47 protein-coding genes, 1 tRNA gene and 1 pseudogene (2 of these 49 only partly in view) are annotated in these 56828 nt (G+C 68.0%); 26 read left to right on the top strand and 23 right to left on the bottom strand.

What is annotated here, in order from left to right; genetic code table 11:
* Both ACWCIA_RS15935 and ACWCIA_RS15930 read right to left on the bottom strand, forming a co-directional pair.
* Positions 1-39, bottom strand: the 5' end (the start) of a protein-coding gene (locus tag ACWCIA_RS15935) for an NfeD family protein (RefSeq protein ID WP_454164806.1). 1371 nt of this gene lie to the left of the window's left edge; 39 of the gene's 1410 nt are visible here — the first part of the coding sequence; it begins with the start codon at positions 37-39; the stop codon falls past the left edge of the window.
* Positions 40-133: 94 nt separating this feature from the next.
* A complete protein-coding gene (locus ACWCIA_RS15930; RefSeq protein WP_454164805.1) occupies positions 134-1813 on the bottom strand; it encodes an AMP-binding protein in 1680 nt (559 codons plus the stop codon).
* Between the two features lie 210 nt (positions 1814-2023).
* On the opposite strand from ACWCIA_RS15930, the gene ACWCIA_RS15925 reads away from it, so the two are divergent.
* Positions 2024-2629: a CHRD domain-containing protein gene (locus ACWCIA_RS15925; protein WP_454164804.1), complete on the top strand. Its 606-nt coding sequence runs from the start codon at positions 2024-2026 to the stop codon at positions 2627-2629.
* A 116-nt stretch (positions 2630-2745) separates the two neighbouring features.
* Here ACWCIA_RS15925 and ACWCIA_RS15920 read toward each other — a convergent pair whose 3' ends face one another.
* Positions 2746-4365 carry a peroxidase family protein gene (locus ACWCIA_RS15920; RefSeq protein WP_454164803.1) on the bottom strand — a complete coding sequence of 540 codons (1620 nt, stop codon included), beginning with the start codon at positions 4363-4365 and terminating at the stop codon, positions 2746-2748.
* A gap of 576 nt (positions 4366-4941) precedes the next feature.
* On the opposite strand from ACWCIA_RS15920, the gene ACWCIA_RS15915 reads away from it, so the two are divergent.
* Positions 4942-5445 carry a universal stress protein gene (locus ACWCIA_RS15915; protein ID WP_454164802.1) on the top strand — a complete coding sequence of 168 codons (504 nt, stop codon included), beginning with the start codon at positions 4942-4944 and terminating at the stop codon, positions 5443-5445.
* Between the two features lie 27 nt (positions 5446-5472).
* Here ACWCIA_RS15915 and ACWCIA_RS15910 read toward each other — a convergent pair whose 3' ends face one another.
* Positions 5473-5964 carry a hypothetical protein gene (locus tag ACWCIA_RS15910; protein ID WP_454164801.1) on the bottom strand — a complete coding sequence of 164 codons (492 nt, stop codon included), beginning with the start codon at positions 5962-5964 and terminating at the stop codon, positions 5473-5475.
* A 31-nt stretch (positions 5965-5995) separates the two neighbouring features.
* Positions 5996-6820, bottom strand: a complete 825-nt coding sequence (locus tag ACWCIA_RS15905) for a universal stress protein (protein WP_454164800.1) — start codon at positions 6818-6820, stop codon at positions 5996-5998.
* A gap of 223 nt (positions 6821-7043) precedes the next feature.
* On the opposite strand from ACWCIA_RS15905, the gene ACWCIA_RS15900 reads away from it, so the two are divergent.
* From ACWCIA_RS15900 to ACWCIA_RS15890, 3 genes are all read left to right on the top strand, one after another.
* Entirely contained in the window at positions 7044-9734 is a 2691-nt protein-coding gene (locus tag ACWCIA_RS15900) for a bifunctional diguanylate cyclase/phosphodiesterase (protein ID WP_454164799.1), read from the top strand.
* Between the two features lie 34 nt (positions 9735-9768).
* Positions 9769-11052: a sialidase family protein gene (locus ACWCIA_RS15895; RefSeq protein ID WP_454164798.1), complete on the top strand. Its 1284-nt coding sequence runs from the start codon at positions 9769-9771 to the stop codon at positions 11050-11052.
* Between the two features lie 85 nt (positions 11053-11137).
* Complete coding sequence (locus ACWCIA_RS15890) at positions 11138-12724, top strand: TerC family protein (RefSeq protein WP_454164797.1); 1587 nt, start codon at positions 11138-11140, stop codon at positions 12722-12724.
* Positions 12725-12868: 144 nt separating this feature from the next.
* Here ACWCIA_RS15890 and ACWCIA_RS15885 read toward each other — a convergent pair whose 3' ends face one another.
* Positions 12869-13147 (bottom strand): hypothetical protein, encoded by a 279-nt coding sequence (locus ACWCIA_RS15885; protein ID WP_454164796.1) that lies wholly within the window; start codon positions 13145-13147, stop codon positions 12869-12871.
* Between the two features lie 211 nt (positions 13148-13358).
* On the opposite strand from ACWCIA_RS15885, the gene ACWCIA_RS15880 reads away from it, so the two are divergent.
* Entirely contained in the window at positions 13359-13517 is a 159-nt protein-coding gene (locus ACWCIA_RS15880; RefSeq protein WP_312553532.1) for a hypothetical protein, read from the top strand.
* Positions 13518-13599: 82 nt separating this feature from the next.
* Here ACWCIA_RS15880 and ACWCIA_RS15875 read toward each other — a convergent pair.
* Positions 13600-15134, bottom strand: a pseudogene (locus tag ACWCIA_RS15875) (FAD-dependent monooxygenase).
* A gap of 180 nt (positions 15135-15314) precedes the next feature.
* On the opposite strand from ACWCIA_RS15875, the gene ACWCIA_RS15870 reads away from it, so the two are divergent.
* From ACWCIA_RS15870 to cphA (ACWCIA_RS15860), 3 genes are all read left to right on the top strand, one after another.
* Positions 15315-16457 (top strand): 6-phosphofructokinase, encoded by a 1143-nt coding sequence (locus tag ACWCIA_RS15870; protein ID WP_454164795.1) that lies wholly within the window; start codon positions 15315-15317, stop codon positions 16455-16457.
* A 149-nt stretch (positions 16458-16606) separates the two neighbouring features.
* Positions 16607-18082, top strand: a complete 1476-nt coding sequence (locus tag ACWCIA_RS15865; protein ID WP_454164794.1) for an iron-containing redox enzyme family protein — start codon at positions 16607-16609, stop codon at positions 18080-18082.
* 122 nt (positions 18083-18204) lie between these two features.
* The gene (gene cphA / locus ACWCIA_RS15860; RefSeq protein ID WP_454164793.1) at positions 18205-20838 is read left to right on the top strand and encodes a cyanophycin synthetase; all 2634 of its coding nucleotides are present in this window, start codon (positions 18205-18207) and stop codon (positions 20836-20838) included.
* Positions 20839-21050: 212 nt separating this feature from the next.
* Here cphA (ACWCIA_RS15860) and cphA (ACWCIA_RS15855) read toward each other — a convergent pair whose 3' ends face one another.
* The 4 genes from cphA (ACWCIA_RS15855) to ACWCIA_RS15840 all read right to left on the bottom strand — a co-directional run bounded on the left by cphA (ACWCIA_RS15855) (position 21051) and on the right by ACWCIA_RS15840 (position 26032).
* Positions 21051-23642 carry a cyanophycin synthetase gene (gene cphA / locus ACWCIA_RS15855; RefSeq protein WP_454164792.1) on the bottom strand — a complete coding sequence of 864 codons (2592 nt, stop codon included), beginning with the start codon at positions 23640-23642 and terminating at the stop codon, positions 21051-21053.
* Positions 23639-24523: a cyanophycinase gene (locus ACWCIA_RS15850; protein WP_454164791.1), complete on the bottom strand. Its 885-nt coding sequence runs from the start codon at positions 24521-24523 to the stop codon at positions 23639-23641. Before ACWCIA_RS15850 ends, cphA (ACWCIA_RS15855) begins: the two co-directional genes overlap by 4 nt.
* A 1-nt stretch (position 24524) precedes the next feature.
* A complete protein-coding gene (locus ACWCIA_RS15845; RefSeq protein WP_454164790.1) occupies positions 24525-25433 on the bottom strand; it encodes an isoaspartyl peptidase/L-asparaginase in 909 nt (302 codons plus the stop codon).
* 140 nt (positions 25434-25573) lie between these two features.
* Positions 25574-26032 carry a DUF2244 domain-containing protein gene (locus tag ACWCIA_RS15840; RefSeq protein ID WP_454164789.1) on the bottom strand — a complete coding sequence of 153 codons (459 nt, stop codon included), beginning with the start codon at positions 26030-26032 and terminating at the stop codon, positions 25574-25576.
* A gap of 177 nt (positions 26033-26209) precedes the next feature.
* On the opposite strand from ACWCIA_RS15840, the gene ACWCIA_RS15835 reads away from it, so the two are divergent.
* The 4 genes from ACWCIA_RS15835 to ACWCIA_RS15820 all read left to right on the top strand — a co-directional run bounded on the left by ACWCIA_RS15835 (position 26210) and on the right by ACWCIA_RS15820 (position 32336).
* On the top strand, positions 26210-27484 hold the full coding sequence (locus ACWCIA_RS15835) for an Hsp70 family protein (protein ID WP_454164788.1): 1275 nt from the start codon (positions 26210-26212) through the stop codon (positions 27482-27484).
* 57 nt (positions 27485-27541) lie between these two features.
* Positions 27542-28180: a 3'-5' exonuclease gene (locus tag ACWCIA_RS15830; RefSeq protein ID WP_454164787.1), complete on the top strand. Its 639-nt coding sequence runs from the start codon at positions 27542-27544 to the stop codon at positions 28178-28180.
* 250 nt (positions 28181-28430) lie between these two features.
* The gene (locus ACWCIA_RS15825) at positions 28431-29834 is read left to right on the top strand and encodes a tetratricopeptide repeat protein (RefSeq protein ID WP_454164786.1); all 1404 of its coding nucleotides are present in this window, start codon (positions 28431-28433) and stop codon (positions 29832-29834) included.
* 336 nt (positions 29835-30170) lie between these two features.
* The gene (locus ACWCIA_RS15820) at positions 30171-32336 is read left to right on the top strand and encodes a prolyl oligopeptidase family serine peptidase (protein ID WP_454164785.1); all 2166 of its coding nucleotides are present in this window, start codon (positions 30171-30173) and stop codon (positions 32334-32336) included.
* A gap of 207 nt (positions 32337-32543) precedes the next feature.
* On the opposite strand, the gene ACWCIA_RS15815 is transcribed toward ACWCIA_RS15820, so the two are convergent.
* The gene (locus ACWCIA_RS15815; protein ID WP_454164784.1) at positions 32544-33122 is read right to left on the bottom strand and encodes a helix-turn-helix domain-containing protein; all 579 of its coding nucleotides are present in this window, start codon (positions 33120-33122) and stop codon (positions 32544-32546) included.
* 204 nt (positions 33123-33326) lie between these two features.
* Here ACWCIA_RS15815 and ACWCIA_RS15810 point away from each other — a divergent pair, with 204 nt between their 5' ends.
* From ACWCIA_RS15810 to moaD, 6 genes are all read left to right on the top strand, one after another.
* Positions 33327-34541, top strand: coding sequence for a glycine C-acetyltransferase (locus tag ACWCIA_RS15810; RefSeq protein ID WP_454164783.1), 1215 nt, complete (start codon positions 33327-33329; stop codon positions 34539-34541).
* Positions 34542-34571: 30 nt separating this feature from the next.
* Positions 34572-35528, top strand: a complete 957-nt coding sequence (locus ACWCIA_RS15805; RefSeq protein ID WP_454164782.1) for an NAD-dependent epimerase/dehydratase family protein — start codon at positions 34572-34574, stop codon at positions 35526-35528.
* A 185-nt stretch (positions 35529-35713) separates the two neighbouring features.
* Positions 35714-37099, top strand: coding sequence for an L-serine ammonia-lyase (locus tag ACWCIA_RS15800; protein ID WP_454164781.1), 1386 nt, complete (start codon positions 35714-35716; stop codon positions 37097-37099).
* Between the two features lie 234 nt (positions 37100-37333).
* The gene (gene thrC / locus ACWCIA_RS15795; RefSeq protein ID WP_454164780.1) at positions 37334-38809 is read left to right on the top strand and encodes a threonine synthase; all 1476 of its coding nucleotides are present in this window, start codon (positions 37334-37336) and stop codon (positions 38807-38809) included.
* Between the two features lie 38 nt (positions 38810-38847).
* The gene (locus ACWCIA_RS15790) at positions 38848-40074 is read left to right on the top strand and encodes a molybdopterin molybdotransferase MoeA (protein WP_454164872.1); all 1227 of its coding nucleotides are present in this window, start codon (positions 38848-38850) and stop codon (positions 40072-40074) included.
* Positions 40075-40078: 4 nt separating this feature from the next.
* Positions 40079-40336, top strand: coding sequence for a molybdopterin converting factor subunit 1 (moaD, locus tag ACWCIA_RS15785; protein WP_454164779.1), 258 nt, complete (start codon positions 40079-40081; stop codon positions 40334-40336).
* Positions 40337-40476: 140 nt separating this feature from the next.
* Here moaD and dctP read toward each other — a convergent pair whose 3' ends face one another.
* The 5 genes from dctP to ACWCIA_RS15760 all read right to left on the bottom strand — a co-directional run bounded on the left by dctP (position 40477) and on the right by ACWCIA_RS15760 (position 43494).
* The gene (dctP, locus tag ACWCIA_RS15780) at positions 40477-41517 is read right to left on the bottom strand and encodes a TRAP transporter substrate-binding protein DctP (RefSeq protein WP_454164778.1); all 1041 of its coding nucleotides are present in this window, start codon (positions 41515-41517) and stop codon (positions 40477-40479) included.
* Between the two features lie 208 nt (positions 41518-41725).
* Entirely contained in the window at positions 41726-41950 is a 225-nt protein-coding gene (locus ACWCIA_RS15775; protein ID WP_454164777.1) for a hypothetical protein, read from the bottom strand.
* Positions 41951-41972: 22 nt separating this feature from the next.
* Entirely contained in the window at positions 41973-42911 is a 939-nt protein-coding gene (locus tag ACWCIA_RS15770) for an alpha/beta fold hydrolase (protein ID WP_454164776.1), read from the bottom strand.
* Positions 42908-43111 (bottom strand): helix-turn-helix transcriptional regulator, encoded by a 204-nt coding sequence (locus ACWCIA_RS15765; RefSeq protein ID WP_454164775.1) that lies wholly within the window; start codon positions 43109-43111, stop codon positions 42908-42910. The genes ACWCIA_RS15770 and ACWCIA_RS15765 overlap by 4 nt, the downstream gene beginning before the upstream one ends.
* Complete coding sequence (locus ACWCIA_RS15760; RefSeq protein ID WP_454164774.1) at positions 43108-43494, bottom strand: hypothetical protein; 387 nt, start codon at positions 43492-43494, stop codon at positions 43108-43110. The genes ACWCIA_RS15765 and ACWCIA_RS15760 overlap by 4 nt, the downstream gene beginning before the upstream one ends.
* Before the next feature lie 144 nt (positions 43495-43638).
* Between ACWCIA_RS15760 and ACWCIA_RS15755 the strand changes: the two genes are divergently transcribed.
* Positions 43639-44901 (top strand): TIGR03862 family flavoprotein, encoded by a 1263-nt coding sequence (locus ACWCIA_RS15755; RefSeq protein WP_454164773.1) that lies wholly within the window; start codon positions 43639-43641, stop codon positions 44899-44901.
* Here ACWCIA_RS15755 and ACWCIA_RS15750 read toward each other — a convergent pair.
* The 6 genes from ACWCIA_RS15750 to hpnC all read right to left on the bottom strand — a co-directional run bounded on the left by ACWCIA_RS15750 (position 44898) and on the right by hpnC (position 49813).
* Complete coding sequence (locus ACWCIA_RS15750; protein WP_454164772.1) at positions 44898-45701, bottom strand: head GIN domain-containing protein; 804 nt, start codon at positions 45699-45701, stop codon at positions 44898-44900. The two genes, ACWCIA_RS15755 and ACWCIA_RS15750, sit on opposite strands and share 4 nt — an antisense overlap.
* 6 nt (positions 45702-45707) lie before the next feature.
* A complete protein-coding gene (locus ACWCIA_RS15745) occupies positions 45708-46481 on the bottom strand; it encodes a DUF1700 domain-containing protein (RefSeq protein WP_454164771.1) in 774 nt (257 codons plus the stop codon).
* A gap of 16 nt (positions 46482-46497) precedes the next feature.
* Entirely contained in the window at positions 46498-46647 is a 150-nt protein-coding gene (locus ACWCIA_RS15740) for a hypothetical protein (RefSeq protein WP_454164770.1), read from the bottom strand.
* Between the two features lie 32 nt (positions 46648-46679).
* Positions 46680-48092 (bottom strand): hydroxysqualene dehydroxylase HpnE, encoded by a 1413-nt coding sequence (gene hpnE / locus ACWCIA_RS15735; protein ID WP_454164769.1) that lies wholly within the window; start codon positions 48090-48092, stop codon positions 46680-46682.
* On the bottom strand, positions 48079-48912 hold the full coding sequence (gene hpnD / locus ACWCIA_RS15730) for a presqualene diphosphate synthase HpnD (protein WP_454164768.1): 834 nt from the start codon (positions 48910-48912) through the stop codon (positions 48079-48081). Before hpnD ends, hpnE begins: the two co-directional genes overlap by 14 nt.
* A gap of 91 nt (positions 48913-49003) precedes the next feature.
* Positions 49004-49813, bottom strand: coding sequence for a squalene synthase HpnC (hpnC, locus tag ACWCIA_RS15725; RefSeq protein ID WP_454164767.1), 810 nt, complete (start codon positions 49811-49813; stop codon positions 49004-49006).
* 83 nt (positions 49814-49896) lie between these two features.
* On the opposite strand from hpnC, the gene ACWCIA_RS15720 reads away from it, so the two are divergent.
* The 6 genes from ACWCIA_RS15720 to clpX all read left to right on the top strand — a co-directional run.
* On the top strand, positions 49897-51129 hold the full coding sequence (locus ACWCIA_RS15720; protein WP_454164766.1) for an efflux RND transporter periplasmic adaptor subunit: 1233 nt from the start codon (positions 49897-49899) through the stop codon (positions 51127-51129).
* A complete protein-coding gene (locus tag ACWCIA_RS15715; RefSeq protein ID WP_454164765.1) occupies positions 51126-54212 on the top strand; it encodes an efflux RND transporter permease subunit in 3087 nt (1028 codons plus the stop codon). Before ACWCIA_RS15720 ends, ACWCIA_RS15715 begins: the two co-directional genes overlap by 4 nt.
* Before the next feature lie 237 nt (positions 54213-54449).
* Positions 54450-54536: transfer RNA gene (locus ACWCIA_RS15710), tRNA-Leu, on the top strand.
* Positions 54537-54567: 31 nt separating this feature from the next.
* Entirely contained in the window at positions 54568-55908 is a 1341-nt protein-coding gene (tig, locus tag ACWCIA_RS15705) for a trigger factor (protein ID WP_454164764.1), read from the top strand.
* Positions 55909-56009: 101 nt separating this feature from the next.
* Complete coding sequence (clpP, locus tag ACWCIA_RS15700) at positions 56010-56627, top strand: ATP-dependent Clp endopeptidase proteolytic subunit ClpP (protein WP_454164763.1); 618 nt, start codon at positions 56010-56012, stop codon at positions 56625-56627.
* 151 nt (positions 56628-56778) lie between these two features.
* Positions 56779-56828, top strand: partial view of an ATP-dependent Clp protease ATP-binding subunit ClpX gene (gene clpX, locus ACWCIA_RS15695; protein ID WP_454164762.1) — the 5' portion only. Its footprint extends 1219 nt past the window's final position; 50 of the gene's 1269 nt are visible here — the first part of the coding sequence; its start codon is at positions 56779-56781; its stop codon lies off the right edge, out of view.

The following is a 56828-nucleotide window of genomic DNA, read 5'->3' as shown; positions in this document are numbered from 1 at the left end:
AAACGGGCAGCGGAACGAGCAAGCTCCATGCGGGAACACGATCCCCTCCTGGCGCGGCAGGCAAGTGCGCACAGCATGTCGGACAAGCCGACGGGGCGGCGGTTCCCTGCCGCAGTGGCGGATCGGCTTGCGCTCAGTCCGCCAGGCCCAGCTCCGTCGACACCTGCTGCCGCAGCAGGTATTTCTGGATCTTGCCCGTGACCGTCATCGGGAACCCCGGCACGAAACGAATATAGCGGGGTATCTTGTAGTGCGCAATCTGTCCCCGGCAGAAGTCGCGGATCTCGTCCTCGCCGGCCTCCATCCCTGGGCGCAGCACGATGCAGGCGCACAGCTCCTCGCCGTATTTCGGGTCCGGCACGCCCACGCACTGGACGTCGAGCACCTTCGGGTGACGGTACAGGAATTCCTCGATCTCGCGCGGATAGATGTTCTCGCCGCCGCGGATCACCATGTCCTTCGCGCGCCCGACGATGGCGGCGAATCCCTGCTCGTCGATCACGGCCAGGTCGCCGGTATGCATCCAGCCGGCCGCGTCGATGGCCTCGCGCGTCTTTTCCTCGTCGCCCCAGTAGCCGAGCATCACCGAGTAGCCGCGGGTCAGCAGCTCGCCCTTGACGCCTCGCGGAACGATGCGGCCGTCGCCGTCGACGATCTTGACTTCCAGGTGGGGATGGACGCGGCCGATGGTCGACACCCGCAGCGCGACCGGGTCGTCGGTCGCGCTCTGGAAGCTGACCGGCGAGGTTTCGGTCATGCCGTAGGCGATGGTGATCTCGGACAGGTGCATGCGCTCGATCACCCGGCTCATCACCTCGGCCGGGCAGGGCGAGCCCGCCATGATGCCGGTGCGCAGGGTGGACAGGTCGTAGGCGGCGAAGTCCGGATGGTCGAGCAGGGCGATGAACATGGTCGGGACACCATGCAAACCAGTGCAGGCTTCCGCCTGCACCGTCTCCAGCACCGCCTTCGGCTCGAAGCCCTCGCCGGGGAAGACCATGGTGGCGCCGTGGGTCACGCAGGCCAGGTTGCCGAGCACCATGCCGAAGCAGTGGTAGAGCGGCACCGGGATGCAGAGCCGGTCCAAGCTACTCAGGCGCATGGCTTCGCCCACGAAGAAGCCGTTGTTGAGGATGTTATGGTGGGTGAGCGTCGCCCCTTTCGGCGCGCCGGTGGTGCCCGAGGTGAACTGGATGTTGACGGGCTCGTCGAACTGCAGCCCCGCTTCGATCTCGGCCAGTGCGGCCAGCTCGGCGGCGTCGGGCGGCGCCAGCAGGTCGTCGAAGTTCAGCATGCCGGGCGTGGGCTCGCTGCCGAGCCGGATCACGTGGCGCAGCTGCGGCAGCCGGGCCGAGGCGAGTGCCCCGGGGCGGCTGCCCTGCAGTTCCGGCACCACGTCGAGGGCGATGGCGAGGTAGTCGCTGGACTTGAAGGATGGAGAAAGGATCAGGGCCGCGCAGCCGACCTTGTCGAGCACGTATTCGAGTTCCGAGCGCCGGTAGGCCGGATTGATGTTGACCATCACCAGCCCGGCGCGCGCCGTCGCGAACTGCACCAGCACCCATTCCGCGCAGTTCTGCGACCAGATGCCGACCCGGTCGCCGGGACGCAGCCCGAGCCGCAGCAGGCCGGCGGCCAGGCGGGTGACGCGGGCGTCGAGTTCGGCGTAGCTCCAGCGCACGCCCTGGTGGGGCACGACCAGGGCGTCGTTGCCGCCATGGCGGGCGGCGACCGATGCGAGGAAGGGGCCGATGGTCTGGCCGATCAGCGGGACGCTGCTCGCGCCGTGTACATAGCTCAGGCTGTGGTGCATGTGGTCTCCATGTCGAATTGGACTTGTCCGCATGAGTCTAGCGCATGCGGCGATGCTCCCGGCGCGAGCCCGATCCGGAGCGGCACGCGTGTCGAAAGTATTTACAGTGCATAAGCGACAGGGAGCGGATCGAGGCCGCCACGCCCCGTAAATACACCTCGGGCACGCTCCATGCTAGGCCTACAGTTCACCCATTCTGGAGGATTAGTCATGAAACGGCTTGCCATCTGCATGTCCACGTTTATGCTATTGCTCGGCGCCATCCCGGCGCAGGCCGCGCTCGTCACCTTCACGACGACCATGAGCGGGCCGGCCGAGGCGACCCCGAACGACTCGCCAGGCACCGGCCAGGCGACCGTCACGGTCGACGACGTGGCCAACACCATCCTGATCGACTTCTCGTTCTCCGGGCTGCGCGGCCTGACGACCATGGCGCACATCCACTGCTGCACGGCGGCGCCGCTGACCGGCGCCAGCCCGCCGGCCACCGCCCTGCCGAGCTTCCCCGGCTTCGTCAACGGCGTCAGCTCGGGCAGCTATAGCCAGAGCTTCAGCCTGCTGGACACGGCTTTCTATAATCCGGCCTTCGTCACGAGCAGCGGCGGCGTGACCGGTGCGCGCGACGCCTTCCTGGCGGGCATGGCGGCCGGGCGCAGCTACCTGAACATCCATACCGACCTGTTCCCTGGCGGCGAGATCCGGGGTTTCCTGACGGAGCAGGCGGGGGAGGTGCCGGAGCCGGGTAGCGTGGCGTTGTTCGCGCTGGGGGCGGCGGGGCTGGCGTCGTTGCGGCGCCGGCGTATCGCACGGCGCTAGGTTGAGGCGCTGGGCGCGGCCGTGCAAATGCGCAACGGCCGCAGGACGCGTGGAATCAGGATTCCACCCTACGGCGGTAGGGTGGGGGCCTGACCCCACGCGTTTGCTGCATTGGCTCACAAGGGCGGCACCACCCCCGCGAACTGCAGCAGGTCGGCCATGCGGAAACTGCCCGGCACCCGGGACGGCAGGGTCGGCCGCCAGCCGGGCTCGAGGCGCACGTAAGAGGCGGCGTCTTCGCGCAGGCAGCCGACGAACACTTCGCCCACGATGCGCGCGCCGACCGGCCCCAGGCGCAGGCCGTGCTCCATCACCTCGGCTTCTTTCAGCACGTAGAAGAACAGGGGCGTGGAGTTGGCCATCGTGTTCTTGCTGTCGAGCGCATACGGGGCCAGTTCGCTCAGCTGGCCGGGGGCCAGCACCGGCAGGTTCATCCTGCGCGCGATCGCCTGGCCCGAGGGCAGCCCGAAGTTAATGTGGCGCGAGAGCGTGCGCGCCGGGAGCGACTGCAGCCCGTCGCTGGGCAGGCCGGGCGAGGGCGCGCGCGCGCCGGGCAGGTGCATGAGCACGGTCGAGAGCCTGGCGTCGATGCGCTTGTTCGGGCGCACGTTGCCGTCGCCGAAATCGAAGAAGGTCTGCCAGTCGACGAAGCGGCGCGCCGCCCGTTTGCCGCCGCGCATGTCGTTCGGATCGGGCGACGCCGGGTTTTCGCTGTCGTCGAAGGCAAAGGCGAAGAAGGGCGCGCCGCCGCTGGGGCCGAAATTGACCCGGTAGCTGGGCCGCACCTGGGAGTGCCCGAAGCGGTACACGGCGGCCGCGAATTCGATCGGGATGCGCGGCATGTCCTGGCCGCTGCTGGAGCGGAAGCGGTTGGCCGGGTCCCTGGTCCGGTAGTACACCAGCGGTCCGCGCATGATCGCGTCGAGCCGGTCCTGGCCGATCGCCTTCGGCAGGAACTCGTGCAGGATGACCCACTGGTAGTGCCAGGTGACCAGCCGCCGCGCAGCCTGGAAGATGCGCTGGGCCGTGGCGCCGCGGTAGGCCGGCTGGGCGGCGAGATGGTCGGTCACGGCGTTGTGGAAGGAGAGCAGGGCCACGTGCATCTGCGAGATGACGATGTTCTCGTCGTTGCGGCTGTCGCCGACGATGGCCTGGCCCTGGCGGTCGCGCGGCAGGTCGTGGCGCGGCGCGCCGTGGCGCGACACGGCGCTCGAGCCGGGAATGGTCTCGAGCAGGAACTTGATGCGCCCGGAGCTGGTGTCGTAGAGCTCGGGCGAGCCGGCCGGCCCCTCGCCGTAAACGGCGTCGAGGTCGAAGGCGGCCGTGCGGAAGTTCACGGTCGCCATCGGCGAGGCGTTGGCGTTCAGCAGCGACTTCCGGTCGAAGGTCAGGTCGTGGTCCAGGAACTGTCCCAGGAAGGTCATCCCCGCCGTCATCTCCGGGTTGTCCGGATTGTTGGGGCTGAAGACGGCCGGGTTGAGGATGGACTGCACCGGGTCGCTCAGGTTGTCGCGGGCGTCGAACAGGCCGCCGATGGCGCCCATCCGCTGCACGGCGGCGCGCGCGTCGGCGGTCTGCCCGGCGAAGGTCGGCAGGTCCGGGTACATGCGCGTGAACACGTTGTCGGGATGCCGCGCGCGGCTCGGCTGGCGCGCGGTGACGGTGTCCGCCACGGCGGCGTCGACTGCCAGGCACAGGCCCAATGGCGCAAGCGCCGCTAGAATGCGTCTATTCATCTGTCTACCTCCTCCAAAAAAACCGGTACTCAACGCGCACACAGGGACAGGGCTGGCAGTTCCACACTGGGGGGATAGATTCGGGCGCGTACCGGCCGGGGCGGCGGCAGCGGATGGAAGGACTGTCGGACTAGCTGGATGGATGCAAACGCTGACACTTGAAGATTTCTAACGGAACCAGTATCGACAGCAAGGATTGGATGTCAAGCGACCACAAGTTGGCCGGGTGCCTGCCTGCGATCCCTGTCCGCGGTGCAAAGCGCGCGGCGGTTCGCTTCCGTATTCCCGGGTTGCGCCACGGCGTGAATCATCCCGATCGCGCCCGCTTTCCCAATGGGCGACAGCGATGCCCAAGGGCTGCAATGCGGCCTGTTTGCCGGCCTGCGCCGCCCGCACTGTCTTGTGCAAAAAAATAAAGTAATTCGGGAAACGTAAAGCTATGTAAAGACAATCGGGGCGGACATGCGGCAGCGGCGGCACGCCCGCCACCGGCCTTGATACGGCCGCGTTCATCGTCTATCGTTGGAAGCGTACACTGACCGTTCTCCAGGCCGTTCTCACAACGGGAGGCGTGACATGTTCATCGAAAGGATTTGCGTCGCAACCGACGGCTCCGACCTGGCCTTGCGCGCCGCCCAGCTGGCCGTGCTGCTGACCCGCACCGGCGGCGGTCGCATCGTGGCGGTGTCCGTGGCGCAGCCGCCGGTGCCGGTGTCGCCGGCCGCCGGCGGGGCGGCCGACCTCGAGGCCCAGCGCGAGCGCGCCGCGAAAGCGGCGTCCGCCCACGTCGCCACCGTGGCCCGGGTGGCGCGCGCCGGCGGCGTCGCCTGCGAGGAAGTCGCGCTGTTCGCCACCCCGCAGGCCGGTTCGCACCTGGCCCTGCCGGGACCGGACATCATCGGGGCGGCCGAAGCGCACCGCTGCGACCTGATCGTCATGGGCGCGCATGGCCCGCACGACGGCATCAGGCCGGTTGCCGGGAGCAGCGCCCAGTACCTGCTGGCGCGCTCGCCGATCCCGGTGCTGGTCTACCGCGACCCGCGCGAAGCGATGCAGCCCGAGTTCGCCGGCGAGGCGTGAAGCCGGCGCGTGGCCGCGGCGGCCCGGCTAGGGCCGGTGGTGGTGGTGCTGGCGGGCATGCGGCAAGGGCCGGCTGTCGGGCTGCGGGCGGCGAGCGAACCCGGCCTTGAAGCGGCCCGGCATCGTGCCCGGACGCGCCGGCCTTCCCGCCAGCGCGACCCCGGCAGTCAGGCGGTGCAGGGACAGGATGTCGGCCAGGGCCAGCAGCGCCTGGCGCGCGAGCAGGGTGTCGCCCGCCTCGACGTGCGGGGTGATGCGGTGCAGGGCCGCCAGGGTGCAGGCATTCTCGGCCCGGTGCGGCTGCAGGCCGGGGTAGCGCAGCGTTTCCATGACCGTTTCTTCCTGGCGGAAGCCGGCCTCGATCTCGGCCACGAGCGCGCACCAGCCGGCCACGAAGTCCGCTTCGCCCGCGCCGGCAAGCTCGTGCAGGCAGACGCCCAGGCGCTTGCGCACATGCCGCATGGCCGCGCCGACGGCCCGCGCCCCGCCGTTGCCGGGTTTGCCCATGTGCGCGTACATGCCGCCTTCCTCGCCCTTCGGGTGGCAGCCTTCAGTGCGCGAACAGCACCGGCACCGGAGCGTGCTCGAGCAGGAAGCGCGTGACGCCGCCCAGCACGATCTCGCGGTAGCGGCTGTGGCCGAAGGCGCCGGCCACCAGCAGGCCGGCGCCGTGGGCGCGCACCAGGTCCAGCAGCGCCGCGCCGGCCGGGGCGTCGGTGCGCACCGCCGCTACCTCGACCCGCACCCCGTGCCGGGCCAGGTAGAGCGCCATGTCGGCGCCGGGCTCGTCGCCGTGCAGATCGCCCTCGCGTTCCGGGTTGACGATGGCCAGCCGTACCGCGCGGGCGCGCGTGAGCAGCGGCAGGGCGGCGACGATGGCGCGCAGGGCCGGCACGCTGCCGTCCCAGGCGGCGACGGCGCTGTCGCCGATGGGCGCGCCGGCATAGCCCGGCGGCACCGCCAGCACCGGCCGCGCGCTGTGCATGGCGAGGTATTGCGGCAGGCCGCGCAGGGGGGACGGGGCGCCGTCGTCCAGGCTGGTGACCACGAGGTCGGCATAGCGCGACTGCAGCAGCAGGGCGTCGCGCTGCTCGTCCTCGACCAGGCGCTGTTCGCTGGACGCCACGCCGAGCTGGCGCGCACGCTCGGCGAAGCGCTCGAGGCTGGCGCGCGCGGCCTCGCGCAGGGAGGTGAATTCGTCGATCGGGGTGACCGCCATCGAGCCGGTCAGCATGGCGTAGGCGGGCCAGGACAGTCCGGTCGCGGCGCTCCCGACCAGGTGCGCGTCGTGGGCACGGGCAAGCCAGGCCGCTGCCTGCAGGCGCGCGTCCATGGACGGGCTGTCGTCGACATGCACGATGATCGTCTTGAACATGGCGCTACTCCTTTTCGCTTCCGGGGGCAAGGAAAACTGTACGCCGAGTGCGGCGCTGCGTCAGACGCACGACTGATGCAGATCAAACGAACGTCAAATTTTCTTTTGTGCGCGTCGCAGCTGGGAACCTGGAACGGTCACACCCGGCAACGGCCTACCGAACTTCGCCGCCGGCACCGCCGTTATACAATCGCTCGACAGCATTTCCTTTCGACAGGCCGCCATGACGACACCGCCGCAACGACCCGCGCCCGGCCCGGCGCGCCCCGGACTCCGGCCCTATCGCCGGGCGCCCCTGGTCGCCACGACGGCCGGGCTGATCGTCGCGCTGGGACTGCTCACTGGGGTCATGCTGCTGTTCAGCTACAACGACACCCTGGACGCGCAAAAAACTTCGCTGCGCAACGTCGCGATCGCGTTCGCGGCCCAGACCATGAGCGTCGGCAAGGCCGTCGACGGCACGCTGGTGCGCGCCGCCGCGATCCATCGCCAGCGCGGAGCCGAGGGCGTCGGCCGGGTGCTGCTCGACGAAAGCTCCGGCGGAGCGCTCGAATACATCCGGCGCCTGGCCATCGTCGATCCGCGAGGCGCGGTCGTATCGAGCATCGCGCCGGGTGCCGAGGCGCTGCCGCCGCTGCCCAGGCTGCCGGCAGCGCCCGGCGGCGCCGGCAATGGCGCCCGGATCTTCGTGTCCGACATCGATCCCGGCACCGGCGCCGCGCTCGTCAACTTCGCCCGCCCCCTGGGGAGCGGCGGCTGGATCGTCGCCCAGGTCGATTCCACGCGCTTCGGGCGCCTGTACAGCCTGGTCGAGCTCGGCGAAGGCGGTTCGGTGACGCTGTTCCACGGCGACGGCACGATGCTCGTGCGCGGGCCCGCCTATCCTTCCGGCGTGGGCCGCTCCTTCCTCGATACCCCGCTGTTCCGCGAACACCTGCCGCGCGCGCAGCGGGGCGTGTTCGCCACCGCCAGCCCGCTCGACGGCACCCCGCGCCTGTACGGTTACGACACGGTGCCCGGCTTTCCTCTTGTGATCATCACCGGCATGGACCGCAGCCATGCGCTCGTGCCCTGGTATGGCCGCTTGTGGACGGCGCTTGGCTTCTATGTCCTGCTGGCCGCCGTGCTGTCCTTCCTGGCTTGGCGCGTGGGGCGCGACGCGCAGCGGCAGTATCGGCTGATCGGCCTGCTCTCGGCCAGCGAAGCGCGCCTCGTGAAGAGTTCGGATTACCTTGGTTCGATCATCGATGCGGTCGGCGCCCCGATCTGGGTGCTCGACGCGCGGCTGCGCATCGTGATGGCGAACGATGCCTTTGCGCGTCTGGTCGGACGCCCGGCAGCCGAGCTCGCCGGCGCCGACGAAGCGGCCGTGTTCAATACCCAGGACCGGGAACGGGCCGCGCGCTACCGCGCGCTCCTGGCGGACGGCGCCAGCGTCGAAGCCGCCGGGCCCATCCAGGGCGGCGCCGGCGAGACGCGCACCGTGATCCAGCTGACGACCAAACTGCCGGCCGATTCCGGCGAGACGCAACTGGTCAGCGTGCTGACCGACATCACCGAGCGCGAGCGCGCCGAGGCGCGCCTGGCCTGGCTGGCGGAATTCGACCTCGTCACCGGCCTGCCGAACCAGACCCAGTTCTGGCGCCTGCTCGACATGCGCCTCGCGCAGGCGGCGGCGGACGGGCGCGCGCTGGCGGTACTCGCGCTCGGGCTCGAGCGCCTGCACGAAATCGTCGACCTGCTCGGGCACGATGCCGGCGACCGCGCCCTGCAGCGGATTGGCGACATGCTGCGCGGCGTCGCCGGCGAGCGCACTGCCGTCGCCCGCATCCGCGGCGCCGAGTTCGCCCTGCTGGTGGACGCCGGCGGCGGCAGGGACGCGCTCGAACGCTTCGCCCTCGACCTGCACGAGCGCTGTTCGGCTCCGCTGCTGCTGGACGGGCGCGAATTCTTCCTCGGCCCCATGCTGGGAGTCGCGCTGTTCCCCGAGGACGGCAGCGGCGCCGACGAACTGTACCGCCGTGCGCAGGGCGCCCGCGCCGGCCACGGGGTCGAACCCGGCGAAGCGATCCATTTCTATTCGGCGCGCGTCCACCTCGACCTCGACCGGCGCCTGACCCTGGAGGCGCACCTGCGCCGGGCGCTCGAACGCGGCGAGCTGCGCCTCGTGTTCCAGCCGAAAGCCACCGTCGACGGCGGGCGGGTGGTCGGCTTCGAGGCGCTGCTGCGCTGGTCGAATCCGGCGCTGGGCGAGGTGTCGCCGGTGCAGTTCATCCCGGTTGCCGAGCGCACCGGGCTGATCCTGCCGATAGGGACCTGGGTGCTGGACCAGGCTTGCCGCTTGAGCGGCGAGTGGTCGCGCGCGTCCGGCCAGCCGGTGAAAGTGGCGGTCAACCTGTCGCCGCGCCAGTTCTACCAGAAGTCCCTGCTGGCCACGATTCGCCGCTGCCTGGAGGCGCACGGCGTACCGCGCGGCTGCCTGGAGATCGAGATCACCGAAACCGCCCTGATGAGCCGGGAGGAGGAAGTCGACCGCCTGATGCACGACATCCGCGCACTCGGCGTCGAGCTGTCGATCGACGATTTCGGCACCGGCTATTCCAGCCTGGCCTACCTGAAACGCTTCCCGGTGGCGCGCCTGAAGGTCGACCGCGCCTTCGTGCGCGACCTCGGCAAGGACGAGGACAGCGCGGCGATCGCCCGCTCCATCGTCAACCTCGCGCGCGGCCTGAAGCTCAAGGTGGTGGCCGAAGGCGTCGAAACCGAAGCGCAGCTGGCCATCCTGCGCGGAATGGATTGCGATGAATACCAGGGCTTCCTGTTCAGCCGCCCGCTGGAGCAGGAGGCGGTCGAACACATGCTGCGGTGCAGGACGCCTGCCATCGCGGCGGACGCAGGCCGCGGCGCGGCCTAGCGCAGGACGGCGTCACCTGCGCCCCGGAGGCCGGATGCGCCGCACCGTCGCCATCATCGCCTGCGCGGTGCTCCTGACAGCGGCTGGCGGCGCCCCGCCAGGCCTGCAATGGGAGCGCAGCACCGAGATCGCCGCCGGGGGCGGGCAGAAGGGGCCGTGGCGCCAGAACGAGTCGCGCTACGACTATGTGGACGATGCGACGCTCGCTTTCGGCGCAAGCGGCCTGTTGGTGGCCTGGGTCGACCAGGCTCGCAAGGATGTCATGGTTCGGCCTGTCCCAACGGTGGCCGGCGCGCCCGTCAACGTCTCGCGCAGCCCCGCGACCTTCTCCTGGCAGCCGCGCATCGCCGTGCCGCAAGACCAGTCCGGCAGGGTCTACCTGCTGTGGCAGGAGATCATCTTCTCGGGCGGATCGCACGGCGGGGACATCCTGTTCGCACGCTCGGGCGACGGCGGCGCCGGTTTCGACGCGCCCCTCAACCTGTCGCGCTCGCGCGGCGGCGACGGCAAGGGGCGCCTGAGCCGCACGGTCTGGTCGAACGGCAGCCACGACCTGGCGGTGGCCGGCGACGGCGGCATCGTGGCGGCCTGGACCGAGTACGACGGCGCCCTCTGGCTGGCCCGCTCGCGCGACGGCGGCGCCAGCTTCACGGCGCCGCGGCAGGTGGCCGGCAGCGCGGCGCGGCCGGCGCGCGCACCTGCGCTCGCCGCCGGGCCCGGCGCCAGGCTGTACCTGGCCTGGACCGTGGGGGAAGACCCCGCGGCCGGCATCCACGTTGCGCAATCAAGCGACGGCGGCGCCAGCTTCGGGCCGGCGCTGCGCATCTCGCCGGGGCCGCGCCGCGCCGACGCGCCGCGCCTGGCCGTGGACGGGGAAGGCGCCGTGCACCTGGCCTATGCCGAAACGGGGCCGGACGGGCGCCGGCAGGTGCGCCATACCCGTTCGCCGGACGGCATCGTGCGCTTCGCGGCGCCGCGCACGGTGTCCGCCCGGGACGGGCAGGATGCAGCCTATCCGGCCATCGCCCTCGACGGCCGTGGGCGCGTGGTCGTAGCCTGGGAAGTGCTGGAGCCGGGCGCGGCGCGGCCGCATGCGCTGGCAATGACGGTGTCGCGCGACGGCGGACGGCGCTTTTCCGCGCCCTCGCTGGTGCCGGGCAGCAGCGCCGGGGCCGGCGCCGCGAACGGCAGCCACCAGGGACTGCTGGGCAAGAAGCTCGCGCTCGATGCGGCCGGGCGGATCGCCATCGTCAACAGCACCATGCAGCCGGGAGAGCGCAGCCGAGTTTGGCTGATGCGCGGGAGGCTGCGGCCCTAGCACGCACCCGTGCGCCCCGGATTGCACGGCCCGGCTAAGGTATGTTCAACACATATGCGCGCGCGGCCATCGCCCGGGACACGACATGGAATGGTTATCGGATCCGAACATCTGGATAGGTTTCTTCACGCTGGTCGTACTCGAGATCGTTCTCGGCATCGATAACCTGATCTTTATCGCCATCCTCGCGGAAAAGCTGCCGCCCGAACAACGCGACCGCGCGCGCCTGCTCGGCCTGTCGCTGGCCATGCTGATGCGGGTCGGCCTGCTGACCATGATTTCCTGGATCGTCACGCTGACCGAACCCCTGTTCACGGTCGGCAGCCTGTCGCTGTCGGGACGCGACCTGATCCTGCTGCTAGGCGGCCTGTTCCTGCTGTTCAAGGCGACGATGGAATTGCACGAGCGGGTCGAGGGCGTGGTCCTGACCCGCAGCGGGCCGGCCGAGTACGCCAGCTTCGGCGTCGTCGTGGCCCAGATCATCGCGCTCGACGCCGTGTTCTCGCTCGACTCCGTCATCACGGCGGTCGGCATGGTCGACGAGCTGGGGGTCATGATGGCGGCCGTGGTGGTGTCGATGGGCGTGATGCTGTTCGCGTCCAGGCCCCTGACGCGCTTCGTGAACGCCCACCCGACCGTGGTCGTGCTGTGCCTGAGCTTCCTGCTGATGATCGGCCTGTCGCTGATCGCCGAAGGCTTCGGCTTCCACATCCCGAAAGGCTACCTGTACGCCGCGATCGGGTTCTCGGTGCTGATCGAAGCGCTCAACCAGCTGGCGCGGCGCAACGTCGCCCGCGAGGAGGCGCGCATGCCGCTGCGCGAGCGCACGGCCGACGCCATCCTGCGCATGCTGGGGGCGAAGAGCGTCGCCGCGGCGGGCGGTCCCGCCACCGTCGCCGATCCGCTGCCGGCCGCGTTCGAACCGGCCGAGCGCAACATGGTCAGCGGCGTGCTGAGCCTGTCGCAGCGCTCGATCCGCTCGATCATGACCAACCGCTCGGACATCACCTGGATCGACATCGACGCCGACGCCGAGGTGATCCGCAGGCAGATCCTGGAAACGCCGCACAGCTTCTTCCCAGTCTGCAAGGGCCAGCTCGACGACATCCTGGGCGTGGTGCGCGCGCGCGACCTGATGGCCGACCTGGCCCTGGGCGGGCGCATCGACCCCGCCCACCTGCGCGCGCCCATCATCCTGCCCGAGTCCGGCGACGTGCTGAAAGTGATGGAAACCCTGAAGCGCTCGCACGGCCAGCTGGTGCTGATCGCGGACGAATACGGCACCCTGCAGGGCCTGGTGACGCCGATCGACCTCCTGGAAGCGATCGCCGGCGACTTCCCCGACGAGGACGAGCAGCCGGCCGTGATCCAGGAAGGCCCCGACCGCTGGCGCGTCGACGGCGCGGCCGACCTGCACCACCTGCAGCAGGTGCTCGGCACCGATGCCCTGGTCAGCCCGAACGACGACTACAGCTCGCTGGCCGGCTTCATGCTCGAACACTTCGGCGCGCTGCCGTCGAAGGGGCAGGCGGTCGAGGTGGACGACCTGCGTTTCGAGGTGGACGAGGTGGTCGAGCGGCGTATTGCGACGGTGGTGGTGACGCGCATGGCGCCGACGCCGGCCAGGGGCGCGGAGGCGAAGGGCAACGGTCGGCGAACCCGCCCGGCGTGAGCCGCAGGACAGAGGGATGCACGGACCCGTAGGGTGGGCGGCTATGCCGCGCACGCGTTCAAATCACGATTGAAAGGCCTGTCCGGCTGCGCCTGATCTGATTGAACGCGTGAGCGGGGGACCCGCCCACCCTACGGATATATCTCATACTGGTATCGTCGACGTTCCACCCGCCGCCGACCCGTAATTCTGCAAATTCCCGAACGGCAACCGCCGCTCGTTGAGTGCGGCGAGGATGGCCTGCAGCTGCTCTTCATCGGGCGCGATGTACACGATCACCTGGTCGACTTCGTTCTCGAAATACGGCGTGTAGGGCACGTCGGTTTCCGCCATGACCTTGCCGACGAAGCTGCCGTCCTGCATTTCGGCGAACACGGTGACGAGGGTGGCGGGCGATGAGGTGTTGTTGACGTGGATTTCCATGGTTCTCCGAGGGGTGCGTTGTTCTTTCCGCGTGTGCGGCTCTTGTATTTTGATCATCGCCGGAAATCCGCTGAGGCGGCGCAGCTTTGCCTTCCGTAAAGTCTGCCTGAGGTGCGCGCCTCAAGGCGCAACAGTGCTAAGTTCGGCACCAGGGCGCGGCCGCCGCGCGGCGCCGCGCAGTTATCGACCCACCAGCACAGGAGGAAACGCCATGCCACAGGGAGACAAGTCGTCCTACACGGACAAGCAGAAGCGCCAGGCCAAGCATATCGAGGAAAGCTACGAGAAGCGCGGCACGCCGCCGGCGGAGGCGAAGCGGCGCGCCTGGGCCACCGAGAACAAGGTGTCCGGCGGCGGCAAGAAGCATTGAGCCGGGACTGAGCTGGCATTGAGCTGGCACTGAGCTGGCACTGAGCTGGCACTGAGTCCGTGCCGAGGCGGACGCCGCGGTCCTAGAGCGGCAAGCCGTTGGCGTGCAGGTAGCTGTCGAACAGCCTCGGATCCGGCGTGCCGGCGGCCAGCGCGACATAGGTGTCCGGCCGCAGCAGGTAGAAGGCGTCGCGCGCCAGCCCGGCCGTGCGGAACTGCTCGCGCCAGGGATACTGGCGCAGGTGGACGTGGTGGGCCGCGCACCAGTTCGCCGCTTCGGGCCGCACGGCGCCGTAGACGTGGGCCTGCCAGCCCGGGCGCGGCAGGGGCTCGAAATTGTCGCTGCCGTCGATCGCGACCCACGGCAGGCGGTCGCCGCCGTGCACACGGCCGGCGCTGCCCTCGTTCAGCGGCGCGTGCCGGTAATGCACGACGGTCTGCGAAATCGTGCGGAACAGAAACTGGCGGGCGCGCGGGACGCGGGCCACCAGCGGCATGATGCGCGGCACGATGCCGGTACGGACCACTTCGGCCACCGGCCCGTCGGCGGTGATGAAGCTGAACACGCGGTCGGTGGTGCCGACCAGGCGCTCGGCGAAGGGCCGCCGCTCGGCTTCGTAGCTGTCGAGCAGGCCCTCGGGCGCCCCGTCGCGCACCACGGCAGCCAGCTTCCAGGCCAGGTTGATGGCGTCGCCGATGCCGGTATTCATGCCCTGGCCGCCGGCCGGGCTGTGGATGTGGCAGGCGTCGCCGACCAGGAAGGCGCGCCCGCGCCGGAAGCGTTCGGCCACGCGGTGGTGGACGCGGTAGGTCGAGAACCAGTTGACCTTGCTCACGGTGATCATCAGGTTGTCGATGGCGCGCGCACTAACGTCCTGGAAGGTCAGGCTTTCAGCGTGCTCGGCCCGTTCGTCGCGCACCGTGCCGACGAGGCGCGCCCGGCCGCGCGGCGCCATCGCGAACACGGCCAGGATGTCGGCTTCGTCCAGGTCCAGGTGCAGCTCGCCGTTCAGGGCCGGGCTTTCGCCCTCGATGTCGGCCACATAGAAGACCTGGCGGTAGGTGCCGCCCGGGAAGCCGGCGCCGATGATGTTGCGCACGGCCGAGCGGGCGCCGTCGCAGCCGATGATGTAGCGCGCGGCGCAACGCTCTTCGCGGCCGTCCGCATGCTGCAGCCGGGCCACGATGCCGTCTCCGGTCTCGTCGAAGCGAGGGTGCAGTTGCGTTCCACCTGCAGGCCGGCGTCGGCGAGGCGCGCCTGTAGCAGGCGCTCGTGGCGGTCCTGGGGGAAGATGTAGAGGAAGGGGTAGGGCGTCAGCCCGGCGCCGATCGCGCCCAGCTCGATCCGCGCGCGGTGCTCGCCCTCGGCCCAGATGTTGAAAGCGCCGACCGCATAGCCGCCCTCGAGCACGGCCTTGGTGAGGTCGAGCTGGCGGTACAGTTCGAGCGTACGCGCCTGCACCGCCAGCGCGCGCGAGGTGGTGCCGGGGCCGCTGGCGGCATCGACGATGCGCACCGCCACCCCGAGGGCATTCAGCCATAGGGCCAGCACCAGCCCGCTGGGGCCGGCGCCGACGATCAGGACCTCGGTGTCTTGCCGGGACTGTGCTTGAGCCATTGCGCCTCCTGGTGGCCAATCGTTCATGCTACGCCCTCGGCGCCGGCCTGTCAGGGCGCACGTTTCATTGTCGATTTGATGCGTGGGACCTGAGCAATTTGTTGGATTGCAGGGACGTGGGCGCGGCAGCGCGCGTGCTAAGGTAGGGCCAAACGGCCAGGACAAAACGGGAGGACCGGGATGGCAGTCCATCGAGGAAAACAAGGCGGACGCGGGAGCATTTCCCGGATCGGCCTGCTCACCGGCGGCGGCGACGCCCCGGGGCTGAACGCCGTCATCCGCTCGGTGGTGCTGGCCAGCGAGCGGCTGGGCTGGGAATGCCATGGCATCCGCGACGGCTTCAACGGCCTGCTCGCGCCCGGCGAATGCATCGGCGAGCCGGTCTGGCGCCTGGGTGCGGCCGACGTGCATGCGATCGGCCACCTGGGCGGCACTATCCTGGGCAGCACCAACCGCGGCAACCCGCTGCGCTACCCCACGCCCGGGCGCGACGGTGCCCTCGTCGAGACCGATCGCACGCTCGAGGTCGTCGAGCGCTGCCGCGCGCGCGGGCTGGACGCCCTCGTCATCGTCGGCGGCGACGGCTCGATGGGCATCGCCCAGGCCCTGCACGCGCGCGGGCTGCGCGTGGTCGGAGTGCCGAAAACCATCGACAACGACCTCGCGCACACCTTTTCCACCTTCGGTTTCGATACCGCGGTCGGCTTCGCCACCGAATGCATCGACCGCCTGCACACCACCGCCCACAGCCAGCACCGGGTGATGGTGGTCGAGGTCATGGGCCGCTACGCGGGCTGGATCGCCCTGCACGCGGGCATCGCCGGCGGCGCCCACGCGGTACTGATCCCCGAAATCCCCTACGACGTGGCCCATGTCGCGGCGGCGATCGCGCGGCGCGACGCGGCCGGCCACCGCCATTCGGTTGTGGTCGCTGCCGAAGGCGCGCACCCCCTGGGCGGGGAACGTCAGGTGCGGGCCGCTGCCGAGGCCGGCCGCGCCGAGCGCCTGGGCGGCATCGGCGCGCGCCTCGAGGGCGAACTGGCGGCCCTGACGGGCAAGGAGTGCCGCACCGTCGTGCTCGGCCACCTGCTGCGCGGCGGCAGCCCGTCCGCCTTCGACCGCGTCTGCGCCTCGCGCTTCGGCGCTGCCGCCGTGCGCGCGCTGGCGGCCGGGCACACCGGCGTCATGGTCGCGCTGGGCTGGCAGGCGATCGAGCTGGTGCCGCTCGACCAGGTCGCGGGCCGCACCAAGCAGGTGTCGATCGACGGCGATACGGTCGCGACCGCGCGCGAGCTGGGCATCTGCCTGGGCGACCAGCCATGACCGCAGGCGTCCCCTTTTCAGAACTCGACATTAGCATTTTGTTACTTTTGTAAGCCCTGTCTTACACCTTTGAGGCACGCGTGCCGATTCGCAATGCATGGTCCAGACCGGATAATTCTGATAATTAATCAACAAGAGTCTGCCTGTTCATGACGCCACCGCACGATACCGCGCTTCTACCCGAAGCCCTCGATGTAGTCCACGCCGGACGGACGACGCAAACCGCGTCGCATCCGGTGCGCGACCTGTATTTCGGCCTGTACGCCGACCCGCTGGGCCATGCCCGCGCCGGCGAGGCCTGGCTGCGCGAGCAGATCGCCGCAGTCCAGGACATTCCGGCCGACCTGCCGCCGACCCTGGCGCAACTGCCGGGCTGGATGGCGGCCCGCACCGAGGCGGTCGGCCAGCAGTACCGCGACTACCTCGCAGCCCGCAAGGCCGGCGCGCCGCGCCGCTATTTCGGCAACCGCAGCCACGCGCTCAATTTCATCAAGTCGGTCGCGCCGACCAAGCTGGTCGACGGCGCCTGGCTGTACGGCATGCTCAGGCACTGGGACAACCCGGACTTCCACCCGCTGATCAAGACCTACCTGGAAGAGCTGGGCGAAGGCGCGCCGAGCAAGAACCACGTCACCATCTACCGCAAGCTGCTCGCCACCCATGGCTGCGAGGGTTGGGAAGAACTCGACGAGCAGCATTTCGTGCAGGGCGCGATCCAGCTGGCCCTTGGCCATAACGCCGAGCGCATGCTGCCGGAGATCATCGGCTACAACCTCGGCTACGAGCAGCTGCCGCTGCACCTGCTGATCACGTCCTACGAGCTGAACGAATTCGGGATCGATCCCTATTACTTCACGCTGCACGTCACCGTCGACAACGCCGCCAGCGGCCACGCGCAGAAGGCGGTGCAGGCGCTGGTCGACCTGATGCCGCGCGTGGGCGACCGCGCGGCCTTCTACCGCCGCGTGATCGACGGCTACCGCCTGAACGAGCTGGGCGCCAGCACGAACTCCGTCATCGCCGAGTTCGACCTGCAGGAGGAACTGGTGACCATCCTGGCCCAGAAGAGCAGCGTCGGCAAGAACATGCACTCCGATTACTGCCGCGTGGCCGGCCGCTCGGTCAACGACTGGCTGGGCGATCCGGCCCAGATCCCGGGCTTCCTGGGCGCCCTCGAGAGCGCCGGCTGGATCAAGCGCGGCGAGGATGTCGAGCACAGCCGCTTCTGGCGCCTCGTGCATGGCGAACGCGCCGAGATGTTCGGCGTCTTCAGCGCCTACGAACAGCAGGTGCTGCGCGACTGGATCATCACCCCGGCCAGCGGCACGTCGACCGTCAAGGAAGGACGCGCGCTGACCCACCGCGCGCGCCAGCGCACCCTCGACAACCTGGGCGAACACCTCGACCGCAGCAGCAGCTTCCCCGAGCGCGGCCTGATCCGCCGCCGGGCGGCGCGCGATACCGAGCGCGACAACGAACTGGGCCTGCTGGAGCAGCGCGTGGCCGCGGCGCCGGGAAAGCTCGAGGCGATGACGCTGCTGACCGAACTGATGTCCCCGGCGCACCACCACAGCGCAGCCGGGCTGATGGCGACCCGCATGTACACCCAGCTGCTCGACATCTGAGGCTTATTCACCATCAAGCTTGACGATCCCCGAACTGGCCTCGCGTCCTGCGCAGAGGCGCGGGCCCGTTCGCGGATCAAACCGTACTCAAAACAACAATTCCAATCATTAGGGGCATTTCTGTGTACATCCTCGAACAACGTTTCCTGCGCGGCCCTAACATCCACGCCGATACGCCTTGCCTGCTGAGCGTCATCGACCTGGAAGACCTGTACGGCGTCTCTTCGAAAGACATTCCCGGTTTTAACGACACCTTGCTGGCGATGCTACCGGACCTGAACGGCCAGCTGATGCCCTCGGGCCAGCCGGGCGGCTTCGCCACGCGCCTGCGCGCGGGCACCTATCTCGCGCGCGTCATCGAGCAGGTGACGCTGACGCTGCAATCGATGGCCGGCCCGGCCGTCGGCTATGGCCGCACCCGTCCGGTCACCGGCCGTCCCGGCCAGTTCCGCATCGTGGTCCAGTACGCGATCGAGAAGCTGGCCGAGCCGGCGTTCCAGCTCGCGGTCGACCTGGTCACCGCGCTCGCCAACGGCGAGGCCTTCGAGCTCGAACCGCGCATGCAGGAACTGCGCTCGCTCGGCTCGCGCTATTCCATCGGCACCAGCACCGCGGCCGTACTGGCCGCCGCCCACGAGCGCGGCATCCCGAGCCAGCGCATCACCGACGAAGCGAACCTGTTCCAGCTCGGCTGGGGCTCGAAGCAGAAGCGCCTGCAGGCCACCACCACCGGCGACACCAGCTATGTGGCAGTGAAAATCGCCAGCGACAAGCAGCTCACCAAGGCCCTGCTGCAGGAAGCCGGCGTGCCGGTGCCCGAAGGCGGCACCGTCACCACGGTCGAGGAAGCCCAGCGCGTCGCGCGCCGCCTGCGCGTGCCGGTCACGGTCAAGCCGCTCGACGGAAACCAGGGCAAGGGCGTCACCACCAAGTGCGCCACGCCCGAGGAAGTGGCGCAGGCGTTCGCCTTCGCGCGCGAGTACGGACGCAGGATCATTGTCGAGCGTTTCGTCGAGGGACGCGATTACCGCGTGCTGGTGGCAGGCGGGCGCATCGCCGCCGCCTCCTTCCGCCGCCCGGCGCATGTGGTCGGCGACGGCGTCAGCACGATCACCGAACTGGTCGAACTGGAAAACCAGAACCCCGCGCGCGGCGCCGGCCACAGCAACGTGCTGACCCGCCTCTCGCTCGACGCCCACGCCGAAGACATGCTGCGCCGCCAGGGCTACGCCCCGGACGCGGTGCCGGCGGCCGGCGTCTGCGTCGAACTGCGCAGTAACGCCAACCTCTCGACCGGCGGCACTGCCGAAGACTGCACCGACCTGCTGCCCGAATCCACGCGCGCCCTGTGCGTGCGCGCCGCCGCCAAGATCGGCCTGGACGTGGCCGGCATCGACATCGTCTGCCGCGACATCAGTGTGCCGCTCGACGAGCAAGGCGGCGCCGTCATCGAGGTCAACGCCGCGCCGGGCATCCGCATGCACCAGCATCCGAGCGCGGGCGAGCCGCGCGACGCCGGCGAAGCGATCATCGACGGCCTGATGGGCCCCTCGAACGGGCGCATCCCGCTGGTGGCCGTCACCGGCACCAACGGCAAGACCACGACGACCCTGATGATCGGCCACACGGCGCGGGTCGCAGGCCTGGGCACGGGCGTGACCACCACCGAAGGCGTGTTCATCAACGGCAAGCGCCTGGTCAAGGGCGACTGCACCGGCTACTGGTCGGCGCGCACTATCCTGTCGGCGCCGGACGTCGACTTCGCGGTGCTGGAAACGGCGCGCGGCGGCATCCTCAAGCGCGGCCTGGCCTTCGACTACTGCGACGTCGGCGTGGTGCTCAACGTGGCGCCCGACCACCTCGGCCTGGACGGCGTCGACACCATCGAGGACCTGGCCCAGGTCAAGGCGGTGGTGGCCTCATCCGCGGCGAAAGCGGTGGTATTGAATGCGGAAGATGCGCTGTGCGTGCAGATGGTGCGCCGCGCCAAGCCGGGCGCCGAAGTCATCTTCTTCTCGATGGAGCCGGAAAACCCTATCCTGTTGAAACACCTGGAAGAGGGCGGGCGTGGCACCTACGTGCAGGACAACGCGATCGTGATCGCCGACGGCATGCGCCAGCAGGAACTGATGCGCGTCGAAAGCATGCCGGCCTCCTTCGGCGGCCTGGCGCGCTACAACATCGCCAACGCGCTGGCCGCTGCGGCGGCGCTGATGGCGTCGGGCTTCTCGCACCTGCAGATAGCGGCCGGCCTGTCGACCTTTGTCTCGGACAGCAAGAGCAATCCGCTGCGCACCAACGTGTTCGACGTGCGCGGCGTGACCGTGATCGTCGACTACGCCCACAACCCGGCCGCCTACGCCGCGCTGTCGGAAATGGCGCGTGCCCTGCTGCCGGGGCAGCTGGTAGGGATCGTTACCGCGCCGGGCGACCGCCGCGACAGCGACCTGGTCCAGATCGGCGAAGTCTGCGGCGAGCGCTTCGACGAGCTGGTGGTCTACGAATCGCAAAGCCGCGGCCGTCCGGTGGGCGGCGCGGTCGACCTGATCCTGCAGGGCGCCGAGAACGTCGTCGGGCCGTCGGACACGCTGCACCGCGAGATCGAGGTCGACAAGGCGATCCGCCTCGGCCTGTCGCTGTGCCGGCCGGGGGATGTGCTGGTGTTCGCCTGCGGGTCCTCGCTGCAGGTGTTCATCGACGCGCTGCGGGTGGACGATCCGGAGAGTGCGGACAAGATCGTGGCGCAGACGATTTGATTGTCTGGCGCAGAAGGACGAATGGCCCCGCCTTTGTGCGGGGCTTTTTTGCTTGGCGTGGGTGGGCGCCTGTCAGGCCTTGTGCGGTAACGTGACGCGGCGTTCCGCGTGGGCACGGGGTGCCCACCCTACGGCTGGCGACCGTCCCGTTCCACGCACATAAAAAAGGCGGCCCATCGGGCCGCCAATCCACACTTGCAATCGTCCGGACCTTACACCGCTTCGGCCTCGATCCGCTGCGCAATCTCCGGCCTGGTCGGCCGCAGCGCCTCGGTCAGCTCCGAAATCGACGAACCGCAGCCGAACACCAGCACGTCGCCCGGCTGGCACAGGGCCAGGCCGCGGCGGATGGCGCGGTGGACGTCGAGCTCGGTCGAGAGCTTGTCGGTGGCGATGCGGCCCAGGCGGGCGCCCTGCACCAGAAGCGCGGCCACTTCGCCCTCGGCGCGGCCGCGGTTCTCGGTCTCGTAGACGACCAGGTCGTCGAAGCCGGCGGCGCAGGTGCGGCCGATGTCGACCAGGTCGGCATCGCGGCGGTCGCCCGGCGCGGCGACCACGCCGACCACCCGGCCCGGCGTCATGGCGCGCGCGGTTTCGGCCAGGGCCGCGTAGGCCGCGCAGTTGTGGGCGTAGTCGACGATCACCTGGACGCCGTCGACGTCGAACAGGTTCGAGCGCAGCGGATTGTGCTTGCTGTCGGAGACGAAGCTGCGCAGGCCGGCCACGATCTCGGCGTTGCCGAAACCGCTCGCCGCCAGCGCGGCAGTTGCCGCCAAGGCGTTGGCGATGTTGTAGCGCGCGCAGCCGCCAAGGGTTACCGGCATCTGGCGCACATCGGCCAGCGCCTCGTGGCGGGCGCCGGTGGCCAGCACGATCGTGTTGTCCTCGAGGTAGACGCCGCGCCCGCCACGCTCCAGGTGGCGCAGCAGGACCGGGTTGTCGGCGTCGAGGGCGAAGTACAGTACTTCGACATTCGCCTCCAGGTCCTTGGCCATCGCCACGCAATAATCGTCCTCGGCGTTGAGCACCACGGCGCGCGATGCGCGCTGGGCCACGACCGCCTTCACGCGGGCCAGCTCGTCGACGGTCTCGATGCCGTCCAGGCCGAGGTGGTCGCTCGATACGTTCAGCACCACCGACACGTCGCAGCGGTCATAGGCCAGGCCGCGTTTCAGGATGCCGCCGCGCGCCGTTTCCAGCACCGCGAAATCGACTTCCGGCGAGGTAAGCAGAGTGCGCGCCGAGTGGTAGCCGGTGCAGTCGCCTTCCTTGATGCGCTGGCCGCCGATGTAGACGCCTTCGGTCGTGGTGACGCCGGTGCGCAGACCCGACAGGCGGGCGGCGTGGGCGATCAGCAGCGAGGTCGTGGTCTTGCCGTTGGTGCCGGTGATGGCGACGGTCGGGATGCGGCCGTCGTCCTGGCCGAACAGGGCCTCGACGATGGCGGCGCCCGCGTCGCGCGGCGTGCCGCGGCTCGGGTACTGGTGCATGCGGATGCCGGGGGCGGCATTGACCTCGATGATGCCGCCGCCCTGTTCGCCCAGCGGCAGGGCGATGTCCTGGCAGATGACGTCGATGCCGGCCACGTCCAGGCCGATGGTGCGGGCGGCGCGGATGCAGATGTCGCGGGTTTCTTCCGGCAGCAGGTCGGTCACGTCCTCGGCGGTGCCGCCGGTGGACAGGTTGGCGTTGCCGCGCAGGTCGACGGTGACGCCGCTTGGGACCACCGAGTCGAAGTCGTAGCCTTGCTTGGACAGCGTGGCCGCGGCCAGGTCGTCCATCGGGATCTTGGTCAGGATGTTGGTGTGGCCGTCGCCGCGCGCCGGGTTGCGGTTCTCGACTTCGACCAGTTCGCGCACGGTGGAGCTGCCGTCGCCGGTCACGCAGGGCGGGCGGCGCCAGGAGGCGGCGGCAATCTTGTTGCCCGTGACGAGCACCCGGTAGTCGCGGCCGGCCAGGAATTCCTCGACGATCACGTGGCGCCCGTAGCGGCGCGCGTGCTCGAAGGCGCGTTCGACTTCTTCCGGCGTGGTGCAGGTGGTGGTCACGCCCTTGCCCTGGTTGGCGTCGAGCGGCTTGATGGTGGCCGGGCCGCGCAGGCCGCGCGCGACGCGCTGGGCCTGTGCCAGCGTGGTGACGGTGGCGCCGCCCGGGACCGGCACGCCGGCCTGCTCGAGCAGGGTCTTGGTCAGCTGCTTGTCGCTGGCGATGCCGACTGCGATCGAATTGGTCGCGCCGGTGATGGTCGCCTGCAGGCGCTTCTGGCGGCTGCCCCAGCCGAGCTGGAACAGGTTCGCCTCGTCGGTGATGCGCAGCGCCGGGATGCCGCGGCGCAGGGCCGCATTCACGACGGCGCCGGTGCTGGTGCCGATCGCGTAATCCTCGGCCGTTTCAATCAGTGCCGCCACGGCGGCCTCGATGTCGTAGTCCTCGCCGCGCCCCAGCGCTTCGATCATGTCGATTGCGGCCGCCAAGGCCTGGCCCGCGACCTGCTCGGTGCGGTAGCCGCAGACCGCGCGGCGGGCGCCCGGCTTGCGCGGCACTTCCAGCGTCTGGCTGAACTCGGCGGGAGCGCCCGCCAGGCGCTGCAGTTCCATCACGACCGGCTCGACCGCATCGAGTTCGCTGCCCAGGCTCGCCAGGCGCGCCGAGCTCTCCGGCGGAAGGCCGGGCAGCAGGGCCACCAGGCGTGCGCCGAGGCCGGCGGCCGGGGGCGCGTCGCGGCTCTCGAGGACGGCCATCAGGCAGGGCGCGGCGCTGAACAGGTTGGGGCCGCGCAGGAAGCGTTTTTCGATGATTTTCATGAGATCGGGTTCCGTTTTGTGACGTTTTCTAAAAAATCGCGCAGCGATGGCGACATCGGCCGCGTGAGCGGCTCGTCGTCGCTCGGCAGGTACCAGCGGCTGCCGGCCGGAAGCAGGTGCAGGCGTACATCGATCAGCTCGGGCGTCGCATGGTCACGGATGTCGGCCATGTTGGTGTCCATCGTGCGGCCGTCGACCACGGTCACCGAGCCTTCGCCGAGGACTTCGATGCCGCGGCCGCGTTCGACCACCAGCGCGGTGTCCTCGTCGATGCCGATGCCTTGCAGGTAGGGGTTCTGCGCGACCACGGAAAGCAGGCGCGAGAGTCGCTGGCGTTCGGAGAAGTGCTGGTCGATGACGACGCGGTGCAGGAAGCCGAGGCCGGCGGCCAGGCTGACCGCGCCCTTTTCCGGCAGCAGGTCGGTCTTGCCCTGGGCGAGCATGTGGCCGGACATGGCCGAAGCGCCGGCGCTGGTGCCGCCGATGCAGGCGCCGCGCACTTTCAGTGCCGTATGCATCGCGGCGTCGAGGGCGGTGCCGCCGATGATCGCCAGCAGGCGCTTCTGGTCGCCGCCGGTCATGAAGATGCCGTCGGCCTGCGCCACCATGCGCACCTTCGCTTCGTCGTTGGCGTCCTGGCGGGTTTCCAGCCCGAGGTGGAAGCAGTGTTCGACGCCGAGGTCGGCGAAGGCCTTGTCGTACTGCTCCCACAGTTCGTCGGCGACCTTGCTGGCAGCGGTGATGACCACGATCCGCGCGGTCGGGCCGCCGGACAGTTCGACGAAACGGGTGAGGATGGCCTTGCCGTACTGGCGGTCCTCGTGGCCGCCGATGATGACCAGGTGGCCGTCGGATGCGCGCTGTTCTTGTTCTGTCTGCATATTATTCTTCAATGGTTCCGGTTGGCATGTGGGTGTTGCTGCAGGAAGCTGCTTCGGTTTTGGTGACTGCGATCAGGCCGGTGTCGGCGTCCTTGTCGATCAGGTCGATGCCGCGCTGCAGCGCCTGCTGCAAGGGCATGCCCTGTTCGATCCAGCCGTAGACGGTGCGCGCCAGCAGGTGGCGGATGATGTGTTCGCCGACGCCGGTGGCGGCGACCGCGCCCAGCGGGCCGGCGTAGAAGCCGCAGCCGATGAGCGGGGTGTCTCCGACGCGGCCCAGCAGCGAGGGCGCCGAGCCGCCGGTCGAGCCGGCGACGGCGAAATGGCCGTCCGGGCCGCGCACGACGGCGCCGACCGTGTCGTGGGACGCGCTCGGCGGCAGCCGCAGGGGTGTCTTGTAGTTCCAGAAGCGCTCGAACATGCGGTTGTCGATACCGGGCATCATCGGCACCGATCCGGCCAGTTCCTTCAGCACCTGCGCGTGCTTCTCGCGCTGCCTGGCGCCGATCGGCCGGGAGGGTTCGAGCCCGAGCGAGCGCGCCAGACGGTCGGCGCCTTCGCCGGACAGCAGCACGTGCGGCGTGTCGGCCACGGCGCGCGCCAGCAGGATGGGGTTGCGCACGTCGCGCACGCCGGCCACGGCGCCGAGGCGGCCGCGGGTGTCCATGATCGAGGCGTCCATCTCGATGGTGGCGCCGTCCAGGCAGAGCGCCGAGCCGGTGCCGGCGTTGAAACGCTCGTCTTCCTCGAGCGCGAGCACGGCGGCGATCGCGGCGTCGACGGCATCGCCGGTTTCCAGCATCTTCGCGCGGCCGCGGCGGGCGGCGAGTTCGGCGCCGTCGGTCAATTCCAGCGCTTCGCCAGCGCCGCCGTGCGTGACGATGGCAAAACCTTGCAGACTGTGACTCATTGCATCTTCCCTCTGTTTGCCCTGCGCACGGCCGCACGGCTCTGTTCTTAATAGAGGATTATGCAAGGGGGCATAGAAAAGCCCTATCGGTTGTGTCGCCGTGTCAATGTAAGAAGAAACTTACATGGAAGACAACATTTTCAAGGGCGCAAGCGGGCCGGATGCGAGCGCAGGGCCCGGTTCAATTCGTGGGCGACCTGGGCGCGCACCGGTTCCGAGACATAGCGGCCGATTTCCACGCTCACGTCGCGCGATTCGAGCCGGATCAGCTTCTGGACGCGCGGCGCCGGGCCGAGGACGCGCAGGCGGATCGGGTCGAGCCGGATTTCCTCGCGGCGGCCGGCATCGATGCGCTCGACCACCAGGCAGCCGTCGAGCAGGGCGATGCGTTCCACGTCGAGCGCATGGCGGGCGTAGTGCAGCAGGGCCAGGCCGACGGCGAGCATTTCGACCAGGGTAAAGGCGAGCACCATCCAGATGCCTTGCAGCAGGAAGACGGTGGCGATGGCGAAGGAAGCCGTGCAGAGCAGGGCGTAGACGGCGCCCGACTGGCGCGGCGTCAGGGAGCAATTGCGTTTGAGGACCCAGTAGTGCGTCATGGTGGCGAACAGGCATCCAGGGTGGGTAACAGCCAGTATAGCCAAGGCAAGGGTGATCTGCCGCGCGTGACGGGCGCGCAACGTCCTGGTTTTGCATTCGCGTTGGAAAGGGGTTTCTGGTAAAGATTCTGCTAAAATACCGCCCCTTCTGAGCGCGCCCCCAGGGCAAAGGAACACATGACGAACGCTTGCGGCGTCGACTTCGGTACGTCGAATTCCACGGTTGGCTGGATCGGGCCGGATGCCCATCCGGCAGCGCCTTCCGCAGCCAGCTCCCTGCTGGCCCTCGAGGACGGCAAACCGACCCTGCCGTCGGTCGTTTTCTTCAACGCCGACGACGAGGAAGTGCGCTACGGCCGCGCGGCGCTGGCCGACTACCTGGCCGGCTACGAGGGGCGCCTGATGCGCTCCCTGAAAAGCCTGCTCGGCACCAGCCTGATGGACGGCCAGACCGAGGTCGCCGGCCGCGCGCTGCCTTTCCGCCTGCTGCTGGCCCAGTTCATCGGCGAGGTCAAGCGCCGCGCCGAGCAGCAGGCCGGCCGCCCCTTCGAGCACGCCGTGTTCGGCCGCCCGGTCTTCTTCATCGACGACAATCCGGCCGCCGACCAGCTGGCCCAGGACACGCTGGCCGAGGTCGCGCGCAGCGTGGGCTTCCGCGAAGTGGCCTTCCAGTACGAGCCGATCGCCGCCGCCTTCGACTACGAATCCCAGATCGACCGCGAGGAACTGGTGCTGATCGCCGACATCGGCGGCGGTACCTCGGACTTTTCGCTGGTGCGCCTGGGACCGGGCCGCGCCGGCAAGCTTGAACGGCGCGAGGACATCCTCGCCACCGGCGGCGTGCACATCGGCGGCACCGACTTCGACAAGTACCTGAGCCTGGCGTCGGTGATGCCGCTGCTCGGTTATCAGAGTACTTTGCGTTCGGGCGCCGAAATCCCGTCGAGCTATTACTTCAACCTGGCGACCTGGCACACGATCAACCAGGCCTATACCCGCAAGAGCATCGGCCAGCTGGACGAGCTGGTGAGGGATGCGCGCGAGCCGGCCAAGCTGGCGCGCCTGAAGCACCTGATCGACGAACGCGCCGGCCACTGGTTGGCGATGCAGGTCGAGGGCGCCAAGATCGGACTTTCCTCGCAGGACGCCGTCACCCTCGAGCTGGATCGCCTGTCGCCGCCGGAAAACCTGCTGGTCGAACGCGCCACCTTCGAGGCGGCCATCGTCCAGCTGCTCGACAGCATCGACGCCACCGTGCTGCGCCTGCTGCTTGATGCCGGCGTGGCACCGGGCGCGGTCGACACCGTGTTCTTCACCGGCGGCTCGAGCGGCGTGGGCCTGCTGCGCGAGCGGGTGGGCGCCCTGGTGCCCGGGGCGCGCAAGGTCGAGGGCGACCTGTTCGGCAGCATCGGCGCGGGGCTGGCGCTGGACGCGCTGCGCAAATTCCGCTAAAAGTTCTACGCAAGACTCCATGGTCGCGGGAGCGGCCGGACATCCTGAAAGGATCCCATGAGTATCTTTGAACGACCGATCGTGATGCTCGACTTCGAGACCACGGGCCTGTCCCCGGCGATGGGCGACCGCATCACCGAAGTGGCGGCCCTGCGCATCGTCGGCGGGCGCGTAACCGAGCGCTACGTCTCGCTGGTCAACTGCAACGCGCGCATCCCGGCCTTCATCACGGGCCTCACAGGCATCACCCAGGAGATGGTCGATTCGGCGCCGCCGGCGCGCACCGTGGTGCCGGAGCTGCTCGACTTCATCGGCGGCGACACGCTGTCGGCCCACAACGCCAGCTTCGACGAAAAATTCCTGCTCGCCGAGAGCGAACGCCTGGGGCGCACCTGCGGCCACGAGAGCCTGGTCTGCTCGCTGAAGCTGTCGCGCCGCGTCTTCCCTGGCATGCCGAGCTACAAGCTGGGCCAGCTCTCGCGCCAGCTCGGCATCGCCTTCCGCAGCGCGGCCCACCGCGCCGAGGCCGACGCCGAAGTCGCGGCCGAAGTCCTGATCCACATCGGGCGCCACCTCGGTTCCTCGTATGGCCTGGCCCAGGTCTGCCCGAGCCTGCTCGTCTCGGTGAACAAGCTGGCCGCGGCCAAGGTCCACGGCTACCTCGGCAAGTACGCGGCCGAGCGTAACGCGCTCTAGTCCGCCACGCGCAGTCTCTGCCTCAACAAACCCGCCGCGCCCGGCGGGTTTTTTCATGGGGCGCACGCCTGCACGATTGCGCGCAGTCAAACCCGCAGGGCATGCTTTTCATTAGAATTTTGTTAATACTTATGAGGCCGCCTGACTTGTGACCACCAGATCAGCGGTCGCCAGCTCAGCGGCCGCCAGTGCGGCGCCCGCAGTGGCGCTGTAATCGTTTCGGCTGCCAGCGTAAAACCGGGAGAAGGGCATGAACCGCCAGAAGCTCCAGAACGAGAGCCAGCAGACCTTCATGTGGTTCCGCGAGGCGGCCGAGCGCGGCAACGCCTACGCGCAGTTCAACCTCGGCCTGATGTACAAGAAGGGTAACGGCGTGCCGCGCGACGATGCGCTGGCCGTGCGCTGGCTGCGCATGGCGGCGCTACAGGGCCTGGCCTTCGCCCAGAACCACCTTGGCGCCATGTATTACCACGGGCGTGGCGTGCAGCGCTGCGACCACGAAGCGGCGCGCTGGTTCCGCCGCGCCGCCGAGCAGGGCGACGCCTCGGCCCAGCAGAACCTCGGCCACATGTGCCGCGAGGGCCGCGGCGTGGCCGTCGACCCCGAGCGCGCGCTCTCCTGGTATTACCGGGCGGCCGAGCAGGGCATGGCCGGAGCCCAGAACCAGCTTGGCGAATGCTACCTGTACGGAAACGGCGCCGCCATCAACTATCCGCTGGCCATGGCCTGGTTCCGCAAGGCGGCCCTGCAGGGCGACGCGGCGGCCCAGCTGAACCTGGGCCTGATGTACAAGCGCGGCCAGGGCGTCGAGGCCAGCGACCAGCAGGCGCTGTACTGGCTGCGCAAGGCCGCCGCCGCCGGCGAACGCGGCGCCCAGCGCGAACTCGGCATCGCCTACGACGAGGGGCAGGGCGTGCGCGCCGACCCGCGCCGCGCCTGCGCCTGGCTGCAACGCGCCGCCGGCCACGGAGACAGCGAGGCCCAGTTCCGGCTCGGGACCATGTTCGCCAACGGCCGTGCGAGCACCACCGGCGAGCGCGACGAGGCGCGTGCCCTCGACTGGTACCTGCGCGCGGCCGGGCAGGGCCACGCCGGCGCCCAGTACAACCTGGCGAACATGTATGCCCACGGCCGCGGCACCGCGCCCGACCCCGAGCAGGCCTTCGAGTGGTACCGGCGCGCGGCCGAGCAGGGTGCCGCGAACGCCCAGTTCAGCCTCGGCGTCATCTATGCCAACGGCCAGGGCGTCGAAAAGGACGACGTCCGCGCCGCCCACTGGTACCGCCTCGCCGCCGAGCAGGGCGACGCCAGCGCCCAGAACAACCTGGGCGTGATGTACGCCAGCGGCCAGGGCGTCGAACAGGACGACCGCGCCGCCGTCTACTGGTACGAGCAGGCTGCCGAACAGGGCCACGCGCTTGCCCAGTACAACCTCGGCGGCATGTATGGCAGCGGGCTCGGCGTCGCGCGCGACCCGGTCCGCGCCTACATGTGGATGCTGCTCGCGGCCGAGGGCGGCGACGCCACCGCCAACGTCAACAAGACCATCGTCGCCCGCCGCCTGAGCCCCTCCGAAATCGGCTGGGCGCTCGACCTGTCGCACAAGTGGCGGATGAGCCACCGCGACGTGCTGCCCCAGCGGCCAGCGCAGTAACGCAATGCGCGCACCGTAGCACCGTAGGGTGTGCGGCTCTACCCGGGCGATTGCGCAGCCCGCTGCCTGAACGCCGCCCACGCGTTCAACCGGCTCAAGATGCCTCGCGTCGTCTCACATGCCCGTTGAACGCGTGCGCGGCGTTGAAGCCGCGTGCCTGCCGCCTCACGAGTATAGCCGCACACCCTACCGCCTTGCCGAGGTACGGTCGATCACACGCGTCCATGCCTGCCGGGTACGCAATGCCGCATCCGCCAACATATCGCCTCCCGCCGAGTTTCGCGCTATGATGCCCCTCGGCACATTTCGCCCACCACGACTCCTGTAGAGAACAATATGCACATGAGACATGCAACGCTCGCCGTCGCCCTGATGGCGGCTTTCGGCGCCGCACACGCTGCCACCCCAAGCGCGTGCACGACGAGTTCGCAAGTGACCTACCCGGTCACCCAGAAGGTCGCCCAGACCGACAACTACCACGGCACGACGGTGGCCGATCCCTACCGCTGGCTGGAAGACGCCAACAGCGCCGAGACCAAGCAATGGGTCGACGCCCAGAACGCGGTGACCCAGGGCTACCTGGGCCAGATCCCGCAGCGCGAGGCGATCCGCCAGCGCCTGACCAAACTCTGGAACTACGAGCGCTACTCGGTGCCCTCGAAAGACGGCGGCCGCTACTTCTACACCCGTAACGACGGCCTGCAGAACCAGTCGGTGCTGTACACGCTGAAGAACCTGGGCGACGAGCCGCGCATGCTGCTCGACCCGAACAAGCTGGCCGCCGACGGTACGGTCGCCCTGGCCGGCGCCGAAGTCAGCCCGGACGGCAAGCTGCTGGCCTACGCCACCGCGGCCTCGGGCTCGGACTGGAACGAGATCCGCGTGCGTGACATCGAGAGCGGCAAGGACCTCGAGGACCACGTCAAGTTCGTCAAGTTCTCGAACACGGCCTGGACCAAAGACGGCAAGGGCTTCTTCTACAGCCGCTACGACGAGCCGAAGGAAGCCACCAAGCTGGCCGACGTGAACTACTTCCAGAAGCTCTACTACCACAAGATCGGCACGCCGCAGAGCGCCGACATCCTGGTCTACGACCGTCCGGACCAGAAGGAATGGGGCTTCGGCGGCCAGACGACCGACGACGGCCGCTACCTGCTCATCACCACCACCAAGGGCACCGCGCCGAAGTACCGCATCTCGTACAAGGACCTGAGCAAGCCCGATTCGAAAGTGGTCGACCTGGTCGACAACTTCGACGCCGGTTACGAGTTCATCGACAACGTCGGCACCGTGTTCTACGCCAGCACCGACCGCAAGGCGCCGAAAAAGCGCATCGTCGCGATCGACGTCAGCAAACCGGCTGAATCGAACTGGAAGGAAATCGTCGCCGAAACCGCCGACACCCTGGCCGGCGCCGACATCATCAACAACCAGCTGGTGCTCGAATACCTGAAGGATGCGCGCAGCGTGGTGCGCGTGCACGACCTCAAGGGCAAGCAGGTACGCGAAATCGCCTTGCCGGGCATCGGCAAGGTGGGCGGCCTGTCGGGCAAGCGGGGCGAAGCCGAGACTTTCTACTCCTTCACCGGCTTCACCACCCCGACCACGATCTACCGCCTGAACCTGAAGACCGGCCAGAGCACCGTGTTCCGCCAACCGAAGGTTGACTTCAACCCGGCCGACTACGAGACGCGCCAGCAGTTCTTCACTTCGAAGGATGGCACCAGGGTCCCGATGTTCATCGTCTCGAAGAAGGGCCTGAAACTCGACGGCAGCAACCCGACCTACCTGTACGGCTACGGCGGCTTCAACATCTCGATGACCCCGGGCTTCTCGCCGGCCAACCTGGCCTGGATGGAAATGGGCGGCGTCTACGTCGTGGCCAACCTGCGCGGCGGCGGCGAATACGGCGAAGCCTGGCACCAGGCCGGCACCAAGCTGCAGAAGCAGAACGTGTTCGACGACTTCATCGGCGCGGCCGAGTGGCTGGTGGCGAACAAGGTGACCTCGCCGTCGAAACTGGCGATCGGCGGCGGCAGCAACGGCGGCCTGCTGGTCGGCGCGGCGATGACCCAGCGTCCGGACCTGTTCGGCGCGGCCATCCCCATGGTCGGCGTGATGGACATGCTGCGCTTCCACAAGTTCACCATCGGCTGGGCCTGGACCTCGGACTACGGTTCGGCGGACAACCCGGACGAGTTCAAGGCCCTGGTCAAGTACTCGCCGCTGCACAACCTGAAAGCCGGCACCAGCTACCCGGCGACCATGGTCACCACCGCCGACCACGACGACCGCGTCGTCCCGGCGCACAGCTTCAAGTTCGCCGCGGCCGCCCAGTCCGCGCAAGCCGGCTGCAACCCGGTCCTGATCCGCATCGACACCAAGGCCGGCCACGGCGCCGGCAAGCCGACCGCGAAGCAGATCGAGGAAGTGGCGGACCGCTGGGGCTTCCTGAGCCGTGCGCTGAAGATGAACGAGCCGGCGACGGTGGCCAGCAAGTAAGGGTAGCAGCAGGTAAATGAAACGGGCCGGCGGATCTTTGCGATCCGACCGGCCCGTTTTTTTGCCTTTGCCTGGCGTCGGCGGCCGCTCAACCGGTGTAACGCGTGGAGTCAGGACTCCACCCTACATCTGGCGCGATGCGTAGGGTGGAGTCCCCGACTCCACGCGTTGCAGAGCCGGCATCGAGACAACGCCAGCGAACAACCACTACCGGTGCACAACCACCAAGAGCGCTTTGGCCTCCGTCTTCCCCGCATTCCTGAGCACATGATCCTGGTCCGCCGCATACCGCGCCGTCCCCCCGGCCTTGACCTTGCGCTTCTCCAGCCCGACTTCCACCTCCAGCGACCCGTTCAGCACGGTGAGGTGCTCCTTGGTCCCCGGATCGTGCGCCTGCGAGGCCAATGCGCCGCCAGGCGCCAGCGTCAGCTCGTACCATTCGTATTGTCCCGCCAGCTCCATCGGCCCCAGGATGCGCAGGGTGTAACCGGCATGCGTGCCCGGCAGGGTCGGCGTCTCGTGCGCGTCGAGTACCCGAATCGACTCGACGTCACGCGTTTCCGAGGCCAGCAGTTCGCCGATCTGCACCCCGAGCGCATTGGCCAGACGCCAGGTGATGGCGATGGTAGGATTGGCCTTTTCGCGCTCGATCTGCGACAGCATCGATTTCGACACGCCGGCGATGCGCGACAGGTCTTCCAGCGTCAGGCCGCGCGCCAGGCGCAGGCGTTGCAGGGTGGCGCCGACTTCGGGCGGGGCGTTATTGGTGGTGACCACGGTTTTCATCGTCGAGACAGCCTGGTAAATGTTTGGACAGCCGTGCCTTGCCAAGTTCAGCAGGTCGGCGTAATATTCATTATATTGAATTTCGGTTCGAGATAGCGAAAACGCGACGAGGCACCGAAAAACGTACAGCGATCCGGGAACGGTACAGCATACCGGCTTCCAGGGTCAAGGCGGCAATCACTTATAGGGAATCAGGGAACGACCATGAGCGAACAAGCGAAGAACGCGTTTTACACCGGTCTGCAGCAGAACCTCTCCAACCTGCGCGAGCAGGGCCTGTTCAAGCCGGAGCGCGTGCTTGCCTCGCGCCAGGGCGCGCAGGTGCAATCCGACGACGGCCGCACCCTGATCAATATGTGCGCCAACAACTACCTCGGCCTGTCGGGCGACGTCGAGACCCAGAAGGCGGCCGAAGCCGCGCTGGCGAAGTACGGCTACGGCCTGTCCTCGGTGCGCTTCATCTGCGGCACCCAGACCGTGCACAAGGAACTCGAGCAGGCGCTGTCGAACTTCCTCGGCACCGAAGACACAATTCTGTACGCGGCGGCTTTCGACGCCAACGGCGGCGTGTTCGAGCCGCTGTTCGACGAGAACGACGCCATCATCTCGGACGCCCTGAACCACGCCTCGATCATCGACGGCGTCCGCCTGTGCAAGGCGGCGCGCTACCGCTATGCCAACAACGACATGGCCGACCTCGAGAAGCAGCTGCAGGACGCCACGGCTGCCGGCAAGCGCCACAAGATCATCGTCACCGACGGCGTGTTCTCGATGGACGGCACCATCGCGCAGCTCGACAAGATCGTGGCACTGGCCGAACAATACGGCGCCCTGACCATGATCGACGAATCGCACGCCTCCGGCTTCATGGGCGCGACCGGCCGCGGCACCCACGAGCACTGCGGCGTGATCGGCAAGATCGACATCATCACCGGTACCCTGGGCAAGGCCCTGGGCGGCGCGATGGGCGGTTTCACCTCGGGCCGCAAGGAAGTCATCGAGACCCTGCGCCAGAAGTCGCGTCCCTACCTGTTCTCGAACACCCTGGCGCCGATGATCGCCGGCGCCTCGCTGTCGGTGCTGGAGCGGATCTCGAAGTCGACCGAGCTGCGCGACCGCCTGATGGAAAACACCGCCTACTTCCGCAAGGAGATCGAGCGCATCGGCTTCACCATCAAGCCGGGCACCCACCCGGTGGTGCCGGTGATGCTGTTCGACGCGCCGGTGGCGCAGAAATTCGCGGCCCGCATGTTCGAACTGGGCGTGCTGCTGTCGGGCTTCTTCTACCCGGTGGTGCCGATGGGGCAGGCGCGCGTGCGCGTGCAGCTGTCGGCGGCGCATACCCGCGAGCAGCTCGACACCGTGCTGGCCGCCTTCGAGCAGGCCGGGCGCGAGCTGGGCATTATCAAGAACAACTAATCAGTCTCAGCACCAAGGAACGGGAAATACATGGAACGCATCCTCATCATCGGCGCCAACGGCCAGATCGGCAGCGAGCTGGTCTCCGCACTCGCAGAACAACACGGCGCGGACAATGTGCTCGCCACCGACATCGGCACGAACAACCTCTACGGCGCGGCGCGCTACGCCCAGCTCGACGTGCTCGACAAGGACCGGCTGGCCGCCGTGATTGCCGACGAAGGCGTCACCCAGGTCTACCAGTTGGCCGCGCTGCTGTCGGCCACCGGCGAAAAGGCGCCGCTGAAGGCCTGGACCTTGAACATGGATGGCCTCCTGAACATCCTCGAAGTTGCGCGCGAGCGCCTGGAAGCGGGCAAGCCGCTGAAGGTGTTCTGGCCGTCCTCGATCGCCGCCTTCGGCCCGAACACGCCGCAGGAAAATACGCCGCAGTACACGGTGATGGACCCGACCACGATCTACGGCATCAGCAAGCTGGCCGGCGAGCGCCTGTGCGAGTACTACCACACCAAGTACGGCGTCGACGTGCGCAGCATCCGCTACCCGGGCATCATCAGCTACAAGTCGCCACCGGGCGGCGGCACCACCGACTACGCGATCGCGATCTTCCACGCGGCCCTGAAGGGCGAGACCTACGAGTGCTTCCTCGGCCCGGAGACCACGCTGCCGATGATCTACATGCCGGACGCGATCCGCGCCACCATCGAGCTGATGGACGCACCAAGCGAGCAGGTGAAGATCCGCTCCTCGTACAACGTCGCCGGCGTCTCGTTCAACCCGCGCGAACTGGCCGCCGCGATCCAGCGCGCCGTGCCGGCGTTCGAGATCGCCTACAAGCCGGACAGCCGCCAGGCCATCGCCGACAGCTGGCCGAAGAGCTTGGACGACAGCCAGGCCGGCGCCGACTGGGGCTGGAAGGCGCGCGTCGGCACCGACGAGATGGTGGCCAGCATGCTGGAAAACATCGACATCCGCGCTGCCGCATAAGCTCTGCCCAACCGGGCTCAGAGCGCCTAACAAAACCTTCAGAGCAAGGGATGCGGCCGCCCGACGCAGCGCCGAAGACAGTACGACTGTACGGCGAGGCGCTGCAACGCAGCTATGGAGGTTTTGTTAGGCGCTCTTAAGCCCGGCATCACCATAAAAATAATGAATTCGGAGACAATCCTTCAATGGACATGAGTGTTTTTGATCTTTTCAAGATCGGTATCGGACCATCGAGCTCGCACACCGTGGGCCCGATGGTGGCGGCGCGCCGCTTCCTGCTCGAATGCGGCCCGCTCGACGAAGCGGTGGGCGTCGAAGCCCACCTGTATGGCTCGCTGGCGCTGACCGGCGTCGGCCACGCGACCGACAAGGCGGTGATCCTCGGCCTGATGGGGGAGACCCCGCAGACCATCGATCCCGACAGCGTCGAGGACAAGCTGGCCGAAGCCGAACTCGATGGCGTGCTGCGCCTGCTGGGTACGAAAGAGGTGCCGTTCACGACCCGCACCGGGCTGGTTTGGCACAAGGCCTCGAGCCTGCCCGAGCACCCGAACGGCATGCGCTTCGTGTTGCAGCTGCGGGACGGCAGCGTCATCGAGCGCATCTTCTACTCGGTCGGCGGCGGTTTCATCACGGCCGCGGGCGAAGCCCAGCGCCCGCAGGAAGCGCCGAGCGTGGCGGTGCCTTTCCCGTTCAGCACCATGGCCGAGCTGCTGGCCCAGGGCCGCGAGCACGGCCTGTCGATCCCGCACATGCTGCGCGCGAACGAACTGGCGCGCATGGGCGAAGCGGAACTCGACGCCGGCCTGGACAATATCTGGCACGTGATGCGCGACTGTATCGCGCACGGTCTGGTGACCGAAGGCCAGCTCCCGGGCGGCCTGAACGTCAAGCGGCGCGCGGCCAAGCTGTGGAAGCAGGCCCACTGCGTCGAGGGCAAGCGCGTCAACGAACTGCCGCACGACTCGACCCACCAGGTCACGCTGTACGCGATGGCGGTCAACGAGGAAAACGCCGCGGGCGGGCGGGTGGTCACGGCGCCGACCAACGGCGCGGCGGGCATCATCCCGGCGGTGCTGCGCTATTACGCGGAGGATTGCCGTCCGCTTGATGCCGTCAAGGGCATCCGCGACTTCCTGCTGAGCTCCGCCGCGATCGGCATGCTGTGCAAGAAGAACGCCTCGATTTCCGGCGCCGAAGTGGGCTGCCAAGGGGAGGTGGGCGTAGCCTGCGCGATGGCCGCGGCCGGCCTGGTGGCGGCACTCGGCGGCAGCAACGAGCAGATCGAGAACGCCGCCGAAATCGGCATCGAGCACCACCTCGGCATGACCTGCGACCCGATCGGCGGCCTGGTGCAGATCCCATGCATCGAGCGCAACGGCATGGGCGCGATCAAGGCCATCACCGCCGCCTCGCTGGCACTCAAGGGCGACGGCACCCACTTCGTCAGCCTCGACAACGTCATCGAGACGATGCGCCAGACCGGAGCGGACATGCAGGTGAAGTACAAGGAGACCTCGCTGGGCGGGCTGGCGATTCACGTGGTGACGGTGAATCACGCGGCTTGCTGATTTCGTAGGGTGGAGTTGTCATTGATGCCGGGGGCATCAATGACAACTCCACGCGTCGGCGGCGTTTGCACATCGGGACACGCCGCCCCTGAGCAAGCGCCGAAACGCGTGGACTCGGGAGTCCACCCTACATCCCGGTATGGCATAAGCTTAGAACTCCACCATACAGACACGATTCTTCGGCCCGCACTATAATAAAAGAATCAACGCGTGCCCAACGGATCATCGAACTGTATGCAATACGTCTCCACCCGCGCAACGAGCGCGTCCGCTTCCCGCAATCCGGAAACCTTCTCCACCATCCTGCTCGGCGGCCTGGCCCCGGACGGCGGCCTGTTCATGCCGGCCGAGTACCCGCGGGTCTCCCCTGAAGAACTGAACGCCTGGCGCGGCCTGTCATACGCCGAACTGGCCTATGAAATCCTGCGCAAGTTTGCGACCGACATTCCGGACGCGGACCTGAAGGCGCTGACCGCGAAGACCTACACCCCAGAGGTCTACCGCAATGCGCGCGCAGGCGAGAACCCGGCGGAGATCACCCCGCTGCGGATACTGGAGAAGGAGGGCGGAAATAAGCTGGTGCTGCAGGCGCTGTCGAACGGCCCGACGCTGGCCTTCAAGGACATGGCCATGCAGCTGCTCGGCAACCTGTTCGAGTACGCGCTGGCGAAGAACGAGGACGAGCTGAACATCTTCGGCGCCACCTCGGGCGACACCGGCAGCGCCGCCGAGTACGCGATGCGCGGCAAGCGCGGGGTGCGCGTCTTCATGCTCTCGCCGAGCGGGAAAATGAGCCCTTTCCAGGCCGCCCAGATGTTCAGCCTGCAAGACCCGAACATCTTCAACATCGCAGTCGACGGCGTGTTCGACGACTGCCAGGACCTGGTCAAGGCCGTCTCGAACGACCTGTCGTTCAAGGCGCGCCACAAGATCGGCACCGTCAATTCGATCAACTGGGCGCGCGTGGTGGCCCAGGTCGTGTACTACTTCCGCGGCTACCTCGCGGCCACGACCGGCAACGAGCAGAAGGTCTCGTTCACGGTCCCGTCGGGGAACTTCGGGAACATCTGCGCCGGCCACATCGCCCGCATGATGGGCCTGCCGATCGACAAACTGGTGGTGGCCACCAACGAGAACGACGTGCTCGACGAATTCTTCCGCACCGGCGTCTACCGCGTGCGCAAGTCCGCCGAGACCTACCACACCAGCAGCCCATCGATGGACATCTCGAAGGCCTCGAACTTCGAGCGCTTCATCTACGACCTGGTCGGCCGCGACAGCGAGCGCACCCACGCGCTGTTCCGCAAGGTGGACACGCACGGCGGCTTCGACCTGTCGGGCAAGCCGGGTTCGGACGGCGACGAGTTCAAGCGCGTCGGCGAATACGGTTTCGTCTCCGGGAAATCGACCCATGCCGATCGCCTCGACACGATCCGCATGGCCTTCGATGACTACGGCATCACGATCGACACCCACACCGCTGACGGCCTGAAGGTGGCGCGCGAACACATGACGCCGGGCGTGACGATGATCGTGCTGGAGACGGCGCTGGCCGCGAAGTTCAACGAGACCATCCTGGAAGCGCTGGGCATGGATGCCGAACGTCCTGCCGGCTTCGAGGAAATCGAGACGCTGCCCCAGCGCTTCGTGGTCATGCAGCCGAACGTGGACGAGATGAAGGCCTTCATCGCGGCGCATACCGGACTGTGACCATGGGCGCAACCAAGGACAATGCGGCTGCGCGCCCGATGCTGTCGGTGCGCGAGGCGCTCGACACCCTGCTGGCGGCGGCGCGGCAGGTGAACGAGGTCGAGCAGGTGCCGACGCTGGAAGCGAACGGCCGCGTGCTCGCATCCGACGTAGCCTCGACCATCGCCGTCCCCTCGCACGACAATACCCAGATGGACGGCTATGCGGTGCGCGCGCTGGACTGCATCAGCGGCGAGGCGAGCCTGCGCGTGGCGCAGCGCATCCCGGCCGGCACCGTCGGCCAGCCGCTCGAGCCGGGCACCGCCGCGCGCATCTTCACGGGCGCCCTGATTCCCGAGGGCGCGGACGCCGTCGTCATGCAGGAGCAGACCGAGGCCCAGGGCGACATGGTCACGATCCGCCACGTGCCCAAGAGCGGCGAGTGGATCCGCCGCGCCGGCGAGGACATCCAGGCCGGGGCGACCATCCTGCCCGCCGGCACGCGCCTGCGCAGCCAGGAGCTGGGACTGGCCGCCTCGGTGGGGCTGGCCAGTTTGCCTGTGCGCCGCCGCCTGCGCGTGGCCGTGTTCTTCACCGGCGACGAACTGACCATGCCGGGCGAAGCCCCGGGCGGGCAGCTCGCGCCGGGCGCCATCTACAATTCGAACCGTTTCACCCTGCGCGGACTGCTGGAGAACTTCGGCTGCCTCATCACCGATTTCGGCATCGTTCCCGATTCGCTGGAGGCCACCCGCGCCACCCTGCGCGAAGCGGCCCGCGAGCACGACCTGATCATCACCTCGGGCGGCGTTTCGGTCGGCGAGGAAGACCACATCAAGCCGGCGGTCGAAGCGGAAGGGCAGCTGAACATGTGGCAGATCGCGGTCAAGCCTGGCAAGCCGCTGGCCTTCGGCGAGGTACGCCGGGGCACGGCAAGCGAGTCCGCATTCTTCCTCGGCCTGCCCGGCAACCCGGTCTCGAGCTTCATTACCTTCCTGCTCTTCGTGCGGCCGTTCATCCTGCGCTTGCAGGGCGTGAACGGACCGGTCGAGCCGCGTGGCTGGCAGTTGCGGGCCGACTTCAGCCTGCCCAAGGCCGACCGCCGCAACGAATTCCTGCGCGCGCGGGTGAACGCCGGCGGGGGGCTGGATTTGTTCCCGAACCAGGGCTCGGGCGTGCTCACCTCCACGGTCTGGGGCGAAGGCCTGATCGACAATCCGCCTGGGCGCATCATCCGCGAAGGCGACCTGGTGCGCTTCATTCCCTTCACCGAACTGCAGCACTGAACCCATGCACATCGAACTGCGATTTTTTGCCTCCGTGCGCGAGGCCCTGGGCGTCTCGAACGAACGCATCGAGCTGCCGGCTGGCGTCAACACGGTGGGCGGGGTGCGCGCGCACCTGGCCGAACGCGGCGGAGCGTGGCGCGAAGCCCTCGGGCCGGAGCGCGCGCTGCGCATGGCCTTCAACCACGTGATGTGCGATCCGGAGACGGAGATCAAGGAAGGTGGGGAAGTGGCGTTCTTCCCGCCGGTGACGGGCGGGTAAGAATCGTAGGGTGGACGGCTGTGCCGTCCACCCGTCCAACCATCGCCAGCACATGCGCGAAGTATCGAGGGCTGGTTGAACGCGTGGACGGCGCACACGCCGGCAACAATCCGGCATCGGGTGGAGCCGTCCACCCTACCTTATATCGCCGCGAGCGACTTCTCGGCCAGGGCCAGCAGCTTCGCGCAGTTGTCGCTGCGCCCGCTGAAATCGGCCCAGGCGCTGGTGCGCGCCATGTCGCGCCATTTCGCCAGCGCCGCCGCATCCATCTCGGCCACGCGCGCGCCGCTGCGGGCGTACACGCTCGCCACTGCCGCGTCGTCGGCCCGCGCCATGCGCAGCGCGAACTGTTCCAGATCCGCGCCGACCGCCATCACCGCGGCCTGCTGGTCGCGGCTCAGGCGGTCGAACTTGGTCTTCGACATCAGCAGCGGCTCGAGCATGAACCAGTAGCCGCCGCCGCGCGGCGAGGTCAGGGCGCGCGACACTTCTTGCAGGCGGAAGGACATCAGCGAGGTCGATGAGGTAAACGCCGCGTCGAGGGCACCGCTCTTCATGGCGCGGTGGATTTCATTGGACGGCATGTTGACCACGGTGCCGCCGGCCTGCTGCAGGATCAGGTCCATCTCGCGCGAGCCGCCACGTACCTTCAGGCCCTGCACGTCCTCCGGCGCCAGGATGGGCGTGCCGCGCGAGGCGACGCCGCCGGCCTGCCAGATCCAGCTGACGATGACCAGGCCCTGGTCGGCGAGGATGCGGGTCAGCTCCTTGCCGACGTCGGCATTCTTCCAGCCATAGCCCTGGGCGTAGGACGTCACCAGGCCCGGCATCAGGCCGATGTTCGCTTCGGGGGATTCGCTGGCCGCATAGGACAGCGGCACCAGGGCGAGGTCCAGCCCGCCCTTGCGCAGCGCCCCGAACTGGGCGTTCGGCGCCATCAGCGACGAGTTGGCATAGATCGAAAATTTGAGCGCGCCGCGGGTGCGCTTTTCGACGTTGGCCGCGAACATGCGGCACAGGCGGTCGCGGAAGTCGCCTTCCATGATGCTGCCGGCGGGGAACTGGTGCGAGATCTTCAGGGACTGGGAAGCGGCCCAGGCGCTTTGCATCCACAGCGGGCTGGACGCGATCGCGCCCAGTACGGTCCTGCGGGCCGTGTTTGGCCCTGTCTTCAACGACATATTCATCCTCCAAGATGGGTGAAACGGACTACCGGGCGAATCGTGCGTCTCTCGTGGAGCTGCATCGTTCACTTGTCTGTAAGAATATTCTTTGCATAATGCTTGTCAAGCAGAATCTTATATTCTTAACAAATGCACCGTGAATAACACGCGAGCTTAGCGCGTGCCGGTGCTGCCGGAGTCCGGTTCCATCAAGGAGAAAGCGGGCTTATTTTTTGTCGAGCATGTTACATACACCACACTCGATGCCGCGCCGCATGTTGCGGTAACGCGACCCGACGAAGATGGCGGACGCTACCGCGGCCCAGGCGAGGGCCGAGGGCCAGGCCCGCTCCAGCAGTTCGCCGCGCAGCAGGTCGATGACGAGCAGCAGCACGAACATCGAGAGGACGGCGATCAAGTATTGGCCGATCCAGTGGGACAGCTTGGGCATGGCAAAGCTCCTCAAAGGGTGTTCAAAGCGTTTTCAAAAACTGGCGCAGCGCGTCGTTAAAAGCTTGCGGCTGGTCGATCATGGCGAAGTGGCGGGCGTTGGCGATGGGCGCCACTTCCAGCAGCCGGGTCCCCGTCATCAGTTCCCGATAATACGCGAGCTTGTCGCCCGCGGTCATCCCCCCGTCGCCGGCATCCGGCGCGTACCAGGGGGCCAGCAGCAGCACCGGGGCGGCAATCGCCGGCAGGCGCGGGCGCAGGTCCTGGGCCAGCACGGCGCCGACGTAGGCCCCCACCGCCGCCGGATCGCTGCGCGCCGTGAGCCGGGCGGCGTCGTCGGCCTTGCCCATGTCGACCATGCCGATGCTGCGCATGTACTGCCGCTGCTGGGCCACGAAAGCCGGCCCCTGGACGCTCGCCGTGCGCTCGCCCATGTTCTCCGCCATCTGCGCGCGCTGCTCGGGCGGCATCGCCTCGGTGCGCGGCATGACGGGCAGGCCGTCCAGGCTGACCACGCCGCCGATGCGCCCCGGCTCGTCGGCCGCCAGCTGGATCGCCAGGGTTCCGCCCAGGCTGTGCCCGACCAGCACCGGCTTGGCCAGCCGGCGCGCGGCGATCAGTTCCTGCAGCGCGGCACGCGCGGCGTCGAGCGGATCGCCTTCGACCGCCGGGCGGCCGTCGAAGCCGGGCAGGGTGACCACATACACAGGCTGCGCCGGAGCGAAGGCGCGCACCGTCTCCTGCCACACCCAGCCGCCGGACGCCAGGCCGGGGATCAGGATCAGCGGCCGGCCCGCGCCGCCGCCGTGGCGCTCGACCAGCATGCCCTTGATTTCGAAACGCTCGGCGGGGGCGGCGAGGGCCGAGGTGAAGCGATTCGGGGTTTTGGGCTGGCTCTGTGCGTAGGCCGGGACGGCGCCCGCGATGCAGAATGCGAACAACAGGGATGCTTTCAATTTCATGCTGGCTCCTGGTCAGGGGTGAAGATGGCTTCGATCGGTTGCTCGAACAGCCGGGAAATCGCAAAGGCGAGCGGCAGGCTGGGGTCGTAGCGGCCGGTTTCGATGGCGATGATGGTCTGGCGCGAGACGTCGAGCAGCTCCGCCAGGTGGGCCTGGCTCCAGCCGCGCTCGCCCCGCAGCTCGCGGATCAGGTTCTTCATCGGTTGAGCAGTTTGCGCACCAGACCCACGAGGACGGTCGAGACGCACAGCACGCACCAGACGCTGAACATCGACAGGCGCGGGAAGCCGGCGGTCTCGAGGAAGCCGTAGGTGAAGGTCAGGCCCGCCGTCAGGGCGGCGCCCAGGGCGACGTTTTCGACGAGCAGCCTGCGCAGGTATTCGTCCTGGCGCTGCACCTGGCGCGCGATGGCCCAGATGCCCGCGACGAAGCCGATCATCGGGCTGGCGAGCACCAGCGTGCGCAGCGGGCCGGGCGCCATCGGGCGGCCGAAATGGATGGCCGCCACCAGCAGCACCGCATACAGGGCGAGCGCGCCGAACAGCTCGCGATAGTAGATCCTGGCCAGTCGTTTCTCCCGCATACCGCGTCCCCCATGTAAAGTATGCTTTACATCGTAGGCCAGTCCGAACAGCATGTCAAGCGGCCTTTACATCCGCTCCCAGCTGCCAAACCCGCCTGAAACTCGTCTACAATGCGCCTCCCGCATCCTCGTCGCCAGCCCAGCATGTCCGCACCGCTTTCCCAAGGTCCCCACGTCCGTCCCCGCGTCGCCGTCATCGGCGGCGGCCCCGCCGGCCTGATGGCGGCCGAAGTCCTCGCCGCGGGCGGCGTGGAGGTGGACGTGTACGACGCCATGCCCTCGGTGGCGCGCAAGTTCCTGCTGGCCGGGAAGGGCGGCATGAACATCACCCATTCCGAGCCTTATCCGGACTTCGTCGCCCGCTACGGCGCGCGCAGCGGAGCGGTCGGTTCCTGGCTGGAAGGCTTCGATCCCGCCCGGGTGCGCGAGTGGATCCACGGCCTCGGCATCGGCACCTTCGTCGGCAGTTCGGGGCGGGTGTTCCCGACCGACATGAAGGCCGCGCCCCTGCTGCGCGCCTGGCTCCACCGCCTGCGCGAGAGCGGGGTGCGCTTCCACATGCGCCACCGCTGGCAGGGTTGGCAGGATGGCGCATTGCGCTTCGCCACCCCGGAGGGCGGACTGGACGTACGCCCGGACGCCACCATCCTCGCCCTCGGCGGCGCCAGCTGGGCGCGCCTTGGCTCGGACGGCGCTTGGGTGCCGCTGCTGGCCGCGCAAGGCGTCGAGGTGGCGCCGCTGCAGCCCGCGAACTGCGGCTTCGACACCGACTGGAGCGCGCATTTCAGCGAGAAGCACGCCGGCGCGCCGCTCACCACCGTCGCCATCGAGTACGAGGGACGCGACGGCAGCCGGGCGCGCCGCAAGGGCCAGTTCGTCGTCACCGCCACCGGCATCGAGGGCAGCCTGGTCTATGCCCTGTCGGCGCCGCTGCGCGACCAGGTCGCCGCGCGCGGCAGCACCACCATCTGGCTCGACCTCGTGCCCGATCTCAGCGCCGAACGGGTATCCGACGAGGTGACGCGCCCGCGCGGCGCGCGTTCGCTGGCCAGCCACCTGCAAAGCCGGCTCGGGATCAAGGGCGTGAAGGCCGGGCTGCTGCGCGAGTGCCTGGCGCAGGAGGAGTACATGGATCCGGATCGGCTGGCCGCCGCGATCAAGGCGCTGCCGCTGGTCCTGAAGCGCCCGCGGCCGATCGACGAGGCCATCAGCAGCGCCGGCGGGGTGCGTTTCGAATCGCTGGACGCCAAGGGCATGCTGCGCGCCGTCCCGGGCGTGTTCGTGGCGGGCGAGATGGTCGACTGGGAGGCGCCGACCGGCGGCTACCTGCTCACCGCCTGCTTTGCCGGCGGGCGGGCCGCGGGAGCCGGGGTATTGGGCTGGCTGGAGGCCGGTCGGCCTTCCTAATGGTCGAAGTGCACGTCGCCGCTGCCAGTGCGGCTGATGGTGCGCTGGGGCGGGTTGCCGTAGACGTCGACGTCCCCGCTGCCGCTGACTGCCGCCGCGACCGTCTCACTTGCCGTCACGCTGGTGTTGCCCGAACCGGTCTGGCGCACTTCCACCCGGTCCGCGCGCAGGCGCTGGGCGTCGAGCCTGCCCGAGCCGCTCGACTGCAGCTTGACGCTGCGCGCGGCGCCGGCCAGGGTCATTTCGCCCGAGCCCATCAATTCTCCTTCGACCCGGTCGCCGTTGCCGGCGTCGAGCGTCAGTTCGCCGCTCCCCTGGACGACGGCGCGCGCGTCGCGGTAGCGGCCGTTGAATTCGAGGCTGCCCGAGCCGTTAAGCTCGAGCTCGATGCGTTCGCCAGTGAAACCGTTCACTTCCGTCTTGCCGCTGCCGTCGACGCCGACGCGGTCGAGGGCCGGCAGGGTCAGCTCGACCCGGATCGGCTGCCGGTGGCGCAGCACGATGCCGCGCGTGCCGATCTGCAGCACGCGGCCTTCCTGGGCGGTCTCGATGTTGGCCAGCAGGCGCTCTTCGCCGCGCACCACGAGCGCGGGCTGGGCGCCGTAGTGCAGGGTCAGGTCGATCGGGCCGCTCAATTCCACCGCACGCACCTCGCGCGTGACGGTCCGGGTTTCTTCGCTGACCATGCGGCCTTCGTGGCGTACCGACACGCCCTGCGCGCGCAGCATGCTGTACGACAGTCCAATCAGGACAAAGGCCAGCACCAGCAGGATCAGGCCCACCCGTAACAAGGTTCGCATCGGCATTCAGGTCCCCCGCAGCAGCGACAAATTCATTTGCACATAGCGCTTCACGCCCAGCGCGGCATAGCGGGTCAGCACCAGCGAGACCAGGAACAGCACGATCCCGCCCAGCACCGAGGCGAGGCCGAGCGCCGTCTGGGCGCTGCGCGATTCTTCGTCCATCTCGGTCGAGATGCGGATGCCGCCGCTGGCGACCCGTTCGGCGCGGCGCACCACGCGCGACGGCGGCTCGCCGGGGTCGAGGTCTTCGGGATCGGCCCCCACGTCGCCGCGGTCCGGCCGGACGTGGATGCCGGTTTCGCCGATGGAGACATGGGTGCCGACTTCGCGTCCCGCGTCGTCGTGGATCACGTGGCGCAGCGGGCCGCCCAGCACCAGTTCGTTCGCGCCCGACAGGCCGCTGGCCGTGATCGCGATCCCGCCGACATACAGGGCGAAGGCGCCGATGTAGAGCGAAGCCAGCAGCGAGCCGACCACCGCCGCCGGGATGATCATGAACAGGTTGAAGATCAGCAGGCCGACCACCGAGACCAGCATGCGCACCAGGTTGGCCGGGTTCTTCTGTTCGGCAAACGCATGCATGTGGGTGTTGGCGCGCAGCGTCAGGGCGACCTTCTTCGGGTCGTCCAGCTCGCGCGCGAGGTCTTCCTCGCTGCGCCCGGCGGCCATGCCGTCGACGAAGCGCTGCTCGTACCAGGCCAGGGTCTTGGCCTGCAGTTCCGGCGGCAGGCCGAGCAGGGAGCGCTTGAGCGCGTCCAGGTAGTCGAGTTTGCCCATGGGAGGTCCGTGCTCCTCAGCCGTGTCCGAGCGCGACGGTGGCCAGCAGCAGGCGCGCGTCGGCGTGGGGCGCTTCCTGCAGCAGTTCCGGCGCGACCAGCACCGCCGTGCAGGCGGCAACGATGGCAAGCAACACCAGCGTGCGCAGTCCGAGTTGGTAAGTCATTTTCGTGTCCGTCATTGGTCTGTTCGATGCTGCTACTGTACGGAACCGGCCGGCTTGTGACCACCGGCGTGCGACAGGCTGCCGTTTTCGGGCGGCAGGCGGTCGCCTGCGAGGATGGCCCTGGCGGCGCCCTGGCCGCTGCGCACCGCCGACTCGAGCGTGGCCGGGTAGTCGCTGGCCGTGTAGTCGCCGGCCAGCACCAGGCCGGGCAGCGCGGTCAGGTTGCCGGGGCGCGCCAGGCCCGGGCTGCAGGAGAAGGTGGCGCGCTTCTCCGTGATCACCCGGCTCCACAAGGGCGCCGCCAGGCGCGGGTCGCCGAAGGCCTGGGCCAGCTGGGCGGCGACGGCCTCGGCCAGCGCGTCCTGGTCGAGCGCGGCGGCGTCCGCCGCGGCGCTGATCACGACGGCCAGCAGCCCGGCCTGGCCGGGATCGAGCCGGCCACGGTCGAAGGCGAACTGGCCATGGCGGCCCGCGCCCGGCTCGTCGAGCAGCGCGCAGAAGGGCAGCGGCAGGCGCAGCTCCGGGTCGTACTGGAGGTAGCAGGTAGCGATCGGCTCGTGCTGGAAATCGGCCAGCTGGGCCGCGAGCGCGGCGGCGTCCGGGAAGGGCGCCAGCAGGGAGGCGGCCGCGCCCGGCGCGGTGGCCAGCACGACCGCGTCGAAGGCTTCGCGCACGCCGCCGGATTCGACCTCCCAGCCTCCGGCCACCTGCGCCAGGGATCCGGCCTTGGCGCCGCAGCGCACCGTGCCCCCATGGGTTTCGAGATGGCACGCCGCCGCCCGCGGGAACAGGGAGCTCAGCTCGAGGCGGGGAATGAGCATGTCGGACGCGGAACGTTTGGCCCCGAGGCTGTCGCGCAGCGTCGCCATGAAGACGTTGGCCGAGGCACGCCCGGGCGGCGTGTTGAGCGCGGCCAGGCACAGCGGATGCCACAGCAGCCGGCACAGGCGCGCGGTTTGCCCGTAGCGCTCGAGCAGCGTCGATACGCTGACGTCGTCGTTCAGGCGCCAGCCCATCCAGCGCAGGCCGGTAAACAGCTGGGCCAGGGCCAGCTTGTCTTCGCGGTCCAGGCCGCGTGCGCGCACCAGGGCGACGATCATGTGCCAGGGCGCCGGGAGGCGCGGGGCGACGAAGTCCAGTGCGCCGCTGTTGGGCGGATAACGCATCTGCAGCGGCAGGCGCAGCAAGGCCTGGTCGGGGTCGACCCCGACGCGCTTCAGGAGGCGCAGGGTGTCGGTGTAGGCGCCCAGCAGGATGTGCTGGCCGTTGTCGAGCAGGCGACCCTGCATCTCGACGGCGCGCGCCCGTCCGCCCAGCGTGCGGCTGGCTTCGAACAGGGTAACGCGCGCGCCTTTGGCCGCCAGCTCGACGGCGGCAGCGCACCCGGCCCAGCCGCCGCCAATCACGGCAACCGATCGACCCAAGCCCTTCTTAATTGCGGACATAGGTCTTCCACGCCAGCCACAGCTTGCGCAGCGGCGTGAGGGAAATACGCTGGGTCAGCACGTGGAAGTTGTCGCGCGCGATTTCGTCGAGCAGGGTGCGGTAGATGGCGGCCATCATCAGGCCGGGGCGCTGGGCGCGCCGGTCTTCCTTCGGCAGCAGGGCCAGGGCTTCGTCGTACATCGCCTGGGCGCGCTCGGTCTGGAAGCGCATCAGCGCTTCGAACTTCTCGCTGTGGCGGGCGTTCAGGAGGTCGGCCGCGGTCACGCCGAACTGCTGCAGTTCGTTGACCGGCAGGTAGATGCGGCCCTTGCGCGCGTCTTCGCCGACGTCGCGGATGATGTTCGTCAGCTGGAAGGCCAGGCCGAGCTTCTCGGCATAGGCCAGGGTCTGCGGGTTGGCGTAGCCGAAGATGCTGGCCGAGAGGATGCCGACCACCCCGGCCACGTGCCAGCAGTACTTGCGCAGCCCCGGGTAATCGAGGTAGCGGCTCTGGTCGAGGTCCATTTCCATGCCGTCGATGATCGCCTGCAGGTGCTGCTCCTCGAGTTTGTACACGTCGAGGTGGGGCTTGAGGGCCTGGGTCACCGGATGGGTCGGCGTGCCCTTGTACATGGTCGACACCTCGGTGCGCCACCAGGCCAGCTTGATGCGCGCGAGCGAAGCGTCGCTCGCCTCGTCCACGGTATCGTCCACTTCGCGGCAGAAGGCATACAGCGCCGTGATTGCACGGCGGCGCTCGGGGGCAAGGAAGAGGAAGCTGTAATAGAAGCTGGAACCGCTCTGGACAGTCTTTTGCTGGCAGTATTCGTCGGGGGACATGTGGAAATTGCAGTATTAGGCGATGCGAAGCTGCTATCTTAGCCGATGCGCGTACTGTCGGGGCCGCTCCGGGCGGTTTTTGGTGCGTCGTTTACATCCTGAGGGCACGCCCCAGCATGACGAGATAATCCAGCTTGCCGATCTGCGGACGCCTGCGGTACACGTCGTAACCCGCGCGCTCGATGCGCTCGAGGATGCGCAGCCCGCCCTGGACCACGAAGCGCAGCTCCCAGCCGATGCGCCCCGGCAGCCGCGTCGCCAGCGGCGCGCCCGACAGCATCAGGGCGCGGGCGCGTTCGACTTCGAAGGCCATCAAGGCGCGCCAGGCCGGGGTGTCGGCGCCGCTCGCGATGTCATGCTCGGATACGCCGAAGCGGACCAGATCTTCCTGCGGCAGGTAGATGCGGCCCTTGGCGATGTCGACGCCGACGTCCTGCCAGAAATTAATCAGCTGCAGGGCGGAGCAGATGGCGTCGGCCTCGCGCAGGTTTTGTTCGCCGTCCACGCGGTACAGGGCCAGCATCAGGCGGCCGACGGGGTTGGCCGAACGCCGGCAGTAGTCGAGGAGCTGGGCGTAATCCGCGTAGCGCGTCGTGACGACATCCTGGCGGAAGGCCGAGAGCAGGTCGCGCAGGGGCTGCAGGGACAGGCCGTGCTCGGACACGATGCGAGCGAGGCGCGCGAACGTCGGCCGCGCCGGAGAATGGCCGGATGCGATATCGTCGAGGGCGGCTTCGTATTCGGCCAGGCCGGCCAGGCGCTCGGCGGCGCTCGCATCCCCCTCGTCGGCGACATCGTCGGCGCCGCGCGCAAAGGCGTAAATCGTTTCCACGGCCGGCACCAGGCGGCGCGGCAGCAGGATCGAGGCGACGGGGAAGTTTTCGTAGTGGTCGACGGACATGAGCGGGGCGTTTGTGACCAAGCGGTCATTTGTGAAACGAGTTTGCATGATTATAATTGTCGGGCTTCAGAAATCGTCCACTTTTGCCGATAATGAAACTTCGCTCCAGCCCTCCGATCCGCTTCGGACCGGGCGCCGCTCCCATACTCAACCCAAGGAATCACACCGTGTCCCCTTCGTTTTACAAGCGCCGCCCCCTGGCGGCCCTGGCCATTTCCCTGAGCGTGCTGCTGGCCGCCTGTTCGAAGGACGAGCCGAAGACTGAGGACGTGCGCCCCGTGCGCGCCGTGGTGCTGAGCCAGGCGGGCGGGGGCGCCAGTGCCGAGTTTTCGGGCGAGGTGCGTCCGCGCATCGAATCGCGCCTGGGCTTCCGGGTCGCCGGCAAGATCACCAGGCGCGAGGTCGACGTCGGCGCCACCGTCACCAAGGGACAGGTGCTGATGCAGCTCGACCCCCAGGATCTGAAGCTGGCCGCGGCCGGCGCCCAGGCCAGCCTGCGCGCCGCCGAGACCAACCGGGATCTAGCCAGCGCCGACTACAAGCGCTACCAGGAACTGCGCGCGAAGAACTTCGTCAGCCAGTCCGTGCTCGACACCAAGCGCGCGGCGCTGCGCGCGGCCCAGGCCGAAGCCGACGCCGCCCGCGCCGCCTTCCGCGGCCAGTCGAACCAGGCCGGCTATGCCAGCCTCGTGTCCGACATCGACGGGGTCGTGACCGGCATCGACGCCGAAGTCGGCCAGGTGGTCACCGCCGGCACGCCGGTGGTGCGGGTGGCGCGTACCGACGAGATGGAAGTCGCGGTCGGCATCCCCGAAGACCGCGTGGGCGACCTGCGCAAGGCCAGTTCGGTCACGGTGCGCATGTGGGCCAACCCCGGCGCCGCGATTCCAGGGCGTGTGCGCGAAGTCTCGCCGGTGGCCGATCCGGCCACGCGCACCTATACCGCGAAGATCGCCATTCCGCCGAGCGCCGGCGTACGCCTCGGCATGACGGCCGCCGTGCAGATCGCATCAAGCAACGGCGCCGGCGGCCTGCGCGCGCCGCTCACCGCGCTGCACCACCAGAAGGGCGTCACCAGCGTCTGGGTCATCGAGAACGGCGCTGTGCGCCTGGTGCCGGTGCAGGTCGTGGGGCAGGCCGGGAACGACGTGCTGCTGGGCGATGGCGTGAAGCCGGGCCAGGCCATCGTGACGGCGGGCGTCAACCTGCTGCGCAATGGCCAGAAGGTGCGCATCCTGACCGCCGACGTGGCGCGCCGCGGCGATACCGAAGCCGCGGCTGCCGGCGCCGGCACCAACGCTGGTGCCGCCAAATGAGGGGCTTCAACCTGTCGCGCTGGGCGCTCGAAAACATCCCGCTCACCCGCTACCTGATCGCCGCGCTGCTGATCGGCGGCATCCTCAGCTACGGCCAGCTGGGCCAGGACGAAGACCCGCCGTTCACCTTCCGGGCGATGGTGGTGCGCGCCATATGGCCGGGCGCAACCGCCGTGCAGATGGCCGAGCAGGTCACCGACAAGCTCGAACGCAAGCTCCAGGAAACGCCCTACGTCGAGCGCATCCGCAGCTTCTCCAAGCCGGGCGAGACCACCATCATCCTGGAGCTGCGCGAGTCGACGCCGCCCAAAGAGGTGCCGGGTTCCTGGTACCAGGTGCGGAAAAAAATCGGCGACATCGCCGGCACCCTGCCGGCGGGCGTGATCGGTCCCTTCTTCAACGACGAATTCGGCGACACCTACGGTTCCATCTTCGCGCTCTCGGGCGACGGCTTCACCTATGCCGAGATGAAGGAATACGCGGACTTCGTGCGCCAGCAGCTGCTCGGGGTGCCCCTGGTGGCCAAGGTCGAGCAGTTCGGCGTCCAGAACGAAAAGGTCAACATCCTGTTCTCGAACCAGAAGTTCGCCCAGCTGGGCGTGCCGATGGAGCAGATCGTCAACCAGCTGGCCACGCAGAACGGGGTCGAGGCTTCGGGCGTGCTGGTGACGCCGACCGACAACCTGCAGGTGCGCGTCACCGGCGCCATCCGCACCACCAAGGAGCTCGAAGACCTGCAGCTGCGCGCCGGGAACACCACCTTCCGCCTTGGCGATTTCGCGACGGTGAAGCGCGAGTACCAGGATCCGCCGACGGACAAGATGCGCTTCAACGGTAAAGAGGTGATCGGCCTGGGCGTGTCGATGGAAAAGGGCGGCAATATCATCACCCTGGGCGAGTCGCTGGAAGCGACGGTGGCGCGCATCCGTTCGCAGCTGCCGGTCGGTATCGAGCTCGAACGGGTGTCCGACCAGCCGCGCGCGGTCACCAGCTCCGTCAATGAATTCATCCGGACCCTGGTCGAAGCCGTGTTCATCGTGCTGGCCGTGAGCTTCCTGGCGCTCGGCCTGCACACCAAGCCCAAGCTGTCCATCGACATGCGACCGGGCCTGGTGGTGGCGCTCACCATCCCTCTGGTGCTGGCGATTACCTTCCTCTTCATGCGCCTGCTCGACATCTCGCTGCACAAGGTGTCGCTCGGCGCGCTGATCATCGCGCTCGGCCTGCTGGTGGACGACGCCATCATCGCCGTCGAAATGATGGTGCGGAAGATGGAGGAGGGCCTGTCGCGCCTGGAGGCGGCGACCTTCGCTTACACCTCGACCGCGATGCCGATGCTGACCGGGACCCTGATCACCGCCGCCGGCTTCCTGCCGATCGGCCTGGCGAAGTCGACCGCGGGCGAATACACCTTCTCGATGTTCTCGGTGAATGCGATCGCGCTGCTCGTGTCGTGGGTGGTGGCGGTCACGTTTACTCCCTACATCGGTTTCATCCTGCTCAAAGTGAAACCCCACGGCCAGGGACACTCGGAGCACGATGTCTTCGATACGCCGGGCTTCCGGCGCTTCCGCCGCGTCGTCACCTGGTGCGTCGAGTACCGCAAGACGACGATCGCGCTGAGCCTGGCCGTGTTCGCGCTGGGCGTGTTCGGCTTCAAGTTCATCGAGAAGCAGTTCTTCCCCGATTCGAGCCGCCCGGAGCTGATGGTCGAGATGTGGTCGCCGGAAGGCACCAGCTTCGCGGCCAACGAGGCGCTGGTCAAGCGTTTCGAGACCTTCGTGCGCAAGCAGGAGGGTGTCGAGAGCGTGACCAGTTATGTCGGCACCGGCAGCCCGCGCTTTTACCTGCCGCTCGACCAGATCTTCCCGCAGTCGAACGTGTCGCAACTGGTGGTTTTGCCGGTGGACGCCGAGGCGCGCGAACGGGTGCGGATCGCCATCGAAACCGCCTTCCGCAACGATTTCCCCGAGGTGCGCGGGCGCGTGAAGCTGCTGCCGAACGGGCCGCCGGTGCCGTACCCGGTGCAGTTCCAGGTGGCCGGGCCGGACATCGGCATCGTGCGCGGCGTGGCCGACCAGGTGAGGGACGTGCTGCGCGCGAACCCGAATGCGGTCGGCGTCAACGACAACTGGAACGAGTCGGTGAAGGTGCTGCGCCTCGACCTCGACCAGGACAAGCTGCGCGCGCTGGGCGTCACGTCGCAGGGCGTGCGCCGCGCGGTCAACACCGTGTTGTCGGGCACGACCATCGGCCAGTTCCGCGAAACCAATGAACTGATCGACATCGTGGTGCGCCAGCCGGCCAGCGAACGCTCGACCATCACGGCGCTGAAGGACACGAATATCCCGACCGCCTCCGGCCGCCCGGTCACGATCGGCCAGGTGGCGCGCGTGGAATTCGTCTGGGAGCCGGGCGTGATCTGGCGCGAGGGGCGCGAGTGGGCGATCATGGTGCAGTCGGACGTCGTCGCCGGCATCCAGGGACCGACCGTCTCAAGCCAGGTAAGCGAGCAGCTGGAAAGCCTGCGCGCCAAGCTGCCGGCCGGCTATCGCATCACCCTTGAAGGCGCGGCGGCCGACAGTTCGGAAGCCGAGGCCTCCATCGCGGCCAACGTGCCGCTGGTGCTGTTCATCGTGTTCACGCTGCTGATGCTCCAGCTGCACAGCTTCTCGCGCGCGCTGCTGGTGTTCCTGACCGGGCCGCTGGGCGTGGCCGGGGCGGCGATGGCCTTGCTGATCCTCGACCGGCCGTTCGGTTTTGTGGCCAACCTGGGCGTGATCGCGCTGTTCGGCATGATCATCCGGAACTCGGTGATCCTGGTCGACCAGATCGAGCAGGACATCAAGGGCGGGGCGCATGCCTGGGACGCGATCATCGAAGCGGCCGTGCGCCGCTGCCGGCCGATCTTGCTGACGGCGGCCGCAGCGGCGCTGGCCATGATCCCGCTTTCGCGCTCGGTGTTCTGGGGGCCGATGGCGGTGGCCATCATGGGTGGGCTGCTGGTGGCGACGGCTTTGACCTTGTTGTTCCTGCCGGCTTTGTATGCGGCGTGGTTCAGGGTGAAGAAGCCGGCGGGGTGAGGCCTTTCGATTTGCATATGCTGTAAACGCGTGAATCGTGCCAACGTTGAACAAGAACGCGCCCCTCGGGGATATGCATACCAAACGACGCCTCGCACCCCATCAAAAATCACCCCTCTAGTGTCAGAAAATCCAGTAAAATACCGGGTTGAAGTTGTAGCCCATAAACAAAGGAGTGCAGGGCGGCCGGGTTGATTGTCGGGCGCCCTTTGTTTATGTGGCAATATGCAATCCTGCGCGAGGATGGCGAAATTGGTAGACGCACCAGGTTTAGGTCCTGACGCCAGCAATGGTGTGGGGGTTCGAGTCCCCCTCCTCGCACCACGAATAATTATTTTTTTGGACGATTTTTACGATGGCAACTGCAGTCGAAACCCTGGATAAACTCGAGCGCCGCTTGACGATCACTTTCCCGCTGAGTGACGTCCGTACGGAAGTTGAAAAACGCCTCAAGAAGCAGGCCAAGACCGCCAAGGCGCCTGGCTTCCGTCCGGGTAAAGTGCCTCTGAAGATGGTCGCCGCCCAGTACGGCTACCAGATCGAGTCCGACGTGCTGAACGACCGCGTGGGCCGCGCTTTCAACGAAGCCGCCAACGAAAACCAGCTGCGCGTTGCCGGTTTCCCGAAAATCGAACCAAAGCAGGACGCACCGGAAGGCATGCTGTCCTTCGACGCCACCTTCGAAGTGTTCCCGGACGTCGTGATCGGCGACCTGGCTGAAGTGGAAGTCGAAACCGTCGCCGCCGACGTGTCGGACGCCGAAATCGACAAGACCATCGACATCCTGCGCAAGCAGCGCGTGCACTACCACACCAAGGGCGAGGCAGGCGAGCACGGCGACGGCGGCGAAGCTGTCGCTGCCAACGGCGACCGCGTGACCGTCGACTTCGTCGGCGCCATCGACGGCGTTGAATTCCCAGGCGGCAAGGCTGACGACTACGCCTTCGTGCTGGGCGAAGGCCGCATGCTGCCTGAGTTCGAAGCCGCGACTGTCGGCCTGAAAGTGGGCGAGAGCAAGACCTTCCCGCTGGCTTTCCCTGAGGATTACCACGGCAAGGATGTCGCCGGCAAGACCTCCGACTTCACCATCACCCTGAAGCAGCTGGAGTGGGCGCACCTGCCGGAAGTCGACGGCGAGTTCGCCAAGTCGCTGGGCATCGAAGACGGTTCGATCGAAAAGATGCGCGCTGACATCAAGACCAACCTGGAGCGTGAAGTCAACGCCCGCGTCAAGGCCCGCAACAAGGAAGCCGTGATGGACGCGCTGGTGAAGGTCACCAACATGGACGTGCCGACCGTCATGATCCAGCAGGATGCCGAGCGCCTGGCCGAGCAGACCCGCCAGGACATGGCCCAGCGCGGCATGGACGTCAAGAACATGCCGTTCCCGACCGAACTGTTCCTCGAAAAGGCCGAGCGCCGCGTGCGCCTGGGCCTGATCCTGTCGCAACTGGTCGCCGACAACAGCCTGCAGGCTACGCAAGAGCAGGTGAAGGCACAGATCGAAGACTTCGCACAGAGCTACGAAGACCCGAAAGAAGTGCTGAAGTACTACTACAGCGACCGTCGCCGCCTGGGCGAAGTCGAAGCCCTTGTTTTGGAAGAAAACGTCGTCAACTATGTACTTGGCAAGGCGAAGGTCAGCACCAAGACCGTCGCTTTCGATGAATTGATGGGCAGCAACCCACAAGGCTGAGCACAGCGCTAGGCTGCATGTTTGGACCCGCGTTGCGGGTCCTTTCGTGAGCCAGGTTGTGATCCCGATTGTGCGCCCTATTTACAAGGAACGAGACAGGTATGAACCGTAATCCGGCATTGGACACCCAAGCACTCGGCCTCGTGCCGATGGTAGTTGAGCAAAGCGGCCGCGGCGAGCGCGCGTACGACATTTACTCGCGCCTGCTCAAGGAGCGCGTGATTTTCCTCGTCGGTCCTGTCAACGACCAGATGGCCAACCTGATCGTGGCCCAGATGCTGTTCCTGGAGAGCGAGAATCCGGACAAGGACATTTCGCTCTACATTAACTCGCCTGGCGGCTCGGTTTCCGCAGGCCTCGCGATCTTCGACACGATGAATTTCATCAAACCGGACGTCTCGACCCTGTGCACCGGCCTGGCCGCATCGATGGGCGCTTTCCTGCTGGCCGCCGGCGCCAAGGGCAAGCGTTTCTCGCTGCCGAACTCGCGCGTCATGATCCACCAGCCGTCGGGTGGCTCGCAGGGCATGGCTTCGGATATCGAAATCCAGGCCAAGGAAATCCTGTACCTGCGCGAGCGCCTGGCGCGCATCATGGCCGAGAACACCGGCCAGAGCGTCGAACAGATCCACAAGGATACCGACCGCGACCGTTTCATGTCCGCCGAGGAATCCGTCGACTACGGACTCATCGACAAGGTACTGACGAACCGCGCTTGATGCACCACATAGGTGTTGCTGAAAAACGCCCGGGCGCAAACACGTTCGGGCGTTTGTTTTTTATTTCGGGTAGCATGGCGGTGTACGCGGGTATTGTCGCGTGCTCCGTGATCGCGTTATATTCGTAGCAATTCATATAGAACCTGCCCCCATGTCTGACAAAAAATCTTCCAGCGGCGAAAAGCTTCTGTATTGCTCTTT

This window comes from Massilia sp. SYSU DXS3249, assembly GCF_053668055.1.
The sequence above is the reverse complement of the archived record's forward strand: the minus strand, read 5'-3'. Positions and strand labels throughout refer to the sequence as shown.

Excerpts from the sequence above, each read along its gene's own strand:
- ACWCIA_RS15805 (WP_454164782.1), top strand. The coding sequence starts at position 34,572 with ATGGAACGCATCCTCATCATCGGCGCCAACGGCCAGATCGGCAGCGAG.
- ACWCIA_RS15880 (WP_312553532.1), top strand. The coding sequence starts at position 13,359 with ATGCCACAGGGAGACAAGTCGTCCTACACGGACAAGCAGAAGCGCCAG.
- cphA (WP_454164792.1), bottom strand. The coding sequence starts at position 23,642 with ATGAAAATCATCGAAAAACGCTTCCTGCGCGGCCCCAACCTGTTCAGC.
- ACWCIA_RS15815 (WP_454164784.1), bottom strand. The coding sequence starts at position 33,122 with ATGAAAACCGTGGTCACCACCAATAACGCCCCGCCCGAAGTCGGCGCC.
- ACWCIA_RS15915 (WP_454164802.1), top strand. The coding sequence starts at position 4,942 with ATGTTCATCGAAAGGATTTGCGTCGCAACCGACGGCTCCGACCTGGCC.
- ACWCIA_RS15830 (WP_454164787.1), top strand. The coding sequence starts at position 27,542 with ATGAGTATCTTTGAACGACCGATCGTGATGCTCGACTTCGAGACCACG.
- ACWCIA_RS15835 (WP_454164788.1), top strand. The coding sequence starts at position 26,210 with ATGACGAACGCTTGCGGCGTCGACTTCGGTACGTCGAATTCCACGGTT.
- ACWCIA_RS15740 (WP_454164770.1), bottom strand. The coding sequence starts at position 46,647 with ATGACTTACCAACTCGGACTGCGCACGCTGGTGTTGCTTGCCATCGTT.
- ACWCIA_RS15890 (WP_454164797.1), top strand. The coding sequence starts at position 11,138 with ATGGAATGGTTATCGGATCCGAACATCTGGATAGGTTTCTTCACGCTG.
- ACWCIA_RS15845 (WP_454164790.1), bottom strand. The coding sequence starts at position 25,433 with ATGAGTCACAGTCTGCAAGGTTTTGCCATCGTCACGCACGGCGGCGCT.
- ACWCIA_RS15745 (WP_454164771.1), bottom strand. The coding sequence starts at position 46,481 with ATGGGCAAACTCGACTACCTGGACGCGCTCAAGCGCTCCCTGCTCGGC.
- ACWCIA_RS15850 (WP_454164791.1), bottom strand. The coding sequence starts at position 24,523 with ATGCAGACAGAACAAGAACAGCGCGCATCCGACGGCCACCTGGTCATC.
- ACWCIA_RS15905 (WP_454164800.1), bottom strand. The coding sequence starts at position 6,820 with ATGTTCAAGACGATCATCGTGCATGTCGACGACAGCCCGTCCATGGAC.
- ACWCIA_RS15760 (WP_454164774.1), bottom strand. The coding sequence starts at position 43,494 with ATGCGGGAGAAACGACTGGCCAGGATCTACTATCGCGAGCTGTTCGGC.
- hpnE (WP_454164769.1), bottom strand. The coding sequence starts at position 48,092 with ATGTCCGCAATTAAGAAGGGCTTGGGTCGATCGGTTGCCGTGATTGGC.
- ACWCIA_RS15895 (WP_454164798.1), top strand. The coding sequence starts at position 9,769 with ATGCGCCGCACCGTCGCCATCATCGCCTGCGCGGTGCTCCTGACAGCG.
- ACWCIA_RS15865 (WP_454164794.1), top strand. The coding sequence starts at position 16,607 with ATGACGCCACCGCACGATACCGCGCTTCTACCCGAAGCCCTCGATGTA.
- ACWCIA_RS15810 (WP_454164783.1), top strand. The coding sequence starts at position 33,327 with ATGAGCGAACAAGCGAAGAACGCGTTTTACACCGGTCTGCAGCAGAAC.
- thrC (WP_454164780.1), top strand. The coding sequence starts at position 37,334 with ATGCAATACGTCTCCACCCGCGCAACGAGCGCGTCCGCTTCCCGCAAT.
- ACWCIA_RS15770 (WP_454164776.1), bottom strand. The coding sequence starts at position 42,911 with ATGAAATTGAAAGCATCCCTGTTGTTCGCATTCTGCATCGCGGGCGCC.
- tig (WP_454164764.1), top strand. The coding sequence starts at position 54,568 with ATGGCAACTGCAGTCGAAACCCTGGATAAACTCGAGCGCCGCTTGACG.
- hpnD (WP_454164768.1), bottom strand. The coding sequence starts at position 48,912 with ATGTCCCCCGACGAATACTGCCAGCAAAAGACTGTCCAGAGCGGTTCC.
- ACWCIA_RS15870 (WP_454164795.1), top strand. The coding sequence starts at position 15,315 with ATGGCAGTCCATCGAGGAAAACAAGGCGGACGCGGGAGCATTTCCCGG.
- ACWCIA_RS15765 (WP_454164775.1), bottom strand. The coding sequence starts at position 43,111 with ATGAAGAACCTGATCCGCGAGCTGCGGGGCGAGCGCGGCTGGAGCCAG.
- ACWCIA_RS15820 (WP_454164785.1), top strand. The coding sequence starts at position 30,171 with ATGCACATGAGACATGCAACGCTCGCCGTCGCCCTGATGGCGGCTTTC.
- ACWCIA_RS15885 (WP_454164796.1), bottom strand. The coding sequence starts at position 13,147 with ATGGAAATCCACGTCAACAACACCTCATCGCCCGCCACCCTCGTCACC.
- ACWCIA_RS15800 (WP_454164781.1), top strand. The coding sequence starts at position 35,714 with ATGGACATGAGTGTTTTTGATCTTTTCAAGATCGGTATCGGACCATCG.
- hpnC (WP_454164767.1), bottom strand. The coding sequence starts at position 49,813 with ATGTCCGTCGACCACTACGAAAACTTCCCCGTCGCCTCGATCCTGCTG.
- ACWCIA_RS15715 (WP_454164765.1), top strand. The coding sequence starts at position 51,126 with ATGAGGGGCTTCAACCTGTCGCGCTGGGCGCTCGAAAACATCCCGCTC.
- ACWCIA_RS15755 (WP_454164773.1), top strand. The coding sequence starts at position 43,639 with ATGTCCGCACCGCTTTCCCAAGGTCCCCACGTCCGTCCCCGCGTCGCC.
- ACWCIA_RS15790 (WP_454164872.1), top strand. The coding sequence starts at position 38,848 with ATGCTGTCGGTGCGCGAGGCGCTCGACACCCTGCTGGCGGCGGCGCGG.
- dctP (WP_454164778.1), bottom strand. The coding sequence starts at position 41,517 with ATGTCGTTGAAGACAGGGCCAAACACGGCCCGCAGGACCGTACTGGGC.
- moaD (WP_454164779.1), top strand. The coding sequence starts at position 40,079 with ATGCACATCGAACTGCGATTTTTTGCCTCCGTGCGCGAGGCCCTGGGC.
- ACWCIA_RS15925 (WP_454164804.1), top strand. The coding sequence starts at position 2,024 with ATGAAACGGCTTGCCATCTGCATGTCCACGTTTATGCTATTGCTCGGC.
- ACWCIA_RS15750 (WP_454164772.1), bottom strand. The coding sequence starts at position 45,701 with ATGCGAACCTTGTTACGGGTGGGCCTGATCCTGCTGGTGCTGGCCTTT.
- ACWCIA_RS15930 (WP_454164805.1), bottom strand. The coding sequence starts at position 1,813 with ATGCACCACAGCCTGAGCTATGTACACGGCGCGAGCAGCGTCCCGCTG.
- ACWCIA_RS15825 (WP_454164786.1), top strand. The coding sequence starts at position 28,431 with ATGAACCGCCAGAAGCTCCAGAACGAGAGCCAGCAGACCTTCATGTGG.
- ACWCIA_RS15900 (WP_454164799.1), top strand. The coding sequence starts at position 7,044 with ATGACGACACCGCCGCAACGACCCGCGCCCGGCCCGGCGCGCCCCGGA.
- ACWCIA_RS15840 (WP_454164789.1), bottom strand. The coding sequence starts at position 26,032 with ATGACGCACTACTGGGTCCTCAAACGCAATTGCTCCCTGACGCCGCGC.
- clpP (WP_454164763.1), top strand. The coding sequence starts at position 56,010 with ATGAACCGTAATCCGGCATTGGACACCCAAGCACTCGGCCTCGTGCCG.
- ACWCIA_RS15910 (WP_454164801.1), bottom strand. The coding sequence starts at position 5,964 with ATGTACGCGCACATGGGCAAACCCGGCAACGGCGGGGCGCGGGCCGTC.
- ACWCIA_RS15775 (WP_454164777.1), bottom strand. The coding sequence starts at position 41,950 with ATGCCCAAGCTGTCCCACTGGATCGGCCAATACTTGATCGCCGTCCTC.
- ACWCIA_RS15920 (WP_454164803.1), bottom strand. The coding sequence starts at position 4,365 with ATGAATAGACGCATTCTAGCGGCGCTTGCGCCATTGGGCCTGTGCCTG.